Source organism: Arthrobacter sp. BGA-UO-ETr-C19, from assembly GCF_059568005.1.
In genome coordinates this window covers 170,461-225,779 of record NZ_JCAQPC010000021.1, presented here as the reverse complement: position 1 = coordinate 225,779, position 55,319 = coordinate 170,461, and the positions used below count along the sequence as shown (strand labels likewise).

Here is a 55,319-nt window from a genome sequence, read left to right as displayed (position 1 = left end):
ACGGCAGTCGCGTAATGTCCCCGGTGGCGAGGTCGATCCGGACAGGTTCGGCGGGGAACTCATACGAACTCCGAAGAGCGTAGGCGCTGCGGCCGTCGGGTGAAACGACGACGTCGGTGTAGGCCGCGGCGTCCGGCGTCACCCGGGTCACGCTCCCCCGGGCGGCACCTGACGCAACGTTGACCGCGAAAACCGGCGACGCGCCGTCGTCGTCCGCCGTGACCAGGAGGGCGGATCCATCCGAAAGCCACGCCTCCGGGTGAGGCCACCGGTCCCACCCGTGAGCCAGGGGCTGCAGGTCCTCCCGGCCGGCTTCGCCGGAGACGTCGAGAAGGTGCAGCTTGACCTGCGGGGCCCGCTGCGGCGTGGTGTCGCTGACGCTGAGGACGGCCAGGGTGGCGCCGTCGGGGCTGACAGGACCCGGGAAGTAATCCATGCCCTCCTCGTCGAGGAGGACCCGGAGGGTACCGGTGGCAACGTCGACGGCGGCCAGGACCGAGCGGAGGTCCGCCCTGGGCAGCGGCTTCAAAATGCTCGTGTAGAGGGTCTTGCCATCCGGGCTGACCACCGTGACGGCCTCGCGGAGGCGGGACCCTGCCTGCGGGGTGAGGTTGCGCAGCGTGAGGGGCGCGGCGCTGTCCACGGTGGCGGGTTTGCCGGGCTCCTGCTCGGGTCCCGGCTCCAACGCGAAGAGCCGCGGCTGGGCAGGGCCGAGGTCCGCGTCCCAGTAGCGCACCGGATACTCGCTGTGCAGGATCGCCGCCACCTTGTTGTCCTTGCGGCGCTTGCGGCGTTCGGCGTCATCCTCCTCGTCGGTGGAGCCGGCGAGAACGGAAGCGGTGACGAACGCCGCGTTCGCGTCCCTGGCCGCCATGACCTTATCCACGCCGCCGGTCCTCGACAGGACCACGCGGGCCTCGCCGCCGTTTGCGGGGAGCACCCAGAGAGCACTGACGGGGTCGCCGTCGGCCTCCTTGTCCGGATCCGGCCGGGCGGACGTGAAGTAGACGTCACCGTTGGCCGCGAACGCGGCCCCGGCTTCGCCCTTGGCGCTGCGGGTGATCCTGCGGGCCTGCTTCTCACCGCCCGGGTCCAGCTCCCACAGCGCCGTGGCGTACTCGGTGCCCTTGCTGTTGAGCGTGGCGACCGTGGTCACCAGCCGCTGGCCGTCGGGGCTGAGGGCCAGGCCACTGACGCGCGGGATCGCCAGGTAGTGGTCGAGGTCGTGGAAAGGGGTCGCCGGTTGCTCACGCAGGATCGCTGCATCTTCAGTTGACATGTGCTGATTCAACACCTCCTGTGCCCTGGATCACAGAAGGGTTCACTACTAGTGAAACAGTACTTTCAGAATTGTTCCGCCGCCGCCCCAACGCAGGAAGCCCCGCCTGCCCCCTTTCGGGGACTGGCGGGGCCTCTTGGCGCTGGAGTGCGGCTGGGAGCCGGGCGCCCGTTGCTAGGCGCTCGGGGCGATTTCCGGGATGCGCGGCTTGGCGTTGCCTGCGAAGGTGAACTTCGCGTCGTCGCCTTCGCCGTCCACATCCACCACCACGATGTCGCCAGGGTGCAGCTCGCCGAAGAGGATCTTCTCGGAGAGCTGGTCCTCGATCTCGCGCTGGATGGTGCGGCGCAGCGGCCGGGCACCCATGGCGGGATCGTAGCCGCGGGTGGCCAGGAGCACCTTGGCTGCCTTGGTCAGCTCGATGCCCATGTCCTTGTCCTTGAGGCGCTTCTCCAGGCGGGTGACGAACATGTCCACGATCTCGATGATCTCGTCCTGCGTCAGCTGCGGGAACACCACGACGTCGTCAACACGGTTGAGGAACTCGGGGCGGAAGTGCTGCTTGAGCTCCTCCGTGACCCGGGCACGCATCCGGTTGTAGCCGGTCTGGGTGTCCGTGCCGGACTGGAAACCGGTGGCAACGCTCTTGGAGATGTCCCGGGTTCCGAGGTTCGTGGTCATGATGATCACGGTGTTCTTGAAGTCCACCACGCGGCCCTGGGAGTCGGTCAGGCGGCCGTCTTCCAGGATCTGCAGCAGCGAGTTGAAGAGGTCCGCGTGGGCCTTCTCCACTTCGTCGAACAGGACCACGGAGAACGGACGGCGGCGGACCTTCTCGGTCAGCTGCCCGCCCTCTTCGTAGCCGACGTAGCCGGGAGGGGCACCGAAGAGGCGCGACACCGTGTGCTTCTCGGAGTACTCGGACATGTCCAGCGTGATGAGGGCATCCTCTTCACCGAACAGGAACTCGGCGAGGGCCTTGGCGAGTTCGGTCTTGCCGACGCCGGTGGGGCCGGCGAAGATGAACGAACCGCCCGGGCGCTTCGGGTCCTTCAAGCCTGCACGGGTGCGCCGGATGGCCTGGGACAGTGCCCTAATGGCCTCGTCCTGGCCGACGACGCGCTTGTGCAGTTCGTCTTCCATCTTCAGCAGCCGCGAGGACTCTTCCTCGGTCAGCTTGAAGACCGGAATGCCCGTGGAGTTCGCCAGTACTTCGGCGATCAGGTCCTCGTCCACCTCGGAGATGTCGTCCATGCCGCCGGTCTTCCAGTGGCGTTCCTTCTCGGAGCGCTCGGTGATGAGCTTCTGCTCCTTGTCGCGCAGCGCGGCAGCACCCTCGAAGTCCTGCGCGTCAATCGCGGACTCCTTCTCCATCTTCAGCTCGGAGATGCGCTCGTCCATCTCCTTGAGCTCCGGCGGAGCGGTCATGCGGCGGATGCGGAGCCGGGCACCGGCTTCATCGATGAGGTCGATCGCCTTGTCCGGCAGGAACCGGTCCGAGATGTAGCGCTCGGAAAGGTTCGCGGCCGAGGCGAGGGCGCCGTCTGTAATGGTGACGCGGTGGTGCGCCTCGTAGCGGTCCCGCAGGCCCTTGAGGATCTCGATTGCGTGCGCAACCGACGGCTCCTTGACCTGGATCGGCTGGAAGCGGCGCTCGAGGGCGGCATCCTTCTCGATGTGCTTGCGGTACTCGTCCAGCGTGGTGGCACCGATGGTCTGCAGCTCGCCGCGGGCCAGCATGGGCTTCAGGATCGAGGCTGCATCGATGGCACCTTCGGCTGCACCGGCACCCACGAGGGTGTGGATCTCGTCGATGAAGAGGATGATGTCGCCGCGGGTGCGGATTTCCTTGAGGACCTTCTTCAGCCGCTCTTCGAAGTCACCGCGGTAGCGGGAGCCGGCCACGAGGGAGCCAAGGTCCAGCGTGTACAGCTGCTTGTCCTTGATGGTCTCCGGCACGTCGCCGCGCACAATCGCCTGGGCCAGGCCCTCGACGACGGCGGTCTTGCCGACGCCGGGCTCGCCGATCAGCACGGGGTTGTTCTTGGTGCGGCGGGAAAGGACCTGCATGACGCGTTCCATTTCCTGCTCGCGGCCGATCACAGGATCCAGCTTGTTCTCGCGGGCAGCCTGTGTCAGGTTTCGGCCGAACTGGTCCAGCACAACCGAGCCGGCGGGGGTACCCTCTGCCTGGCTCTGGCCGACGCCGGCGCCGGTGGTCTCTTTGCCTTGGTAGCCGGAGAGCAGCTGGATGACCTGCTGGCGGACCCGGTTGAGGTCGGCACCAAGCTTTACCAGCACCTGCGCCGCCACACCCTCACCCTCGCGGATGAGTCCCAGCAGGATGTGCTCCGTGCCGATGTAGTTGTGGCCGAGCTGCAGGGCTTCGCGCAGCGAAAGCTCCAGCACCTTCTTTGCACGCGGCGTGAAGGGGATGTGGCCGGAGGGCGCCTGCTGGCCCTGGCCGATGATCTCCTGCACCTGCTCGCGGACGCCGTCGAGCGAAATGCTCAAGGACTCAAGAGCTTTGGCGGCAACGCCCTCACCCTCGTGGATCAGACCCAAGAGGATGTGTTCGGTACCAATGTAATTGTGGTTCAGCATGCGTGCCTCTTCTTGGGCAAGCACAACTACGCGACGGGCACGGTCCGTAAATCGCTCAAACATTTCGCCACACTCCTAGCTACGACGTACTTTGATGCTACGTGGGGGAACCCTGACTTGGGGAGCTTGTTCGCCACAGGGGAAACCCGGGGTCTTGCACACGTGCGCGCAGCTGCCGTAGCGGTGTTGCCGGCGCAATGGCGGAGAAGGCTTTGAATAGCGTCCCGATGCCAACCGGCGGGGAATTAGCCCTCTACTGGACGGGGTGTCGGAAATCACCCGGTATGGAATGTTCCATGGGCCGCAGATTAGCCCGAGAATCGATTACCCCCTGGCCGGCAGTCCTGAATATCGGCGGTTCAGATTAATGCGGGCGGGAACAGCCGGTTAAAAGCGCAGCGCCCCCGTCAACCGGGGGCGCCGCACATATGCTCAGAACTTTTTGTGCACTGACTGGCTGTCAGGGCACCAGGCTAGGAATTGGCCTTTTGGTAGGCTTCCTGGATTTCTGCCTGAATACGGCCGCGCGCGTTTACGGTGTAACCGTGGTCCCGCGCCCACTGGCGAATCTGGGCAGAGTCCTGGCTGCGTCCACCCGGTGCCTTTGCACGGGTAGGGCGGCCGCCGGACGTTTTGCGGCCGGCTGAAACAAAGCGTTCCAGTGACGACCGCAGTTCTGAAGCGTTGGCCGAGGACAGGTCAATTTCATAACCGACGCCATCGAGGCCGAAGCGAACGGTTTCGTCCGCAGATCCCCCATCCAGATCGTCCACGAGGACGATATTGACTTTCTGTGCCATCAAAAATCTCTCTTTTGGAAAGGTGTGTAATCAGAAAAGCAGGATGTTTCCACCTGAAGTATCTCCCCCATTAAGCCAACGCGTCAAAACACGCAATGGTTCCTTGGGGATAACTGCGGGTATTAAAATTCGCCTGCTATTTGTCTGATTTACTCGGCGGCTCTGGGGAATCGTCTCCGGCTGCCGCCTGGGCGTCGGCTTCGGCCTGCGCGCGTGCTTCGGCCTGGCGTTCTGCCTTGTCCGCGTTAAAGATCGACTTCATTGCAAACCAAAAGAGCAAGCCAACTACCAGCGAGGGCAGCAGTACGGCGACGTAGTCCATCATCAGTGGCCTTCGGGCTTCAGAAGCGGGAAGAGAATGGTTTCGCGGATGCCCGCGCCGGTGAAGAGCATGACCAGGCGGTCGATGCCCAGGCCGATGCCGCCCATGGGAGGGGCACCGTACTCCAGCGCGCGGAGGAAGTCCTCGTCCAGCTGCATGGCCTCGGCGTCGCCGGCTGCTGCGTGCATGGACTGTTCGGTGAGGCGTTCGCGCTGGATGACCGGGTCAATAAGCTCGGAGAAGGCGGTGCCGCGCTCCATGCCGCCGATGATCAGGTCCCAGGCCTCGATCAGGCGGCCGTCCTCACGGTGCGGGCGGGCCAGCGGCTGGGCCGACGGCGGGTAGTCGTAGACAAACGTGGGGTTCAGCAGCGTGGGTTCCACGATTTCGCCGAAGAGTTCCACAGCCAGCTTCTCGGCGTCCCACTTTGGGTCCACCTTGACATCGTGCTTCTCGGCCACTGCGCGCAGTTCCTCGAGCGTGGTGTCCGGGGTGATCTCCTGGCCCACCGCCTCGGAAAGGCCGGGGTAAACAGCAACCCAGGCCCAATCGCCGTCGAGGTTGATCTCCCCGGCTTCGGTCTGCAGCGTGCGTCCGGCCCCCACGGCGTCCGCGGCGTCCAGGATGATCTCCTTGATGCGCTCGGCCATGACGAACTGGTCCGCCCAGGCCTCGTAGCACTCAAGCGTGGTGAACTCCGGGCTGTGGGTGGAGTCCACGCCCTCGTTGCGGAAGACGCGGCCCATGTCGTAGACGCGGTCGATGCCGCCCACCACGGCGCGCTTGAGGTACAGCTCGGTGGCGATGCGGAGGGTCATCTTCTGGTCGAACGCGTTCATGTGCGTTTCGAACGGACGGGCCAGGGCGCCGCCATGGACCAGCTGCAGAATGGGCGTTTCCACCTCGACGTAGGTGTGGCGGAACAGGGTCTCGCGGATGGAGCGGGTGATGGCGGCGCGGGTGTAGACCATCTCGCGGGCCTCGTCGCGGACCATCAGGTCCACGTAGCGCTGGCGGACGCGGGTTTCCTCGTTGAGTTCGGCGTGCAGCACCGGCAGCGGGCGCAGTGCCTTGGACGCCATGGACCACGACTCGGCCATGACGGAGAGCTCACCGCGGCGGGACGAGATGACTTCGCCCCTGATGAAGACGTGGTCGCCCAGGTCGACCAGGGCCTTCCAGTCCGCAAGGGCCTCTTCGCCCACGTTCGCCAGGCTGAGCATGGCCTGCAGCCGGGTGCCCTTGCCGTCGGTGCCGCCTTCCTGCAGCGTGGCGAAGCACAGCTTTCCCGTGTTCCGGACGAACACCACGCGGCCGGTGACGCCCACGACGTCGCCGGTGGTCTCGTCGGCCTGCAGGTGGGCGTACTTTTCGCGGATCTCGCTGAGCGAGTGCGTGCGCTCAACACCCACCGGGTACGCCTCCGACCCGCGTTCGATCAGCTTGGCGCGCTTGTCCATGCGGATGCGCATCTGTTCGCTGGCGTCGAGCGGTTCTGGGGCGTTCTTGGGGGCGGGGGTGTTTTGGGAAGTCACAGTCATCAAGTTTACCGGGACTTGCCGCATCGGCGTTCGGGACCTCCTTCCTTGGAGTTTTTGTCCACATATTCGGACTTCCCGGGCCATTTGGGTCGAATATCTGTACAAAAACTCCGGAGGGGGTGGGGCATAGACTCGGGCTGTGGAGACGTGGACAGTTGAAACGGACGACGACGGCGGCCGGCTTGAGGTGCACTCCTTCAGGCCCGCCGCGCTCACCCGCGCCAATGGCGGCAGCACCGCCGGCAGCGCCTCCGCGAAAGGTGACCCGGCCCCGGTGACGGCGCCCGGCGTCGTCGTTATCCACGGAACACTGGTGACCGACGCGCTGTACCGCCCGTTCGCCCGCAACCTGAGCCTCCTGCTGAGCCGGCCGGTGCACTGCTACAACCGCCGCGGCCGCGGCGGTTCCGCGCCCCAGCCGGATGACTATTCCGTTGCGACCGAAATCCGTGACCTCGCCGCCGTGATGAAGGCGACGGGTTCGGAGGACGTGGTGGCGCACAGCTTCGGCGGCTTCGTGGCTCTCCAGGCGGCGCGCGACATGCCCCTGCGCCGGCTCGTCACCTACGACGCAGCGGTGTCCCTTTCCGGCAACCTGAGCCACCGCTGGCGGCCGGAACTGGAGCAGGCCGTGACGGAGGGGCAGCTCAACCACGCATGGGCGCATCTGGTGCAGGGCCTGGCCACGGCCGGGCCGTTGTCGTACCTGCCCCTCGGCGCGCTGCGGATGCTGAGCATCTTGTCGGCCCGGACCAACGTCGGCGCGGAAATGCGGGAGCTGCTGCCGACGGCCGTCAAGGAGATGCGGGCGGTGCTCGACGCCGACGCGGAGCTCGCGGATTACACGGAACTGGCCACCCCCACGCTGATGCTCAGCGGCGGCTGGAGCCCGGGCTACTTTGCCGACACCGGCCGGCAGCTGGCGCAGGCCGTGCCGGCGATCGACTTCGCGGTGGTTCCGGGCCAGCTGCACGAGGGGCCGATCCGGCCGGGCAAGCGCCTGGCCATCCGGATGGCGCGCTTCCTGAACGGCACCGACGGAACCGTCCGGCCACTGGGCAGCAAGCGCCGGCGCAGGTAGCCACTGGCTGTCAGCACAGGCCGGCCTCCGATAGGCTCGGAGCATGACTCGCGAGATCATCAGCACACCCGACGGCGGCAAGCTCGAGCTGTTCAGCACGGGCGCTGAGTTGGCCACGGCCGGCTCCGGCGTGGTTGTGGTTACGGCTTCCATGGTGACGGCGGCGGACTACACCCGCTTCGCGCAGAAGCTCAGCGCCTCCCTCGGCCGGCCGGTGCACACGTTCAACCGGCGCGGCCGGGGCGCCTCCTCCGAACAGGCCGGGGACTACACCCTGGACGTCGATATCCGCGACCTCGACACCGTCATGAAGCACACGGCCAGCACCGACGTCTTCGGCCACAGCTTCGGCGGCGCCGTGGCCATCCACGCGGCGCGGACCCTCCCGGTGGAACGGCTCGCCGTCTACGATCCCGCGGTCTCCGTCAACCACAGCGTCACGGCCGACTGGACCACCGAATACGAACGGGCGACTGCGGCAGGAGACGACGACCGCGCCCTCGCGGTCCTGCTCCGCGGGCTTGAGGCCGAGAGCGCTTTCTCCTCCCGCATGCCACTGTCCATGATGACCCTTGCCAATAAGCTCACGGCGGGAACGTCGGTGGGCAAGCAGATGCGCGAAATGATGCGCACCGGCGTCCGGGAGATCAAGGCGATCATCGCGGCGGACATGCCGGCCGAACCGTTCCTGGCGTTGCCGCTGGAGACGCTCATCATCGTGGGCGAGAAGAGCCCGGCGTACTTCGGCGTGGCCTGCGGCCAGATCCACGACGTCCTCTCCGGCTCCAGCTACACCATCCTGCCGGGCTTCGGGCACGACGGCGCCAACCGCGCCCCGGACAAGCTCATCGCCGAGCTCAGCGAGTTCTTCGCCGGCTGAACCCAAAAAGCAACGCGGGGTCACTTCACGCCCAATTAACCCTCCGGATTGGGCGCGAAATGACCCCGCGTTGCTCTTTAATGCGGCGCTTAGTGGGCGGCGGGTGCGCCTTCTGCGCCTGCCGTTTTCCGCATCATGGTGGAGAGTACGACGGCGGCAACGGCTATGACGGTCGCCGTCAGGAACGCGGCATTCATGCCCGCGACGAGGCCGGAGCCGGCGGAAACGAAGGCGAAGATGGACACGAGCAGCGCCGTGCCCGCCGCGCCGGCCACCTGCTGCAGGGTGCTCATGATGGCCGAGCCGTGCGAGTACAGGTGCGGCGGCAGCGGGTTCAGGCCGGTGGTGAAGGCCGGGGTGAAGAGCAGCGCGAGCCCGAAACTGAGCCCGACGTGCAAGGTGACGATCCACCAGACCGGAGTGCCGGCGTCGAGCATTGCGAACTGCCATAGCGTCAGGACCATGAGCGAGGATCCGGTGACCGTAAGCGGCAGCGGGCCGACCTTGTCGAACAGGCGGCCGATCACCGGGCCGAGCAGGCCCATGGCCAGGCCCCCGGGCAGCAGGGCAAGGCCGGTCTCGAGCGACTGCAGGCCGCGGATTTCCTGCAGGTACAGCGGCAGCAGGATCACGGCGCCGAACAGGGCCACCATGGACACCACCATCAGCAGCACGGACACCGTGAACATCCGGAAGTTGAAGGCCCGCAGGTCCAGCAGCGGGGCCTCGGATTTCTGCAGCCGGAGCTGGCGGAACGTGAACGCGGCAAGGCCGGCCACGCCTACAACCAGCGCCACCACGGCCAGCGTGCTTGGGCCGCTGCTGCCGCCGTGGCCGCCACCGATCTGGCTGAGGCCGTAGACGAGGCCGCCGAAGGCGGGGACGGTCAGCACCACGGAGAGGAAGTCGAGCCTGGACTTTTCGGTCTCGCCGACGTTGGTGAGGAACCTGGCACCAATGGCCAGAGCGGCCAGGGCAATGGGCAGGACAAAGATGAACATGAAGCGCCAGGAGAAGTGTTGCAGGATGAAACCGGAAACCGTGGGTCCCATGGCCGGTGCAACAGAAATGGCAATGCTGACGTTGCCCATCACGGCGCCGCGGCGGGCCAGCGGCACCAGAGTGAGGATGGTGGTCATAAGCAGCGGAAGCATGATGGCGGTGCCGCCGGCCTGGATGACCCGTGCCAGCAGGAGGATTTCATAGCCGGGCGCCGCGGCGGCGAGCGCCGTACCGCCGGCGAAGAGGCCCATCGCCAGGAGGAAGACAGACCGGGTCGAGAGCCGCTGGAGGATGAAGCCGGTGGTCGGAATCACCACGGCCATGGTCAGCATGAATCCGGTGGAGAGCCACTGGACGGTGGGGGCATCCACGCGCAGGTCCACCATGAGCCGCTGCAGGGCAACGTTCATGATGGTTTCGTTCAGGATCACCACGAAGGTGGCCACCAGCAGCGTGACGATCACCGTCACGGATTCGCGGGACATCCTGTCCGACGGCGGTGCTGGGGCCGGGGACGTCGGCGCACCGGCCGCCGTTACGACGGGAGCGGCCGGCTCCCGGGCAGGTTCGCCAGACGAATCGGACGTGACTTTGGTAGACATGGCGAGGCCCTCAGGGAGTTGGAGTGGTGGCTGGCGGTCGGCGCCGCTGCAGACTCCAACAGTGTAGTGGCCCCGCACATTCCCCGTACACCGCCCTTCCCTGCACTCGCGGTTTAAGTCACTGGGATAAAGCCGTTAGGAACTGAGCGGCACGTTGTCGATCAGCCGCACGGCTCCCACCTTCGCGGCAACCAGTGCGAGCCCTTCACCGCGGAAGGGTGTCTCGCGGCAGTTCTCGGCGAGGGGCTCCAGCGTGACGGGATCCACGACGTCGAGGTAGTCGAGCTGGACCAGGGGCTGGGACTCGATCAGGGCCCTGGCCGAGCCCACGTCAAGCGGTTCGTTCGCGTTCGCCCGCTCCTCAATGAGGTGCAGCGCACGGGACAGAACCAGCGCTGCCTCCCGTTCCTCGTCCGAGAGGAAGCGGTTCCGGCTGGACAGCGCCAGCCCGTCGGCGGCGCGGGCCGTTGGCACGGCAACGATCTCCACGGGGAAGTTCAGGTCTGCCACCATCCGGCGCACGAGGGCCAGCTGCTGGGCATCCTTCTGCCCGAAGTAGGCGCGGTACGCCGGAAGCCCGCCGCCGGAACCGGCGACGAAGGCGCTGCCGCCGGGAAGGCCGGTGCCGGGGATACCCAGGTGCAGCAGCTTGGCCACCACGGTGAGCGCGCCGTCGAAGTGCCCGGGCCGGGAGGCGCCCTCCCACTTCTCTCCCAGCGGACCGGAGGTGACCCGGACCATCGGCTGCCCGCCCGGGTACATCTCCTCGACCGACGGCGCGAAGACCAGGTCCACGCCCTGCTCCTCCAACAGCGCCGTGTCCGCCTCGAGGGTCCGCGGATACCGGTCCAGGTCCTGCGCCTCGCCGAACTGCAGCGGGTTGACAAAGATGGAGGCCACCACAACGTCGTTCTGTTCGACGGCGGCCCGCGCCAGCCGCCCGTGCCCCTCGTGCAGGGCGCCCATGGTGGGCACGAGGCCCAGGGACGAGCCGTTCTTCTGGGTCAGCAGCAGCCGGCTTTGCGCACGGAGGGATTCCGCCGTCGTTACGAGTCGGATTGCCATGTCAGTGTCCTCCCTTGGCCCGGTGGCCGTTTTCATGCAAGTCCGTCACGGCCCTCTGCCGGGCCGTCGTCATCGGTGCCCTCAAGTGCAGTACGAATATTGTCCGCCTGATCCGGCTTCAGCAAACCCCGCCCTTCAGCACGCCTGGCGGTGGCCCGCGCCATGGCCAGGTACGCCGCGAGGATGTCGCCGCCGGTGCCGCCGTCGTGCTCGCGCAGCGCGCGGGCATGCGCCTCGACCGTGCCCGCATCCCCCCGCGCCACCGGACCCGTCAGGGCCGACTCTCCGGAGGCGAGCGCGTTCTCCAGGGTTGCCCGCAGCAGCGGCCCGAGCATTCGCCCGGGACTCTCCACACCCACCTCGGCGAGCAGCTGTGACGCCTGCGCCACGAGCGTGACCAGATGGTTCGAACCGTGGGCCAGGGCCGCGTGGTAGATGGTGCGGTCGCCCTCGGCGATGACCACAGGTTCGGCCCCCATTTCGACGACGAGTGCCTGGGCGATGGGGAGCATGGCTGCGTCCGCCGTGACACCGAACGTGCAGTCCAGCAGGCGGGTCAGGTCCAGGCTCATGCCGGTGAAAGTCATGGCCGGGTGCAGCGCCAGGGGCACGGCACCGGCCGCCCGGACCGGATGCAGCACACCGACGCCGAACCGGCCTGACGTGTGCGCCACGAGCTGGCCGGGCTGCCAGGCGCCGAGCTTGGCCAGCCCTTCCACGAGTCCGCCGAGGGCATCATCCGGAACGGCCAGGAGCACCAGTTCCGCGCGTTCCACGATGTCCTGGATCTCCAGGACGGGAACGCCGGGCAGCAGGGTTTCGGCCCGCTCCCGGCTCGCGTCGGAGACGGCGGAAACCCCGACGACGGCGTGCTCGGCTCCGCGGAGCGCCGCACCGAGGACGGCGCCCACTTTGCCGGCACCGATGATTCCGACGCCGAGGCGTCCTGGCTTAGCCACGTTGCTGGCCTTCCTGTTGGGGTGCTGTGGGAGTGGGGTGTGAGTCCGGGTTTTCGACGGGCCCAACCAGCGGAGCCGCGACGGGCTCAACCAACCCGGCGTCCGTGGGCCCGAGCCCAACCGGCCCGGCCGGGGCGACCTGGGCCAGCCACTGTTCGCTTGTCTGGCGCCGGCGGGCGGCGCGGGCGCGGGCTGCCTGGGCGTCGAAGAGCGCCTGCGCCTCCCGGATGTCCGCCTGGATCACCCGCGGCGCCACCGGACCGGCGGTGGTGTGCAGCACGAGATCTGCCAGGCCGAACCGGCGGGCGAGTGGTCCCTGCTGCAGCGCAATGGACTGCGTCCGCTGGTGCGGCACCACCACAAGCTGCCGCCACCACCGGCCCGACCGCATGAGCAGCGCGGTGTCCGTGGCTGCGAAGGCGTTGCGCCGCCAGCCCAGCGGCGCCAGCAGCCGTGCCCGGCGCGGCGTGGTGACAAATCCGGCGTCGGAATCCAGCCCGTTCACCCCCTGGTGGAATACGCGCAGTGGATCGGCGGTTCCCGGATCGGGCAGCACGAGGGCCAGCATGTTCAGGACGTCGTCCATCTTTCCCACCGGCAGCAGCGTGGTGCGGGAGCCGCCCTCGCCGTTGTTCGCTCCGGCCCCGTATCCGGCGGCGTTGACCTGCATCCGGTACCAGCTGAAGAGGCGCCACAGCGGCGGCTGGGCCACCCTAAGCGCCTGGATCCGGCCCGGCGGGAGGGTCTGCGCCTGCGTGTCGAGCAGTCCGTACCGGAGCCGGATGCCGTCTTGGGAGATGGCTGCTGTGAAGTTGTAGCCCTTGGTGAAAGAGTTCCAGTACGCGGCGATGAGGCCGAGCGCCGCGGGAATCAGGTACAGGAAAAAGGCCCTGTTCTCGGTGAGCGCGGACAGCATCACGGATGCCGCGGCGCCCAGGACCACAAAGACGCTCTGCTCACTGAGCAGGAGCGAACCGATCAGGCGCGACGGCGGGACCTGCAGTACCTGCTGCTCCAGGGCCTCGGCAGCGGCTGCTTCGGGGTGCTCGGGATCCAGCCGGACTCCCGACGCGCGGGCAAGGATGGTGGCGCGCAGCTGCCGGGCGTCGTCGATGCGCAGGTATGCCAGCCGCACGGCGGACTCGCCGGCGTCGGCAACTTCGAACTTGAGTTCCGCGAGGCCGAAGATCCTGGCGAGCAGCGGCTGGACGATGTCGATGGCCTGGACGCGGTCCAGCCGCGCCTGCCGCTGCTGCTTGAACAGGAAGCCCGTGTTGACCCGGACGTAGCCCTCCGCCACCTGGTACCGGGTGAAGTACCAGGACAGGATGAAGCCCAGCACCGCCAGCACCAGCATCAATGCCCCGCCGCCCAGAAGCCACGGGGCGCGGCCGGCGATGCGGTCATCGATCAGCGGCTGGCCCTGGAGCATCCGTTCAAAGCTGTCACGCCCGAAGAAGTAGCCGATGGCCGCCAGCGCAACCCAGCCACGTACGAAAGGTGTCGCCGGGTGCACACGCAGCCACTCTCCGTCGGGCTTTCCGGAAGCGAGGCCGCCGGGGCTCACAGCCCGGCCAGCCTGGCTTCGCCGCGCGCCGAGAGCTGTTCCCTGAGCCGGGCGCCTTCCGCGGCGGGAAGTCCCGGAATGCCGGCGTTGGTGCCGGCGGACGCCGTGTGCAGCTTCAGGGTGCACAGGCCCAGCCCGCGTTCCACCGGACCGGCGCTGATGTCCACGTACTGCATGCGGCCGTACGGCACCACCATGACGCGCTGGAAGAAGATGCCGCCGCGGATGAGAAGGTCGTCGTCGCGCTCGGCGTAGCCGATGGCGCGCACCTGCCGCGGGATCAGGACCAGGCGCCACAGCGCCAGCAGCAGCATGAAGGCCGGAATGCCGATGGCCAGCCAGAGCGGCGGCCAGCGCCACCAGCCGAGCCGGACGAACACCAGCGGCAGGCTCAGCACGGCCACCACCACCATGTTGCCAAGGGCCCACTCCACGAGCCGGACCGTGACGTACTTCGGGGACACGCGCAGCCAGGTGATCCCGGGCGGATCAATCGCCGCGGTAGGCATACTCGCCTTCCCCCTTGGCCTTGCCCCGGCCATGGCCCGGCAGGCCTTTGCTGGCGTCAGTCTCGCCGTCCTCCGGCGGGATCCTGCAGAAGCGTTCGACGACGAGCCCCACCACGATCATGACCAGCCCGCCGCCGGCCATCCCGAGGGCCAGCCAGGTGACGTCCAGCCCGCTGCGGATGCTCCAGAACCGCAGCTGGTCCAGGAAGATCCCGGCGTGCCAGCCCAGCAGCATCGCGCCGGTGTAGGCGCAGGCCTGGGCGAGGACCAGCGTCCACGCCGCCAGGATGGGGTTCAGCATTTTCTTCTTCTTGCCGTTCCGCCAGCGGAGCACGCGGATGCCCAGCACCAGGGTCAGGGCCACGATCACGCCCATGGTGACCAGCGCCGTGGCCGGCAGGACTGGCGTGGCCATGCCGTACCGGACGGTCAGGACGGCAGCGGACCAGCCGGCGATGGCCAGGGCAATGCCCACGACTGCGAGCAGCAGCGGACTCACGGGCTTCACGGCTGTTCCACCGCCCCGCCGTCGGGCACGCCGTCGAAGTCCCCGAAACCGTCGAACGGCTGCAGGTCCGGGAAGTCGGCGGCCCTGGCGGCAAGCTCCCCCACCGGCTGCCCGTTCAGGGTGGCGGAGGGGTCCATCTGGGCCCAGGGGAAGAGCACGAAGGCCCGCACTGCCGCAAACGGGTGGGGCAGTGTGAGTACCGGATCGTCGCTCTTCAGGTCACCGTAGACGATCACGTCGACGTCGAGCGTCCGCGGACCCCAGTGGACCTCACGCACACGGTGGTGCTTGTTCTCCACCGACTGGCAGTGCTTGAGAAGCTCGAGCGGCTCCAGCGACGTTTCGACCGAAATCACCATGTTAAGGAAGTCCGGCTGCCCGGCGGGGCCGCCGACGGCCTTGGTCTGCACTATCGGCGAGACGGCCAGGAGCCGCACCTCCGGGCGGTCCACAAGGTCCGCCACCGCCTCGGACAGGGTCTCGTTCCGTGCCCCGAGGTTGCTGCCCAGCGCCAGCACCGCCCGCGTGTAGGCGGTCTTGGCCCGTGCCGGCGGCTCATGCACCGGCTTCTCATGCAGTGCGGGTGCCGGATTCATGTCCGCTCCCGGTAGACGCTGACGGCGACGTCGCCGAAGGGCACCTCGATGGGCGCCTTGGGTTTGTGCACCGTGATCTCCACGGCCTGGATCCTGAATTCCTTGAGCAGGCCCTCGGCCATCCGCACAGCCAAACCCTCGATCAGGTTCAGGGGCTCGCCGGTGATCCAGTCGGTGATCCGTCCGGCCACCTCACCGTAGTGGGCGGTGTCGCGGACGTCGTCCGACTCCGCTGCCTGGCTGAAATCCAGGTGCAGGACGGCGTCCACAACAAACGGCTGGCCTTCGCGGCGCTCAAAATCGAACACCCCGTGGTAGCCGGTGGCGGTGACACCGGTCAGCGAGATCCTGTCCATGGCTGTTCTGCTAGGCCTTCCTGGTCAGCGGCCGTGGTCCGGGGCCGCCATGCGGGCGGCCACTTTGACGGCGTCAAGGCTGGGTCCGACGTCGTGCACGCGCACGGCCCAGGCGCCGCGGGCGGCGCTGATGGCGGTGATGGCGGCCGTGGCGGCGTCGCGCTCCTCCGGGAGCGCGGCCTTGCCGGCGACCGTCAGGAGCGTGCCCAGGAAGCGCTTGCGGGACGCACCCACCAGCACCTTGTGTCCCATGGCGTCGAGCCGGTCCAGGTTCCGCAGCAGTTCCCAGTTCTGCACGTCCGTCTTCGAGAACCCGATGCCCGGGTCCACGATGATCTGCTCGGGCAGGACGCCGGCCGCGTACAGCTTGTCGCGGACGCCGTTCAGTTCGGAGACGACGTCGTCCGCCACGTCGTCGTACTCCGTCAGGGACGTCATGGTCTTGGCGTCGCCGCGGCGGTGGGTCAGGACGTAGGGCACCTTGGTCTTCGCCACGAGCTCGGCCATGCCGGGTTCGATGGTGAGGCCGGAGATGTCGTTGATGATCGCCGCTCCAGCATTAAGTGCGGCCTCGGCGGTGGAGACGTGGGTGGTGTCGATGCTGACCAGCGCGCCGGCCTTCACGAGAGCCTCGATGACAGGCACCACCCGCCGCTGCTCTTCCTCCGGGCTGACTTCCTCGGCGCCGGGCCGGGTGGATTCGCCGCCGACGTCGATGATGTCGGCCCCCGCGTAGAACATCCGCAGCCCTGCGGCGATGGCGCTGTCCGCCGTCGCGTGCTTGCCGCCGTCGCTGAACGAATCGGGGGTGACGTTGAGGATGCCCATGACGAGCGTGCGGTCGGTGGGCAGGGCTTCGAACTTGGCTGCCGGCCGCGGTTTGCGCAGGATGGGCAGGGGTGATGTTGCGGGGCCGGTTCCAGGTGCTGCAGCTAGGGAATCCATAGTCTGTTTTTTACCTTCCGAGTATGAGGCTCATGGCCTCGGCGCGGGTGGCCGGGTCATGAAGTTGCCCGCGAACCGCGCTTGTGACGGTTTTGGCTCCGGGCTTGCGGATGCCGCGCATGGACATGCACATGTGTTCGCACTCCACCACCACGATGGCTCCGCGCGGCTTGAGGAATGTGACCAGCGCTTCAACGATCTGCGTGGTGAGGCGCTCCTGCACCTGCGGGCGGCGGGCGTAGATGTCCACCAGGCGTGCCAGCTTGCTCAGGCCGGTCACCCTGCCGTCGTGCGAGGGGATGTACCCCACGTGCGCGACGCCGTGGAACGGCACCAGGTGGTGCTCGCAGGTGGAGTAGAACGGGATGTCCTTCACCAGCACGAGTTCCTCGTGGTCGAGGTCGAAGGTGGTGCCGAGCACGCTGCCCGGATCCTGGTGCAGGCCGGCAAACACCTCGGCATAGGCCTTGGCCACACGCTTGGGTGTGTCCTGCAGCCCGCCGCGGTCCGGGTCCTCGCCTATGGCCAACAGGATTTCCCGCACGGCTGCTTCAATCCGGGGCTTGTCCACCTTGTGGTGGTGGCCGGAACCGGCCACCGCCGAATGGTCGGCGGTGGCGGTGAGGTCGTCGTCGTCGAAGTGAGTCACACCAAAGAGCTTAGCCGTGGTGGCCGTCTGGTCCGGCTTCCGTTACTCCGCCTTGGAAGGAGGCGTCCTCCGGAACACCCTGGGGATGCGGCGGAATCGCGTCCAGCGGTTCCTCGAGCCGGGCTTCCTTGGCTTCTTCCTGGGCTTCGCGTTCGGCACGCTCCTGCCGCGACTCCACCGGACCTGCCATCTGGACGGGACGGGTCTCCTTGGACAGCCAGATCTCGCGGAAGTCCCGTTTGCGGATGTCCCGGAAGACGTCGGCAATTTCGGCCTGGTTCAGGGTCTCCCGTTCCAGGAGCTCCAGGGCCAGCCGGTCCAGGACGTCCCGGTTTTCGGTGAGGATGGCGTAGGCCTCGTCGTGGGCCTGGTCGATCAGGCGGCGGACCTCCTCATCAACGATGTAGGCGATCTGGTCGGAGTAGTTCCGCTCATGGCTGGCGTCGCGGCCGAGGAACGGCTCGCCGCCGCCCTGGCCCAGGCGCACCGCGCCCACGCGCTCGCTCATGCCGTACTGGGTGACCATCTGGCGGGCTGTGGCGGTGGCCTTTTCGATGTCGTTTGAGGCGCCGGTGGACGGATCGTGGAAGACGATTTCCTCGGCCACACGGCCGCCCATGGCGTAGGCCATCTGGTCCAGCAGTTCGTTGCGGGTGACGGAGTACTTGTCGTTCTCCGGGACCACCATGGTGTACCCCAGGGCGCGGCCGCGGGGCAGGATGGTGATCTTGGTGACCGGCGCGGAGTTCCGCAGTGCGGCGGCGACGAGCGCGTGCCCGCCCTCGTGGTACGCGGTGATCTTGCGCTCGTGTTCCTTCATGACGCGGCTGCGCTTCTGCGGGCCGGCCATGACGCGGTCGATGGCCTCGTCCAGTGCGCGGTCATCGATGAGGTTGGCGTTGGAGCGGGCGGTCAGCAGCGCGGCCTCGTTGAGCACGTTGGCCAGGTCTGCACCCGTGTAGCCGGGGGTCTTCTTGGCCACGGCCTTGAGGTCCACGCCCTGCGCGATCGGCTTGCCCTTGGCGTGGACCTGGAGGATCTGGTCGCGCCCGACGAGGTCCGGGGCCTCCACGGAGACCTGCCGGTCGAAGCGCCCGGGGCGGAGCAGTGCCGGGTCCAGCACGTCGGGCCGGTTGGTGGCGGCGATCAGGATGACGTTGGTCTTGACATCGAAGCCGTCCATCTCCACCAGGAGCTGGTTGAGGGTCTGCTCGCGTTCGTCGTTGCCGCCGCCGATGCCGGCACCGCGGTGGCGTCCGACGGCGTCGATCTCGTCAACGAAGATGATGGCGGGTGCATTGGACTTGGCCTGCTCGAAGAGGTCACGGACGCGGGAGGCGCCGACGCCGACGAACATTTCCACGAAGTCCGAGCCCGAGATGGAGAAGAACGGCACGCCGGCCTCGCCTGCGACAGCGCGGGCCAGCAGGGTCTTGCCGGTGCCCGGAGGGCCGTACAGCAGCACGCCCTTGGGGATTTTGGCCCCGACGGCCTGGAACTTGGCAGGCTCTGCAAGGAATTCCTTGATCTCCTGGAGCTCCTCGACGGCCTCGTCTGCACCGGCAACGTCCGCGAAGGTCACCTGGGGCATGTCCTTGCTGACCATCTTGGCCTTGGACTTGCCGAACTGCATCACCTTGGAGCCGCCGCCCTGCATCCGGGACAGGAGGAACCAGAACAGGACGCCGAGCAGCAGCACTGGCACCAGCAGCGAGAAGAGTCCCGAGAGCCAGTTGCTCTCCACCGGCTGGTCCGTGTAGCCCTTGGAGGGGTTGGCAGCTGTCACGGCCTTGACGACGTCCGGGCCGCGGTCATTGACGAAGAAGAACTGGACGTTTTTGCCCTTGTCCTGGCCGTCGATGACGAGGTTGTCCTTCAGCACCAGGTCGACGCGGTTTTCGCCGTCGAAGATCTTGGCCTGTTCCACCTTGCCGCCCTGGGAGAGGAGCTCGAGGCCCGGCTGCGTGTCGATGCGCGTCGAGCCGCCCGGAGCCAATGTTGCAAACGCCAGCAGGAGCATGCCGACCACAACAATGATCCAAATGCCCGGGCCCTTGAAGAAACTCTTAGCTTTCATCTGTTCGGGGGCTGGCCCCGTCCCTCCTGGTAGTGCTGCACGGCGCGAGGACTGCGCGCGTGTGGTGCTGCGTCGTTTCTAGCTATACACCGTCAGGACTAATTCACGCACGGTGTAATACAAAAGTTCCCTCAGGGCGTAGTGGCTGGTGGGAGCACGAACGCGCCGCCGTCGAGCCGTGTTTCCAGGGCTCGACGGCGGCGCGGTCAGCTAAAGCGGCGCAGTTTACTCGTAGACGTGCGGGGCCAGGGTGCCCACGAAGTCCAGGTTGCGGTACTTCTCGGCGTAGTCCAGGCCGTAGCCCACCACGAACTCGTTCGGGATGTCATAGCCGACGTACTTGACGTCGATCTCGACCTTGGCGGCGGTCGGCTTGCGGAAGGCGGTGCAGATTTCCACCGACGCTGTGCCGCGGGATTCGAGGTTGGTCTTCAGCCAGGACAGGGTGAGGCCGGAGTCGATGATGTCCTCGACGATGAGCACGTCCTTGCCCATCAGGTCCGTATCGAGGTCCTTCAGGATTCGCACCACGCCCGAGGACTGCGTGCCGGAGCCATAGGAGGAGACGGCCATCCAGTCCATGGAAATGTGGCTGTGCAGCGCACGTGCCAGGTCAGCCATGACCATGACCGCACCCTTGAGCACGCCCACGATGAGGATTTCACGGCCTTCGTAGTCCTTGTCGATCTGCGCCGCGAGCTCGGTGATGCGTTGCTGGATCTGTTCCTTGGTGTAGAGAACGTGCTTGAGGTCTGCCTGGACGTCGGATGAATCCACCAATTGCTCCTGTGTAGATGCGGGTGCGACTATTTGCGGGACGGTTTATGAAGCCGGAATACAAGCTTCCCACAGCGGGCGGCCTCGCGGGGAACGCCTTCCGTCCCGCCCAGCCCCTGGGCACGTTCCCGGTCCTGCAGCTCGGCAAGCGAGAGGCGGTACACGCTGACCCCGCCGGGCAGTTCCACCGGACCGGCCGAGCCCTTCCGCCGCAGCAGTGCTTCCGCCGCCAAAAGGCGCTGGTAGCTGGGCTGTTGACCGCCGACGCCGGCAGCCGCCTTCGCGATCACCCGGAACCTGATGGCCGGGGCAAGTTCAGTGAGGGCAGCCTCCGGGAGGCTGGTGTCCGGTCCGTCGCGCTCAGCGAGCGACTCGTACGTGCTGTTGGCCACGTCCTCCAGATAATCGGCATCCAACTGCAGGATGGCGGCGGTGCGCGCGAGGGACTCGGCAACCCCCGGACCGAGTTTTTCCTCCAGCACCGGCATGACCTCCGACCTGGTCCGCGAACGTGCGAAGGCAGGATCGGCGTTGCTGGGGTCGTGCCAGGGATCGAGCTCCTCTGCGCGGCAGATCTCCAGGGTGTCCGCCCGGCGCAGGCCAAGGAACGGCCGGAGCAGCTTCCCCCGGGCAGGGCGCATCCCGGCCAGCGACCGTGTGCCCGAGCCGCGGGCCAGGCCCAGCAGCACCTGCTCCGCCTGGTCATCGAGTGTGTGCCCCAGGAGGATGGCGCCGGCTTCCCACTCCCCTGCCGCCGCCTCGAGTGCGGCATGGCGTGCGTCCCGGGCTGCGGCTTCCGGCCCGAAACCGGTGGAGGCGACATCGACAGTGCGGACCTGCACCGGGTCCAGGCCCAGGCCCAGGAGGGTCTCAGCCGTTCTCGCCGCAACATCAGCGGAACCGGGCTGCAGTTGATGGTCCACAACCACCGCACCCACGGCAACGGGCCGGCCGTCCACGTGGCCGCGGCGCGCAAAGTAGGCGGCCACAGCAGCCAGGGCCAGGGAATCGGGGCCGCCGCTGCAGGCCACCAGGACGCGTTCGGGATAGCCGGCTTCAGCCAGCGTGTCCTGCAGCATTTTCCGTGCCGTGCCGAGGACCGGCGCCAGCCGGCCAGGCCGCCGCCTTCCGCTGGGGACAGGACTGCCGGGGACAGGACCGCCTGCAGTGTTGGGGAGGTGCTGCACGGGAACCTAGAAGCCCATCCTGTCGAGCCAGATCCTGGCGTTGTGGATTTCCTCCTCGGTGGGCAGGTTCGCCGGAGCCTCCCAGACGCGGTTGAAGCCGTCCATCCCGGCCACGTCCACCACGGCGCGGACGAACTTGGCGCCGTCGCTGTACTGCTTCATTTTGGCGTCCAGGCCAAGAAGGCTGCGGATGAACTTCTCGATGACACCCCTGTCCTTGCCGCGGGCATTGAACCGCTGCCGGATGGTCTTCACGGAAGGAACGATGCTGGCGTCGACGGCATCCATCACCACGTTGGCGTGGCCTTCGAGCAGGCTCATGACGGCAGTGAGGTGGGACAGCGAAGCCTTCTCCTCGGGATCCTGCAGCAGATCGAGGATGGCGCCGCGGCCCGGAGTGGAACCGGCGGCGGCGCGGTCCTTGAGCGAGCGTGCGGCCGCCGAGGCGCGTTCCATCAGGGAGTCCACGTTGCCCAGCAGGTGCCCGCTGAGGTTGTCGATCTCGTTCAGCATGTGGTGCCGGAGCCACGGTGCCGCAGCGAACTGCACCCGGTGCGTCTGCTCGTGCAGGCACACCCAGAGCCGGAAATCCGTGGGGGTGACATTCAGCTCGCGCTCGACAGAGATGATGTTGGGCGCGACGAGCAGCAGCCGGCCGCCCGACGGCGCCTGCGATCCTTCGGCAAGCGCGGCGAAGGGATCATACTGGCCCAGGACCTTGCTGGAGAGGAATGCGAGCACGGCGCCGAGCTGGCTGCCGGTGATGGCCCCGCTGACGGCGGCGGCTCCGGGGCTGATGGTGCCGCGGCGGCTCTCCAGCATCTTTTCGATGGCGGGTTTGAGCATCACCGCGAAGCTCTGCGTGTTGGCCTTCGCCCAGGAGGCGCGGTCCACAACGAGGACGGATGAGTCACGGAGATCCCGTGCAGCTTCCAGCCCGGTGATCTGGTGGACGTGCGGAACGGAGGCATCTGCCAGTTCCCGCAGCTGGGAGACGGCGTCCCCGATCTCGGCGGCAGTCAGCGACGGGCCGGGCGGAGCCAGCCGTGCTGCGGCGGACGCGGCAAGGTCCCAGTTGATGAGGGCCTGGGCAGGGGCGGATGACTGGCTTGCAGTGGACTCCATACGCTCCATCAGAACATACGTGCCTTGCACCGCGCCTTAAGTTCGCTGACCGGCGAACCGGCAGTGGGCCGCACGGAAAGCTTGAAACACGCCTACCTGCAGCCGCAGCCGGCCAGCGCCGCGGCCGCCGTATCCAGTGCCGGCTTGTTGCCCTCGGCTCCCGGCGTGAGGCCGTTGCCGATGAAGGAGAACACCAGGAGCCTGCCGTCGGCGTCCACCACATACCCGCTCAGCGCAATGACCGTATTCAGGGTTCCCGTTTTGGCCCGCACCAGGCCAGCCCCCTCCGCTGTGGACTCGTCGATGTACCTGTCGCCGAGCGTGCCCGTCAGCCCCGCCACGGGGAACCCCGCCAGCGCCGCCCTGAGCCGGGTGTCCTTGCCGTTGGTGATGGCGCGAACCACCTCCGAGAACTGGCGGGCGGAAACCTGGTTGGCCAGGGCCAGTCCCGAAACATCCGCGGCGATCATCCCGTCCGTGGGGATTCCCAGTCCGGAGAGCTGCTCAAGAACGGCGGCCTTGGCCGACACGTTCGTCCCCGGCTGGCCGCCCGCCACAGCTGTCATGCGGCCAAGGGTTTCGGCGAGGTAGTTGTCAGAGGTCTGGAGCATGAGGTCCACCTGCTGGCTGACCGTCGCGGACTGCACCTCGGCGAGGACTTTGGCGTCCGCCGCCGGTTTTCCGTCAAGACGTACGACGGCGGGTGCCACCGTGAGGCCGGCGGCGGCACCTGCCGCTTTGAGGCCGGCAGCGAATGCCTCACCCGAGGCGATGGCGGAGTCCTGGGGCCGGGGAGCCGTGGTGTCTGCGGGATCAAACCGCGCCGAGTTCAGCGCCAGCGGAAACAGCGGGGCCGTCTCGCCGGCCGCCACGTCATCCGGGCTCCAGGCCGGGTTCAGCGCCGGACCGGTGAAGAGGGAATCATCCACAAGCACCTGGACCTGCCCCTTGAAGCCGCCTTTCCGCAGTGACTCCACAGTCTGTTTGGCCAGCGTGGCGAGCCCTGCATGGCCAAGGACCTTGGATTCGGCGGAATCGCCGGCGCCGAGCAGGACGTCACCGCCGCCCACCAGAACGACGGACCGGGTTGCAGCCGCCGGCGCTGCTCCCGGCGTTTCGGCCGCCGGCCCGGCGAGGACCCTGGTGCTGAACCGTTCCTCTGGGCCGATGCCCCGCAGCGCGGCAACGGCGGTGAGGAGCTTCATGTTGGAGGCCGGAATCCTGCTGGTGGCACCTTCGCGGTCATAGAGGACCTTGCCGGTGGCGGCGTCCTGGACCACGGCGGTGAAGGAGCCGCCGCCGTCGGTTTTGAGGACGGGGTCCAGCCGGGCGGCAACATCGGCGGGAACCGGCACCGGTGCGGCGTTGCTGAGCGGATCGATGCCCTGCGGCACGGACAGGCGTTCCGGGACCAACTGCCAGGCCGGGGTCTGGGCTGGTTCGGCCGTGGACCGGGCCGGGCCGGTCAGCGCGGGGGCAATGAGCATCCCGGCGGGAAGGGCCAGCGCCAGGAGGAGCACTGTGAGCAGGAATGTGGGCCAGCTCCGGACCACTGTGGAAAGCATGCCGCGGCCGCTCGCCGTGCTCCTGGTGCCGCTCATGCTGCTGGTCCTCAAGTCCTGAAATTACCCCATTAGTTCCTGAAACCTGGGCGTCTCGCTATATCCTCAATAGTAGTCGGCGGCACCGACAGTCCATTTTTGGCTGATCGCGTGTGCCGCGAACACACCAAGCAATCGTCGAGGAGCATTCCATGAAGCATGACGTGACCATCGAGATCCCCAAGGGATCGCGCGTCAAGTACGAAGTCGACCATGAGACCGGCCGAGTCCGCCTGGACCGTGTCCTCTTCACTTCCATGCAGTACCCCACCCACTACGGCTTCTTCGAGAACACCCTCGGCGAAGACGGTGACCCGCTGGACGCACTGGTGCTCCTGCAGGACTTCGATCTGCACCCGGGCGTCATCGTCGAAGCCCGCCCGATCGGCGTCTTCAACATGACCGACGACGGCGGCGGGGACGCCAAGGTCCTGTGTGTTCCGGCCGACCCGCGGTTCGACCACATCCAGGAAGTCAGCGACGTCAACGAATTCCTGATCAAGGAAATCGAGCACTTCTTCACCCGTTATAAGGACCTGGAGCCCGGCAAGTGGGTCAAGGCCGAAGGCTGGGCCGACCGCGCCGCCGCCGAAGCCGAACTTGAGGCTTCGATCAAGCGTTACGTGCCGGCAGCGCACTAGTTCCCACCGCCTCCGACTGCGGCCGGTGCGGTTCCTCGTGGACCGCACCGGCCGCCGTCGTTCTTTAAAGCGCGAACTGGCAGCTGATGACCTCAAATCCGGGTTTTGAGGTCATCAGCTGCCAGTTCGGGGTTGACCGTATTACCCCGGGGTGAGATCCGTAACGTGCCGTCGGCTCCCAGCTTGCCTCGGCGTATGCACCGGGTAGTCTGATTTCCACCATGTTCACGCTGACTATCAATCAAACAGACAGCCGGCGCGACGGCGACCGGGTCCCGCATCTCCTCAAGGACCTACGGCATATCCCGGCGCGACTGGACTTTGACCGCTCCGTTGAGGACGAGGTGCAGGGAATCGTGGATTGCCCGCACCAGGCGGTGGATGCCGCCCTGATCGCGCTCCGCTGCGGAAGCTGGTATGTGGGGATCGGCGTGGGCCCTGTGAATGAGCCGCTGCCGAACCAGATCAAGGACGCCAGCGGGCACGGCCTCATCTACGCCCGCCGGGCCGTGGACCGCCTCCGGAACAGCAAAGAGCGCATCCCGGTGGCCGTGGAGGGTCCGCTCCCGGACGTGGCGGCGGAGTCAGAGTCGGTGCTCCGTCTGCTGGGCCACATAGTCCGGGACAGGAGCGAGGCCGAGTGGCGCGTTCTTGACCTGATGACCCCCGGGGTGCGCGGCCAGCAGAAGGCCGTGGCCGCCGAACTCGGCATTACCTCCCAGGCAGTCAGCAAGGCGGTGGCGAGGTCGCAGTGGAACGAGGAGCACGCGGCCCGGCCGGCGGCGGCCAGGCTGCTCGCGCTGATCCTCGACGTCCGCTAGCCCCCGTTACCGGAAGAGCCCTTACCGGGCCCGCCCGCTAGAGGAATCCCCTTTAGAGGAGGCCGCGCAGCACGTGGGCGGCGCCGTCGTCGTAAACCGACTTGGTAACTTCGTCCGCGGCGGCGACCACTTCCTCCGGAGCCTGCCCCATGGCCACCCCGCGGCCCGCCCAGCCGAGCATCTCGATGTCGTTGCGGCCGTCGCCGATGGCAACTGTGGCGGCGGGATCAACGCCGAGGCGGCTGCGGAGGTTCTCCAGTGCACTGGCCTTGGTGACGCCGGCCGCGGCGATGTCCAGCCACGCGGTCCAGCCGACCGAATAGGTCACACCGGCAAGGCCAATGTGCTCGATGGCTTCGTTGAACTCCTCCGGCGTGTTCTCCGCGCTGAAGACCACTACGCGGACCGCCGTGGCATCGAGCATGGTCTGGAAGTCCACGCCGATGGCCTCGACGCCGAAGCTCGCGTCCTGGAAGCGCTCGGTGGAGAGGAAGTTACCGTCCTCGTCCTCCAGTGCGTATTTTGCTGCCGGCAGACGCTTGCGGAGGGCGCGCAGCGCCGGACCCGGATCGAAGGTGGCCTTGTGAATGATGTCGTAGCCGTTGGGCAGTCCGGGGTCCAGGCGCAGGGTCACGCCGCCGTTGCAGCATACGGCGTAACCGCGGTCCAGGCCGATCTGTTCGATGATGGGGAGCGTGGCGTTGAGCGAACGCCCGGTGGCGATCATTACCTCGTGCCCGGCCGCCACCACAGCCTGTGCGGCCTCGCGGACCGGAGCGGACATGTGGCCGTCGTGATCCACTAGGGTGCCGTCAACGTCCAGGGCGATCATGAGTTTCTGGTGTGCTTCTTGCCGGTCTTCGATGCCGGCGGCTGAGGATTCAGTCAGTGTAGTCATGCTTCCTAGTAGAGCAGACGCCCCTGACACCGCCTAGGACGCAGAGCACAGCAGCGCGTGAACAGAGGGTAAATATTCACAGGTTGTCCCCGGTGTGAGTGTTTACCCCCTGTGCGGAATCGGGCTTAGAGAACCGGGAGAACCTGGAGGCCGCCGAGGTACTTCTGCAGGGCGGCGGGCACGTTGACCGAGCCGTCAGCGTTCTGATGGTGCTCCAGCAGGGCCACGATCCAGCGCGTGGTTGCCAGTGTGCCGTTGAGCGTGGCCACAGCGCGGGTGCCCTTGGGGCTGCCGTCCTCGGTGAACACGCGCTCACGGATGTTGAGCCGGCGCGCCTGGAAGGTGGTGCAGTTGGACGTGGAGGTCAGCTCGCGGTAAGCGCCCTGCGTCGGGACCCACGCCTCGCAGTCGAACTTGCGGGCCGCGGACATGCCGAGGTCGCCGGCGGCGGTGTCGATCACGCGGTACGGGAGCTCGCACTTGGCCAGCATCTGCTCTTCCCAAGCCAGCAGGCGCTCATGCTCGGCGGCAGCCTCTTCCACCGTGGTGTAGATGAACATCTCCACCTTGTTGAACTGGTGGACGCGGATGATCCCGCGGGTGTCCTTGCCATGCGAGCCGGCCTCGCGGCGGTAGCAGGAGCTTTGGCCGGCGAAACGGATCGGGCCTGCGGAGAGGTCCAGGATCTCGTCTGCGTGGTACCCGGCGAGGGGCACCTCCGAGGTGCCCACAAGGTAAAGGTCGTCCTCCGCGAGACGGTAGATCTCGGCGTCGTGCTTTACATCGAATCCGGTGCCCTGCATGGTCTCCGGCCGCACCAGGGTGGGGGTGATCATGGGGACGAAGCCGGCCTCGATGGCCTGCTCCATGGCCATCTGCAGCAAGGCCATTTCCAGCCGGGCGCCCACGCCGCGGAGGAAGTAGAAGCGCGCCCCGGAGACTTTGGCGCCGCGCTCCATGTCGATCGCGCCGATCAGCTCGCCGATCTCGAGGTGGTCGCGGGGCTCGAAATCAGGGAATTCGCGCGGTGTGCCCACGGTCTTGACCACAACGTAGTCGTCCTCGCCGCCTGCCGGCACGCCGTCCTCGATGAGGTTGGGAATGGTGCGCAGAAGTTCTTCCTGCTTGGCCTGGGCGGCGTCGGCCTCGGCGGAGGCCGCCTTCACCGCACCCGCCAGTTCGCGGACCTCGGCGAGCAGCGCCTGCTTTTCCTCGCCCTTGGCCTGCGCCACCTTCTTGCCGAACATGTTCTGTTCGGCGCGGAGGTTCTCGAAGCTGATCAGTGCCGCGCGGCGTGCGGCGTCGGCGTCGATGATCGCGTCCACCAGGGTTTCGTCCGCACCGCGGGCGCGCTGGCTTGCGCGGAACTTGTCCGGATTTTCGCTGAGGTCTTTTACGTCGATCACCAGACAAGGGTATCGAATCTGCGGGAGACCCCGGGCGGGATAGTGTTGGAGCACCATGAGCGACCTGCTTCTTTACGTCCTGATCGCTGTAGCCCTGGTCTTCGCCGTCTCCAGCTGGTGGGGCGTGCGCAGGCTGAAGGCCCTGCATATCCGCAGCGCCGTGCGCGAAGAAGCCCACGAACACGGCCTGGAACGCCAACGCGTGGCCGTTATCCTCAACCCCGTCAAGGCCAAAGCCGAAGAGGCCCGTGCCACCATCCAGCGCGCCTGCCTGGCCGCCGGCTGGGAGGAGCCCCGGTTCTTCGAAACGACACCGGAGGACCCGGGCCACTCGCAGGTCCGGGCGGCACTGGAGTACGGAGCCGACGTCGTCCTTGTGGGCGGCGGCGACGGTACGGTGCGCGTTGCGGCTGAGGCTCTGGCGCACACCGGGGTGGCGATGGGCCTGGTCCCCCTGGGCACAGGAAACCTGCTGGCCCGCAACGTGGACCTGGACGTCTACGACCTGCACGGCAGCATCCAGACCGCTCTCTTCGGCCACCAACGGTTCATCGACACGGCCCGGATGGAAATCGAGAACTCGCTCACCGGCCACTCCTCGAGCCACTCGTTCCTCGTCATCGCCGGCATCGGCATGGACGCCGAGGTGGTGGGCGACACGAACGACGGCCTCAAGCGCGCCGTCGGCTGGCTCGCCTACACGGAGGCGGGGGTCCGGCACCTGCCCGGGCGCAGGAAAAAAGTCGCCATCTCGCTGGATGACCAGCCGGACCAGGCCAGGAAGATCCGCAGCATCCTGTTTGCCAATTGCGGCCTGGTTCCGGGCGGCATCGACTTCATCCCGCAGGCCATGATCGACGACGGGATGCTGGATGTGGTGGTCATGAGCCCCCGCAGCGCCGTCGGCTGGCTGGCGATGTACGCCAAGATCCTGTTCAAGCACAAGCGGCATCTGCCCGTCATGAGCGTCTACCGCTCCGGCAAGGTGGTCATCAAGTGCCCCGAACCCATGCCCACCCAGCTCGACGGCGATACTTCCGGGGACGCCACTAAGGTGACTGTGCAGGTGGAGCCGAGATCGCTGCTGGTGCGGGTCAGGGAAGAAACCGTGCGCCTGGGAACGCGTGCCTAGGCCAACGGTGTCCTAGGCAGGGCTCCGCCCTAGGCTGACTGTGCGGAGCCGGCGTGCTTGGCCGACTCGGCAGCCTCGGCAGCGGCCTTGGCGGCCGCCCGGGCTTCGGACTGTTCGCGGATCATGGCCTGTTCCTCTTCGAAGCGCAGGCGGTCCGCACGGTCGGCCTCGTCCCCGTCCCAGTCCTGGTTCTCGGCTGTGGGCTTGGGATTGACGATCATTCCCTGACCGTCATTGTCATTCTTGTCCGACATGACCCGCTCCTTTCGTTGGGGCCATCCCTTTGTTGATCATGCAAGCATACGCACAGCAACAAGGGCAGGGAAGTGCCCCGAGGGGCATTTGTCTACGCTGACGGCGAAGGTTCCACCGGTGCCTCCGAGCCCAGGGAGTCGCCGGCGAGTATCCCGTTGACCCACGCATGCGCCGCCTGGAATGCGTCGTCGGACGTGTGCTCCAGTACCACTGGAGCCTGCGCATCGGCACGGCCGTAAGAACCAAGGAACCGCGTGGCCGGGCTGATCCGGTGCAGGCCGGCGAGGGCGTCGGCCACCCGCGCATCGCCTATGTGGCCGTCGGCGTCGATGCTGAAGAAGTAGTGCCCCAGGTACTGACCGGTGGGCCGGGACTCGATGCGGCTCAGATTCACGCCGCGGGTGGCGAACTGGTCCAGGATTTCCATCAGGGCGCCAGGCCGGTCCTCGGGAAGGGGCACCACGACTGTAGTCTTATCCGCCCCGGTCCGGGCCGGCAGGACACCCGGACGGCTGACCAGGATGAACCGGGTCACCGCGCCGGGATTGTCACCGATGTTCTCGGCCAGTACGTGCAGTTCCGGCTGCTCCGCGGCGACTATCGGCGCGCAGATGGCGGCGTCGTAGTGCGCGTCATCCTCCAGCAGGCCCATCGCGGCAGCAGCCGTGGACGAACCGGGAACGTATTCTGCGCCGGGAATATGCTCGTCCACCCACATGCGGCACTGCGCCCAGGCGTGCCCGTGCGTGGAGATCCGGCGGATCCGGGAAAGCTCGACGCCGGCCCGCGCCACCAGCACGAAGCTGATGGGCACGAGGGCCTCACGGATGATCCTCAGTTCCTGTCCCGTCGCAATGGAATCCAGGGTGGCCGTGACGCCGCCCTCCACCGAGTTTTCGATGGGCACCATCGCTGCGTCGGCCGACCCGTCCCGCACCCGCTCCAGCGCCGCATTGACGTTGGAGGAGGGGATGCGAACCGATTCGGCAGCATCCGGAACCTGCAGGAGCGCCGCCTCCGTGAACGTCCCCTCGGGGCCGAGGAAGGTGTAGGTGCGGCGGGCAGAAGGCATGGATATTCCTTTGCGGGTATGGGAAGGGCAGAACTTACAGGACCACGGGCTTGAGGCCGTTGTCGGACACCAGCGGTTTGCCTGACTCCAGCCACTGGTCCATGCCTCCGGCCACATTCACCGCGGTATAGCCCTGGCCCACCAGCCACTGCGCTGCCCGGAAGGAACGCCCGCCGGTCCGGCAGATGACGTACAGGTCCTCGTCCGGGTCGAGGTCGTCCAGGCGCCCAGGCAACTGGTCCATGGGGATGTGCAGGGCACCTTCAGCGTGACCTGCCGCCCACTCGTAGTCCTCCCGCACGTCCAGGATGGTGGCGTCCGCGGGGACGTCCTTCACGGTGACGGTATCGAAGTCGCTCATGGGAGTCCTCTCCTTGGCCTCAAGCTCTCAGCTCCAGCGTATCGCCAGCGCAGCACCCCGCACCCTTCGGCCGGCACAGGTTACGCTGGTCCGAAGCCCGCGAGCCGCCGCAAAGGAGCACAGTGTCCGCCCCACACCGCCTGGCCGACATCCATCATCTGCCGGCCGTGCAGCTGAGGGCGGCGCTGCGTTCCGGAGAGGTCTCCGCCCGCGAAGTCACCGCCCATTTCCTGGCGCGGATCGAGGAATCGAACCCGAGGCTGGGCGCCTTCATCACCGTCACCGGGCCGAGGGCGATGGCCGAGGCCGCCGCCGCAGACGTCCTGTTCGCCCGGCGTCGTCCGGACCAGCCGCTGCCGCCGCTGCACGGGATGCCGGTAGCGTTCAAGGACCTCACCGATGTTGGCGGCGTGGTCACCACCCACGGCAGCGCAGCACTGGACCGGCGTCCCGCGCCGGCCGACGGCGCCCTCGCAGCAGCTGTCAGGGGCGCCGGTGCCATCTCCCTCGGCAAGACACAGGTACCTGAATTCGGGCTGACGGCCTATAGCGAAAACCGGATCGCACCGCCGTCGCGCAATCCGTACGCCCTGAGCAGGAGCTCGGGCGGTTCCTCCGGCGGCAGCGCCGCTGCCGTGGCGGCGGGGCTGGTGCCGTTCGCGCCCGGGACCGACGGCGGCGGATCGATCCGGATTCCGGCGGCGGCATGCGGCCTGCTGGGGCTGAAGCCAGGCCGTGGCGTGGTCCCGGCAGGTGAAAGCAGCGGGGATCCCGCCGGCCTGGTGGTGGCCGGCCCGCTGGCACGCTCCGCGGCCGATGCTGCGCTGCTGCTGGACATCATGGCTTCCAACGGCCCGGGACAACCGGACGGAGCGGGCTACCTGGACGCCGTTGGCCGCGCGCCCGATCCGCTGCGGATCGGGGTCAGTCTGGACAGCCCGTGGGGCGGGATCTTCCCGTTCACCCCGGATCAGGAGGCACTGGACGCGCTGGACACCGGCATCCGGCTGCTCACCGGGGCCGGGCACCACGTCGCCGAGGCGGAAATCCGGTACGACAACCGTTACCCCGACGCGTTCACCACCGCCTGGACGGCAGGCGTGGGCGCGGCCCGGATCGCGCCGCACCGCGAGGCCCTGCTGACGCCGCTGACGCGCACGTTCCGGCGGCGAGCGCAGCAGCGGAGCGCCGCAAAACTCAATGAATGCCTGGCGTTCCTGCGGCAATTTGAGCGCGACACGCTGGCACAGTATTCGGCCTGGGACCTGGTCCTGACGCCGGCACTGGCCCAGACTCCGCGTCCGGTGGGCTGGTTCACCGGCTCGGGCCACGGGGATAGCAGGTGGCCGTCCCCGGAATGGGCAGGCGACGCCGACGGCGACTACCGAAGGCAGTGCGAGTTCGCACCCTGGTCGTCCATGGTCAATGTGTGCGGCCTGCCAGCCGTCAGCATTCCCGTGCACTGGACCGGCGGCAGCCCCGGAGCGGGGCTGCCGATGGGCATCCAGCTGATTGGACGGCCCGGCTCAGAGGCGCTGCTCCTGCAGGTGGCAGCCCAGCTGGGCTTCTAGGTTGGGGGGCTGGCCGGTCAGATGGTGCTCGACGAGCTGGCGACGCTCGCCAGGATGGTGAGTCCCACGATCGCGAGAACGGTCAGGACCAGGCCGAGGTAACCCATGACCAGGCCGGCGATGGCGAAGCCGCGGCCAGACGGTTCACGACGCAGCGCCAGATGGCCCAGGATCACGGCGGCCAGTTGCGGGAGGATGAAGAATCCGAAGCCCAGGTAGACGGCAATGCCGCAGCAGAGGCTGGCAATGCTCAGGCCCTTCGGCTGGGGCACTGCGCCGTAATACGACGGCTGGCCGTACGGGCTGGCATACGCCTGGCTGTATTGCTGGCCGTACTGGTAGCCGTACTGCTGGCCATAGGGGCTGGCCGGCTGGCTGTACTGCTGGCCGGCGTCGCCGTACTGCCCGCCATACTGTTGGCCATACTGTTGGCCGGGCGGCGTGTTGTATTGCGGCGGATCGTACAGTGGCGGAGCCGGGATGTCCGGGCCCTGTGTACCGTACGACGAATGGTGGTGGGTGTCCGGTGTCGGCTCGTCGCCGGATCCGGGACGCTGCTCTGTCATGGAAAATCCCCTCGTATGGTCCTGAACAGAACATTACCGCCGCCACGACGGCAATGGCTCGGGTAGCCGGCTCACTTGGGGAGCAGCTCCCACAACAGCCACAGGGGCGGCGCCAGCAACGCCGCGGACACGAGGCCCGCAACGAACGAGCTCCCCACGACGCGCAGCACAGTGCCCGGACGCCGGTCCCGGCCGTATAAGTAATGCGACGGAACGGGACGACTGTGGACGGTGCGCCGGGCGGCTGCCCGAGCCGCGCCCGGGCGGCCCGTGGCTCGGCCCTCGGAGTAGGGGCGGTATGCAGGGTTGCGGACGGTGCCTGCCTCCGGCACCTGCGGACGGGTGAGGAGTTGTCCAAGCTGTGCGTAGAGCTGCAGGACCGAGGGGGCATCCAGCACGTCCGGCAGGTCGGTCACGGCGGCCGCGATGCGGTCTATCCCCCGCACATCGATGCCCGATCCGGTGGTGCTCTGCAATTCGGGTTGGGCGGTCAGGCAGATCAGCGAGCGGACCAGCCTCCGCCACGGAGCCGGCAGGACCGCAGCCACCGCGGCGGCCTGCGCCAGCGCCGTCTCCACCGCCGGGAACCGGTCATGACCGTTCTGCCGAAGGGCGCCGTCAACGACGTCGACGTGGCCTGACCAGTTCTTGGCATTGACCACCACCACACCGCCGGGTCCCACCAGGACATGCTCCAGCCGGGCCAGCGGGCGGCCGGGCCAATGGACGTCGTGCAGGAGGAACCAGCCGCAAGGCCCCAGCTGGGCAAGCCTTTCGGCCACGAGGTGGCTGCTTTGCTCCACGCTGACGGTGCCGGCAGCAATCCGTTCAGAGGCGAGCCTCGTCCGTTCGTGTGCTGCATCTCCAGCCCCCATTGTTCACCTCTGCATTGCTCGCTCGTCTTCCAAATGACCGGCCCAATTCAACCGAACCAAATCGCCCGGCGGTAAATGACCCGGCCCGAAAAGCTGGCCAAATTGCCGGCCGAAGCAGGCCGAATTTCCCGCCCGCGGATGGGCCGGCTGAAATTCAGCCACCGGCTTCCGGGACGTTTCCGCTGGTCCGGACGCCCGGCGTCGTACATCACACCGGTTTGTCCTGCCGTTTGAACGTAACAGCCGCTTCAGGAGCGGGTATATAAGTACTTTTCCGGCACTACTCAGTTTTTTATCCCGGATAAATGCAAGTAGTCCGGAAAATTGATGACATTCCGCGTCACAGGGGCCGGATTCCGGACACTCCGTGTTGCCCTTCGCCGTCGTCTGGCATGCTGGTTCCATGGCTAGCCGAGCGGGCACAGTTGCCCAACCCCAAGACCTTGTCGACCTGACCGCACTGCTCGACGCGTACTACGACGTCAAGCCTGATTTGGGGGATCCCGGCCAGCGCGTGGCCTTCGGAACCTCCGGGCACCGCGGATCAAGCCTGAAAGCGTCCTTCAATGAAGGGCACATCGTGGCGATCACGCAGGCGATCGTGGAATACCGCGCCGGACAGGGCATCACCGGCCCGCTGTTCCTGGCCAAGGACACCCACGGACTCAGCGAGCCCGCTCAGAACTCCGCCCTTGAGGTGCTGGCCGCAAACGGCGTGAACGTCCTCATCGACGCGCGCCACGGCTACACCCCCACCCCGGCACTGAGCCACGCCATCCTCACGTACAACCGCAACGCCCCCGCCGGAGCCCCGCAGGCTGACGGCATTGTCGTTACCCCCAGCCACAACCCCCCGGCCGACGGCGGCTTCAAATACAACCCGCCGCACGGCGGCCCGGCCGACACCGACGCGACGGGCTGGATCGCCAACCGCGCCAACGAACTGCTGGAAAACGGGCTCCGCGGCGTGAAGCGGATTCCGCTGGCCCAGGCCCTCGAGGCCGAAACCACCGGAAAGTTCGATTTCCTGAGCAGCTACGTGGACGATCTGCCCTCTGTCCTGAACCTGGACGCCATCCGGGACGCCGGTGTCCGGATCGGCGCCGACCCCATGGGCGGCGCGTCCGTGGACTACTGGGGCGAAATTGGCGAACGCCACCAGCTGAACCTCACGGTGGTCAACCCCACGGTGGACCCGCAGTGGGCCTTCATGACCCTGGACTGGGATGAGAAGATCCGGATGGACTGCTCCTCCCCGTCAGCCATGGCCTCGCTCATCAACCGGATGGCTGTTGGTGCGGACGGGTCCGCCGCCTACGACGTCGCCACCGGGAACGACGCCGACGCCGACCGGCACGGCATCGTTACCCCTGACGGCGGCCTAATGAACCCCAACCACTACCTCGCGGTGGCCATCGACTACCTGTACCGCAACCGCAGCGGCTGGAACCCGAACTCCGTGGTGGGCAAAACCCTGGTGTCCTCCTCAATCATCGACCGCGTGGCGGGCGGCCTGGGCCGCAAGCTCGTGGAAGTGCCCGTGGGCTTCAAGTGGTTTGTCCCCGGCCTGCTCTCCGGCGAAGGTGCGTTCGGCGGCGAGGAATCGGCGGGCGCCTCGTTCAACAAGCGCGACGGCAGCGTCTGGACCACGGACAAGGACGGTATCCTGCTGGCGCTGCTGGCCTCGGAGATCACCGCTGTCACCGGCAAGTCGCCGTCCCAGCTCTACAAGGGCCTCACGGACCAGTTCGGCGCGCCTGTCTACGCACGGATTGACGCCGCCGCCACCCGGGACCAGAAGGCAGCGCTCGGCAAACTGTCCCCCGAAGACGTCACTGCCACTGAGCTGGCCGGCGAGACGATCACCGCGAAGCTGACCAAGGCACCGGGCAACGGCGCCTCCATCGGCGGCCTGAAGGTGGTCACCGAGAACGCATGGTTCGCGGCCCGCCCCTCCGGGACCGAGGACGTCTACAAGATCTATGCGGAGTCCTTCAAGGGCGCCGACCACCTCAAGCAGGTCCAGGCCGAAGCCAAGGCGCTGGTGGACGGGGTCATTTCGTAGCGATCTAGTACAGGAAAGCGCCGGATGGCTGTGGCCATCCGGCGCTTTCCTGCTGCTCTCGCAGGAGCATGTTGCGGCAGGCCGGACCGGCCCAAGAAGCCCAAACAGGACTAACATGGGAAGTGGCCCGGATGCATGCCTTGCAGTTCTGAACTGCAAAAATACTGTCCCGAATGCCTCCGGAATGTCCCCCATATTGCCGGAGGCATTCCGTGTCCGGGTCCATTCAGTGGCGCAGGACGCTTAGACCGTGCGAACGACGTCTTCGTACGCGAACTTGGGCTTCGCTTCACCCCAGGCCTCGGGGCCGGGCTGGCCGATGTTCACCACCAGGAAGCTCTTCTGGTCGCCTGCCGGGAAGAACTCCGCGTCGATGGCAGCGAAGTCCGCACCGGTCATCGGGCCGGCGGCGAAGCCGAGCGAGCGGACAGCCAGGATGAAGTAGCCGGCCTGCAGGTGGGCGCTGTTGTTGCCCGTGGAGGTGGCCAGGTCCGGGGAGGCGTCGTACATGGCCTTGGGGGCGTTGTAGCCGGGGAGGAAGTTGTCCCACTGCTCCTGCCAGGCGGTGTCGTAGCTGAGGATCGCCACAAGCGGTGCGGAGGCCGTCTTGGCCCGGTTGCCCGAGGACAGGGTGGCCAAGAGCTTGCCGCGGGCCTCCTCCGAGCGCACATAGGTGACGCGCAGCGGCTGGGAGTTGAACGCCGTGGGGCCGAACTTGGTCAGTTCGTAGATGGCGCGGGCCTGCTGCTCGCTGACGTCACCGGTGAACGCATTGGCGGTGCGGGCTTCGGCAAAGATGGCATCCACGGCAGCGGAATCGATTACTGCTTCTTCATGGGCGATTGTCATTCGCGCCCCTTTCTCTAGGCCGACATCCCGCGGGCGGCGTCGGGCAGTCCTGGTGCCTGCATTGGGTGCAGTTGCTTTCGTTGGGTTCAACCGGATTCAGCGGCGGGCTCTTCCCGGAACCGCCAAATAGGCAGCGTGACGTTTCACACACCCAGGTGCCCCTCGCTTGCTGGACACACTGCCGGCCGGAAGCCCTCTCGTGCCCGCGTCCGGCGGGGTATTCTTGCTCCTGAAGATCCAGCCCGGCGAGCGGGCAAACTCCCTCTCCGAAAGGCCCCGCCAATGAGCATGCTCGGAATCAAATGGAAGCTGCACGGCAACGGCAAGGCAGTGCGTCCGGGCGAGGTGGTGGCTCCCGGCGAGCGGCTCGCGTGGCCCCTGACCATCGGCGTGGGAATGCAGCACGTCGTGGCCATGTTCGGCGCCACCTTCCTGGTGCCGATCATTACCGGCATGCCGCCGGCCACCACCCTCCTTTTCTCCGGCATCGGCACGCTTCTGTTCCTCGTGATCACCCAGGGCCGCGTTCCCAGCTACCTCGGGTCAAGCTTTGCGTTCATCGCACCCATCACGGCGTCCCAGCAGCAGTTCGGCGTGCCCGGGGCGCTGGGCGGCGTGGTGCTGGCCGGAGCCGGCCTCGCCGTGATCGGTGCGATCGTGCAGAAGTTCGGCGCCGGCTGGATCAACCGGCTGATGCCGCCGATTGTCACCGGCGCCATCGTGGCCCTGATCGGGCTCAACCTGGCTCCGGCCGCGAAGAACAACTTCGACGCCGCCCCCGTGACGGCACTGGTCACGCTGGTGACCATCATCGTGGTGAGCGTCCTGTTCCGCGGGATCTTCGGCCGCCTCAGCATCCTGGTGGGCGTGGTGGTGGGTTACCTCGTGGCCATGCTCCGGGGTGAGGTGGATTACTCCAAGATGGACGCCGCCGCGTGGGTGGGCCTTCCCCACTTCCAGACCCCCGAGTTCCACCTCGGCGTGGTGGGCCTGTTCGTTCCTGTGGTCCTGGTCCTCGTGGCGGAGAACATCGGCCACGTTAAGTCCGTGTCCGCCATGACCGGCCAGAACCTGGACGGGGTCTCCGGCCGTGCCCTGCTGGCCGACGGCGCCGCCACTGTGCTCGCCGGCTTCGGCGGCGGCTCAGGCACCACCACATACGCGGAAAACATCGGCGTCATGGCGGCCACCAAGGTCTACTCCACGGCTGCCTACTGGGTGGCCGGCATCTTCGCCATCCTGCTGAGCTTCTCGCCGAAGTTCGGGGAACTGATCGCCACCGTTCCGCCCGGCGTGCTGGGGGGCGCGGCAACCATGCTGTACGGCATGATCGGCATCCTCGGTGTGAAGATCTGGGTCCAGAACAAGGTCAACTTTTCGAACCCGGTGAACCTGACCACGGCCGCGGTCTCCCTCATCATCGGCATCGCGGACTACACCTGGACCGTCGGGGAACTGAAGTTCACAGGCATCGCGCTCGGATCCGCCGCAGCCCTGGTGATCTACCACGGCATGAGGGCCATTGCGAGGGCGCGCGGCACCGCTGCCGAGCCCGAGACGGAGCAGCAGGGCCTGCCGCCCGCCGCCAAGGCTGCCATCAACGCCGCGGCGAAGAGGCAGCCCAAGAGGCGCTAGCATTTCTGCACCACTTTCGTGGCTACGGCCCAAACCGGCAAGGCCGCGGCTCCCCTGTTTCAGGGGCGCCGCGGCCTTGCCGGTCTAAGGGTGGTGCAAAAACGCCTATCCGGCGTCGAACGTTTCGTCGTCGTCGTTGGGTGACTTTTCCTTCGGCAGGTCGTCCCCGCTGCCGTCCGGAATGCCCGCGGCGTCCTGCCCGGGTTCCGAGGAGAACTGCCCGGCGCCGGATTCGTCAGCGTTGCCTTCGTCGATTTCGGCGTCCGCCGAGGGCACGGCCGTGTCCCCGTCCTCGGCGCCCGCCCCTGGTGAGGCGTCCGGATCGCGGGGCAGCGGTGATTCACCGGGGACCGGGTCAAAGCCCGCCACGCTGCTTTCACTCTCGGCGTGGAGCTGCTCGTCGGTTCCGCCGAAGCGTCCTGCCCCGGGTTCGCCCGAGCTGTCCTGGTCCTCCTCGGCGAAGTGGCTGAGGTTCGGCGTGCCGGTCTGGAAGGTCTCACCTTCCGGGCTGTTCTGGTTCAGGCCCGCGGCGTCGAAGTCTTCCTCTTCCCGGGGCTGGGCGAACTGCTGGCCGCCGGCTTCCTGTTCCGCGGTGGGCGTGCCGTAACCTCCCACTTCCTCTTCAGGGGCTGCGTGCTGGTTGTCCTGGCTCATCTGTTCCTCCTGCTTGGTGGGGAATTACTTCGTGCGGAATTGCTTGGCTGGGAATTGCTTGGCGTTACCGGAAAACTCAGAGGCCTTTGCCGCCGGTGACGGGAACCACCGCCCCGGACATGTACGACCCGGCGTCGGACGCCAGCAGAACGTAGGCGGGGGCGAGCTCGGCAGGCTGGCCGGCGCGCTGCAGCGGGGTGTCCTGGCCGAACTTGGGCAGCTTGTCCGGCCATTCGGTGGCGGGGATGAGCGGCGTCCAGATGGGCCCGGGCGCCACGGCGTTGACACGGATCCCCTTGGGCCCCAGTTCCTGGGCGAGGGCCTTGGTGAAGGCCACTTGGGCCGCTTTGGTCATGGCGTAGTCAATGAGCCCCGGAGACGGATTGAATGCCTGGATGGAGGCGGTGGTGATGATTGAGGCACCCGCCCCCAGGTGCGGCACCGCTGCCCGGGCAGTCCACAGCAGCGAGTACAGGTTGGTCTTGAAAACGCGGTCGAATTCTTCCGTGGGCAGCGATTCAAGGCTGTCGCGGTTCTTCTGGTACGCGGCGTTGAGCACCACTACGTCGAGCCGCCCGAACTCGGTAACAGCGTCCTCGACTATTGCCGTGCTGAAGTCCTCATTCCTGCCGTCACCGGCAAGGAGCAGTGCCCGCCGGCCGGTCTTGCGGATCCACTCGGCCGTGTCCTGCGCGTCGTCCTCCTCTTCGGGAAGATAGGAAATGGCGACGTCGGCCCCCTCGCGCGCGAAGGCGATGGCCACCGCCTTGCCGATGCCGGAGTCGCCACCTGTGATGAGCGCCGCCTTGCCCTCCAGCGCCCCGCTTCCCTCGTAGCTCAGCTCGCCGTGGTCCGGCTGCGGATCCATGGGGGCGGTCAGGCCCGGCTGCTTCTGCTCCTGCCTTGGAAAAGGCCCTGAATGGTACGTTCCCCGGGGATCGCCGGGCTGGTCAGACTGCTTGGCTGGGTCGCTCATTATCCACCTGCTCACATTGTCGGGCTGCCGGTTTGTTCGAACCTAACGCAGGTTTGAGCAGCAAGTCCACCTCCTGGCGCAAAGCTAGTCAGTAAACTTAGCATTTGTTGAATTAGGGCAGACTTGAGCCTAGGTTTGAGGCAAGCGCACGCGCCGCTGGCCCGGACACAGGCCAGACAGAGGAGGGTTCATGACCGATCCGGACGCCCCGGCTGGAAGCGGCCGGAACGAGACCCGCGAGGAGCAGCTGGACCGGAACTGGATGGAACTGATCCAGGAGCTGCGGGTCCTGCAGACGGGCGTCCAGATCCTCGCCGGCTTCCTGCTCACACTGCCCTTCCAGCAGCGGTTTGAAACGCTCGATGATTTCCAAGTCACGCTCTACCTGGTGAACGTTGGCCTCGCCGCACTGACAACTGCGTTCATCCTCCTGCCGGTCAGCGTCCACCGCCGACTGTTCCGGAAGCGGCTTAAGGCAACCCTCGTAGCCAGCGCGGACAACATCACCAAGATCGCCCTCGGCGGCGTGGCTGCCCTGAGCGTGGGGACCGCCGCGCTGGTGTTCGACGTAACGGCCGGGCGCACCGTCGGCCTCATAGCCGGCGGCGTGCTGTTCGCCGTACTGGCCATCCTCCTGGCCTATGTTCCCGTGCACCTGCACCGGAAGGCCAAAAAGCAGGAGCAGTAGCGTCAGGCCCCTTCCAGCGCCTGGCGGGTGGCCCATGCGAGGTACTTGCCGGCGTCGGCCATGGCGTCCTGCGGGCTGGGCGCCACGTCCAGCAACTGTGCGGCGGCCACCACGCCGTGTTCGGCCAGCTCCTCGGGCGTGACCAGGATCCGTCCCGCCACCGCCACCACTGGAATGCCGCGCTCCCGGGCGGCCTCCGCGAGCGCGATCGGGGCCTTGCCGGTGAGCGACTGCGAGTCCATGGAACCCTCGCCGGTGATCACCAGGTCGGCGTCGGCAAGCCGCTCAGCCAGCCCCGTCAGATCGGCAACCAGAGCGAAGCCGCCTTCCAGCGTGGACTGGGTGAATGCCAGGAACGACGCCGGGAAGCCGCCGGCGGCGCCGGCGCCCGGGACATTGACGTCCCGGCCCGTTGCCTCCCGGAGGAGGGACGCCCAGTTGCGCAGGCCGGCGTCGAGCTTCTCAATGGCGTCATCGTCGGCGCCCTTCTGGCGGCCGAATACGTGGGCGGCGCCGGTGGTGCCGTAGAGCGGGCTCTGGACATCGACGGCGATCCGGAACCTGGCGGCGGACAGCCGCGGATCCAGTTCGGTGACATCGAGGGCAACGACGTCAGCCAGTGAACCGCCGCCCAGCGGCACCACGTTCCCCGCGGCGTCGAGCGGCTTGAGACCCAGCGCGCGCAGGGCACCGCTGCCGCCGTCGGTCATGGCCGAGCCGCCGACGCCCAGCACGATTTCCGTGGCCCCCGCGTCCAGGGCAGCGGCAATGAGCTGCCCGCAGCCGTAGCTGTGTGCCCGCAGGGAGTTCTCGGGCGTGGGCTCCATGTGGGCCAGGCCGGAAGCCTGTGCGGTCTCGATGACTGCAGTGGTGCCGCCGGACTTGTCCTTCCGGAGGGCCCAGGCGGCGCCAATAGGGGCCAGGATGGGACCAACGACAGCGTTGATCCGTTCCTCGTAGCCGGCGGCGACGGCGGCTTCCAGGGTTCCCTCGCCGCCGTCGGCCACCGGAAACTGGGTGGTCACGGCGTCCGGGTAGACGCGGAGTGCACCCTCGGCGATGGCGGCGGCGGCTTCGACGGCGGTGAGTGATCCCTTGAACTTGTCAGGGGCGATGAGGATACGCATGCCCCTATCCTGCCACCCCACCCCGGGAATGCGCTTGCCTGGTCCGTAATACGGTCAGCGCTGGGATCCTTCCTGGCCCGCATAGGTGTCCAGCAACGCCGCAGCACCCTCCCCGGATTCGCCTTCCTCGGAGAGCGCGGAGCGCATGCCGTCCAGCTTCTCTGCTCCCGCCGGGAACGGCGGCAGGAGTGGCACGTCCGGATCGGTCAGGACCTCGATCACCACCGGGCGTTCGGCCGCAAGCGCCCGGTCCCACGCACTGGCGAGCTGCTCCGGGGAGTCAACACGGATGCCGGTCAGCCCCAGCAGTTCCGCGTATCCGGCGTAGGGAAAGTCCGGGATCTCCTGGCTCGCCGGGAACCGTGGCTCTGATTCGGTTTCCCGCTGCTCCCACGTGACCTCGGCCAGATCGCGGTTGTTGAAGACGCACACCACGAAGCGCGGGTCAGACCACTGCCGCCAGCGGTGCGCGACGGTGACCAGCTCGGCGATGCCGGCCATCTGCATGGCACCGTCGCCGGCCAGGGCCACCAGGGGCCTGTCCGGCCGGGCAAGCTTGGCCGCGATCCCGTACGGAATCGAGCAGCCCATGCTGGCGAGTGTCCCCGAAAGGTGCGCCGGCACTCCCTCCGGAAGGGTCAGCTGCCGGGCATACCAGTAAACGCAGCTCCCGACGTCGACACTCACCTGGGCGTTGCGCGGCAGCCGGCCGCTGAGCTCGCGGACCACGAGCTCCGGGTTGACGGGCTTGGCCGGAACGCGGGAGCGCTCCTCGGCGAGGGACCGCCAGCTGCGGACCTGCTCCTCCACGTCCGCCCGCCACTGCTTGCGGGCCCCCGCCTCTGGTTGCCTGCCTGATTGCCCGTCGGCGCCGTTCAGCACCTCCGCGAGCCTGGCGAGGGTTTCGGCGGCATCGCCCACAAGGCCCACTTCAACGGGGTAGCGGTTTCCGACCTTCCGGCCGTCGATGTCCACCTGGACGGCCCGGGCAGCGCCGGGTTTCGGATAGAACTCGGTCCACGGGTCGTTGGAGCCGATGATCAGGAGCGTGTCGCAGTTCCCCATCAGATGGGCGCTGGCCGTGGAACCGAGATGCCCCATGGTGCCCACCGCGAACGGCAGTGTTTCATCGATGTATGGTTTGCCCAGGAGGCTGGTGGTGATGCCGGCGTCAAGCTGCTGGGCCAGGGCGATGACCTCGGGCTGGGCGTTCCTGGCGCCTTGGCCCACCAGGAACGCCACCTTGCTGCCGGCTCCCAGCACCTCGGCGGCCCTGGCCAGGTCGTCATCGTGGGGCAGTACCCGCGCGGGCTGCCATTCGGGCGCCGTGACGATGATGCCGTGTTCCTGGTCGAGCTCGGGGGCCGGGGCCTTCTGGATGTCGTGCGGCACAATCACAACGCATGGCGTGCGGGTTTCGAGGGCTGTGCGGAAGGCGCGGTCCAGCACCATGGGAAGCTGCTCCGGAGCGCTGACCATCTGTGCGAACTGCGCCGCCACGTCCTTGAAGAGCGTGAGCAGGTCGATTTCCTGCATGTAGGCGGACCCCAGCACGCTGCGGCTCTGCTGGCCGATGATGGCCACCACGGGGACGCCGTCCAGCTTGGCATCGTAGAGCCCGTTGAGGAGATGCACGGCACCCGGCCCCTGGGTGGACGTCACCACGCCCACCTGGCCGGTGTACTTGGCGTGCCCGACGGCCATGAACGCCGCCGTTTCCTCGTGCCGGGCCTGGACGAATTCGACGCCGGCGCCGCTGCGGCCCTCAGTGCTGCGGCCTTCCGTGCTGCGGCGCAGCGCGCCCATAAAGCCGTTGATTCCGTCCCCGCTGTAGCCGAAGACCCTGTTGACGCCCCACGCTTCGAGGCGCTCCACCATGACGTCGGCAACCAGCCGGTCAGCCATCGCACACTCCTTCCGATAGTCCTGCTTATTCGTCGTGCCCCTGGTCGCCGCTCATCTGGTCTTCGGCGGGCGGAGTCTCGCCGGGCGGCACTCCCCCGCCGGGCTCAAGGCCCGTGACGTTGCCGTTCAGGGGGTCGGGGTTGGGCGTGGCGGCCGAGTCCCCGGCGGCGCCCGTTCCCTTGGCTTCCTCTGTGCTGGCGGCGTCCCGGTCCGGGTTGGCCGGGTCGTTTTCGGGATGGTAGGTGCTCATGTCCTGCGGTCCTCCTTGGAACAGGTACGCCGGCCTTGGAACTGGTACGCCGGCGTGGCGACGGACTTCGGTGAACTGACTCATGCTGCCGGGGCCCGGCAGCACTGGACTAATTGTAAGCATGCTGATAATTCTGGAACAGTCAGATGCCACGCAGTCCGGCCCGGCCGGAACGTATCGAAGGAGCAAACTGATGGGAATCGGCGACAGCATTGGCAAAGCAGCGGAAAACGCAATGGAGGACCTGGCGCAGACGTCCGACCCGACCGATGACGCCCATGTTCCTGAGCCCGGAGCGTCCGACGAGGACATCCAGGTCCACTCCTCCATCAGCGAGGGCTCCAACGCCGGGGATAACGACACCGGCCCGCAGCAAAGCGGCCGCACGACCTACACGCCGCAGGGCCCGGGAACCGAGGCGAGCGGAGGCCATGGCGCGTCCGGCACGGATGAGTCAGCCGAAGCCGACGAGTCAACCGGAGCGGCGACGTCCGGCGGCATCGGCGCGGCAGGCGCTGCGGACGCCCCCGAAGCAGCGCGCGGCGTACCCGGCCCGGCAGGGCTTCCGGATCCGGATCCGGAGGAACTGCGGGCAGATCCTTCCGAAGGGGACCAGGACCCGGGCACGGGCTTGGGACGCGGTTAGGTTCTCGGCGCTGGCCGGATACCTAGCCCCACTGCCCGCGCGCCTGCAGGACTTCCTTCAGCAGGTCGGCGCGGTCGGAGACGATCCCGTCCACGCCGAGGTCGAGCAGCCGGTGCATCCCGGCGGGGTCGTTGATGGTCCAGACGTGCACATACAGCCCGAGCTCATGCGCCCGGCGCACAAATCCCGGGGTGACGACGGGAATGGCCCGGTAGCGGACCGGTACCTGCAGGGCATCGACGCCGCGCAGCGCCCGGCGCAGCACGGCCCGCACCGGCGACCCAAGCGTGCGGACGGACAGCAGCGGCCCCAGCACCAGGAAGAGGGCGTTCGCCAGTGTCCCCGCCGATGATGCGGTCCTGCGGCTGAGCTGCTTCAGCACCGCGCGCCGCCGGCGGTCGGAGAAACTCGCGATCAGCACGCGGTCGTGGACCTGGTGGCGCTCTATCGCGGCCACGACGCTGGGCACAGAGTGCCAGTCCTTGACGTCGAGATTGAAGCGGGCCTGCGGAAACGCCGCCACAAGTTCGTCGAATGTGGGCACGGGCTCCTTCCCGCCGATCCGTACCCGCCGCACTTGGTCAGCGGTGAGGTCATGGATCCTGCCACGGCCGTCAGTGACCCGGTCCAAGGTGCGGTCGTGGAACAGGAGCAGCTCGCCGTCGGACGTGGTGTGGACATCCGTCTCAAGGTGGGAATAGCCAAGCTCGACGGCGGCGCGGAACGCTGCCAGTGAGTTTTCCAGGCCAGCCAGGGAGAATCCGCGGTGGGCCATGGCCACTGGCCGGCCCGACCCGGGCCCACCCGCGGCAGACCCGGGCCCAGGCCCGCGTCCGGGCCCGGCAGCATCGAAATAAGGCAGGGTTTCCGTCATCCCCGAAGCTTAATGGAGCACCCTCAGGCGGGCAGGATCTCCACGCCGTCGCTGCAGTGCAGCAGGGTGCGGCCGCGGCCGCCGTCGAGATCCACCCACACCACGGTGCGGTCCGGAGTGAAGGCCGAAACGCGGCCGCCGGTTTCAAAGCCCGGCGCCAGCCGGACGCTGACCCTGTCCCCCTCGCGCAGGTCCGACCAGTGAGGGGCCGGGTCCACGGGACGCAGCGGAGCCTCGGCCGCATTCTTGATCTTTTTCCTGGCCACGATGTCCCCTATCGGTCACTCACCCAACAGGCCACACCCTATGGTGCGGACATGAACGCAAGTTGACCGCCAGCCGCGAGTTCGGTGGCAAGCGGACGACGGCAGGCCTACGGCAGCTGAAGCCCCAGCGCGGCGAGCTTTTCCTCGAGAATCTGGGCCACGCCGTCGTCGTCAAAGTGCGGCGCCTGCTGGCCGGCCGCCCGGATCGCCTCCGGATGCCCGCTGGCCATGGCGTAGCCGTGGCCGGCCCAGCGGAGCATCTCAATGTCGTTGGGCATGTCGCCGAACGCCACGACGTCCGCGGCATCAATCCCCAGTGAGGCGGCGTAGTCGGCCAGCGTGACGGCCTTGTTGATCCCGGGCACGGCGAGCTCCAGCATGGCGACGGTGGGCGCCGAGTGCGTCACCGACGCAAGGCTCCCGACGGCGGGGCCCACCTCCGCGAGGAACTCGTCCGCCGTGCCTTCGCGGACGATGGCCAGGAACTTGACGACGGCGTCCTCCGCGGTGAGCGTTGAGGCCAGCGGAGCAGGGGTGAATTCGGAAAGCAGTTCGCTTGAGCCGTTTTCGATGAAGCCGGGCTCAAGGTGGAAGCCGGTGAGGGTTTCGGCGGCGAAGAGGGCGGTGGGGCGCACCTGCTTGATGATCCGCCGGATTTCGAAGATGTCGTCGATGGCCATGGTCTGCGCCGAGACAACCTTGTCCGCTTCGAGGTCCCACACCACGGCGCCGTTCGAACAAATCACGGTGCCGGTGTGGCCCAGCTGCTCCTCGAGCGGGTGCAGCCAGCGCGGCGGGCGGCCGGTGACAAAGACAAGTTCGACGCCGGCCCTCCGGCAGGCGTGGAAGGCACGGACGGTGCGGTCACTGATTTTTCCGTCGTGCCCAAGGATCGTTCCGTCTATGTCACTCGCTACCAACCGCATGCTGCCAGTTTACGTGGGCGGACTGCATGGTCTCCGCGGCAGCCGACGCCGGCTCAGGAGACGGGCAGGTTCACCGTCACGGTGGTCCCCTTGCCGGGCTCGCTGTGCAGGCTGATGGAACCGCCGTGGCCCTCGACGATGGTCTTGCTGATCGGCAGCCCCAGGCCGGCACCAGGGATGGCCGTCTCACGCGAGCGGGCGGACCGGAAGAACTTGGTGAACGCTTGCTCCTGTTCCTGCCCGTCCATGCCGATGCCGGTGTCCGCAATGGAACAGACCACGTGGCTGTTCGCCCGGTGGGCACGGGCAACAACCCGTCCCCCGTCCGGCGAGAACTTGATGGCGTTGGAGACCAGGTTGCCGAACACTTGGCGGATCCGCCCGGGGTCGACGCGGGCAGTCAGGGGCTCCTCGACGTCGAGGACCAGTTCCACACCACTGCCGCTGGCGTGGGTACGGGCGGACGAAACCACACCCGCCAGCAGGCTTGCCACATCGGCCTCCCGCAGGCTCAGTTCCACCCGCTCGGAGGCGACGGCGATCAGATCGTTCACGAGGCCCAGCAGGTGGGTGGCATTGCGCTGCACGATCCGCAGTTCCGGCTCGATGTCCTCGTGGCCGGACTCGTCGAGGACCAGTTCGAGGTAGCCGAGAATGGAGGTCAGCGGGGTGCGGAGCTCGTGGGACACGGTGGCGACGAAGTTATCCTTGGCCGACAGGGCGCGGATCAATGCTGTGACTTCGGCGAAGGTGATCACGGCCCCCGCATGGCTTCCGTTCGTGGAACTCATGGTGCGGGCCGTGACGGAATACGCGCGCATGTCCTCGCCGTCACCGGCCTTGCTTTCACCAGCGTTGCTTTCACCGGCCCAGTACAGCGCGTCGGTGAACGTCTCGCCCGCGGCGGCGCGCGCCGTCGGAAAGCGTTCAGGCGGCACCGGAGTGGCGCGGTCAGCCTCGAACAGCCGCGGCTGGCTGGCTGACGGGGCCAGTCCAGACAGCGCCGCGTCCGTCTGAAGCGCCTTGTTGGTCAGCACGTCCCGTCCGTCCTGGTCAACGACCCAGACCCCCACATTGACGGTGCTAAGCACGGCGTCCAGGAGTTGCTGCCTGCGGACACTCTCGGCTGCCGTGTCCGCGAGCGCCTTGTCTTTCCTGACCAGGGTCTCGCGCTGGCGGTAGAGCGTGCCAGCCACCACATGGGCCGTGAGGGCGATGGCCGTCATGACAAGCGGCAGGAAGATGGTCCGGATCATCGACGCCTGCGTGGGCGGCGTACCCAAGGCCGCCGCCGGCAGCACGGTGCTGAGGACGGTTGCGGCCACGGCGAGAACGACGCCGGCCCGGTGGCGGCCGACAGACAGCCACACCACCGGAAAGACCAGCAGGAGGCTCAAGACGCTGAAGCTGGGACCGCCGGTCTCCCGCGTGAAACCGATGGCCAGGCAGTCCAGCGCCGGAATCAGTACCCATGCCTTGGCCGGAAGCCGGCCCCAGGGGACGGCCACGCTAAGGACAAAAAGCGCGGTATGCGCCAGCAACGCTAGCCGGAAGCGCGGATCGGCCAGCGTCTCCGGGTGAAAGACCGCGGCGGCGGCAACCACAAGAAGCACGGTGACGGAGAGGGGCAGCTGCCGGACTATGACGCGGCCGCGATCTCCAAGGCCGCCAAAGAGTGCGTCGGCCTTGTCCGCCACGTCCGAGCGGGAGCCGCCGGGCCGTTGTTCCGACGGGGCACCCGTTTCACTTACATGACTCATCAGCCTCTTCCCCCGGAGCAGAATGAAGTACGTTCCTCCAACTGCTTGAAGCGCATGGTCATAGCCTAACCGGCACGAAGCGGCTGAGCCGAAGCTAGCCCGGGATAATCCCATCCTTGCGGGGCTGGTTTTTCCGCGGCCCATCTTCCCGTGGCGGCGCGGTGGACTCCCTGACCACCAGTTGAGTGGCAAGCTCCACCCTTCGTGAGTCCAGGAGCTCGCCGCGCATCTGGCGCAGGACGAACCGCAGTGCAGTGGCGCCCATTTCCTGCAGCGGCTGGGAAACCGACGTCAGCGGCGGCACCGACTCCTCGGCCTGGTATGTGCCGTCGAAGCCCACCAGGCTCATGTCCTCAGGCACCCGGATCCCCTGCCGGCGCGCTTCGGCAAGCACGCCCAGGGCAATGCTGTCGCTGCCGGCGAAGATGGCCGTGGGAGGCTGGTCCAGTCCGAGCAGGTACTTCATGCCCTTGGCGCCGTGTTCCGACCGGAAATGACCCGACAGGACATACTCGTCCTCGACGCCCACTCCCGCGGACCTCATGGCCGCCATGTAGCCGTGCAGCCGGGCCTGGTTGCATTCGGCTGCATCCGGGCCGCCAAGGAAGGCAATCCGGCGGTGTCCAAGCTCCAGCAAGTGGGAGGTCGCGGCCTTTCCTCCCGCCCAGTTGCTTGCACCGACGCTGACTACGTCCCCCGGAGGCGGATTCAGGGGGTCAATGACCACCACCGGGATTTTCCGCCGGTGAAAGGCATCCAGCTGGGCATCCCCGAAGGCTGATGTCACGACGATCATGCCGCACCGGCCCTCGTCCACGATCCGCTGGGCGCGCTGCTCGGGGGTCAGGGTTGATGCGCCCTGCTTGCCGGTGACGTTCAGCAGGACCTCGATGTCCGAGACGGCAGCGGACTCCAGCACGCCGTTGAGCACCTCTACGGCATAGCCGGATTCCAGGTTGTCGATGACAACCTCGACCATCTGCCGCCCCGAGGCGTTCCGGCGGTTCTGCAGCGGAGACTTGTACCCGGTCCGCGCCAGCGCGGTCAGCACTTTGGCACGCGTGTCCGCAGAGACGTCGTCCCTGCCGTTGATCACCTTGGAGACGGTGGGAGTGGAGACACCCGCTTCCCGCGCCACGGCCGCCAACGTCAGCTTGCCTTGAGATTCGATCCTGGACATCCGTTCCCTTTTCGAAAGATTTCGAGACCTCAGTCTGCAGGGTTCCCATGGTTTCGTCAACGCCCCCCACGCTTTAGCCGCAAAGAAAACCCTTGACGCATACCCCGTCCCGTCGTTATGTTTTATCTCACACCGCAAGTTTTATCGAAATATTTCGGAGCAGCGGTAAACGTCTCAGCAAACAGTTCATGGGCAGTGCCGCCTGATTCCAGACGGGCTCCCGTATACGCAAAACCGGGCTATCAGCGTCGAGCCCGATGGATGAATGGAAATGTTTAGATGACAACTCGAAAGTTGCGCTCAGTCGCGATGGCAATCTCAGCAGCCGCCCTCTCGGTGAGCCTGGCCGCCTGCGGCTCCAGCGGCCCAGCGGGGTCCACAGCGGCAAGTGACGGTTCGGCCTCCATGTGGGGCCTCACGGGCGGAAACCAACCTGTGCTGCAGAAATCCGTCGAGGCCTGGAACAGCGCACACTCCGACCAGTCCATCAAACTGGACTTCTTCGCCAACGATGCCTACAAGACCAAGGTTCGTACCGCCGTCGGCGCCGGCGAAGGCCCCACTTTTATCTATGGCTGGGGCGGTGGCGTCCTGAAGTCCTACGTTGATGCGGGGCAGGTGGAGGAACTCTCGGCCTTCGTCAAGGAGAACCCCGAGGTGAAGGAGCGTTACCTTCCTTCCGTCCTGAAGAACGGCGAGATCGACGGCAAGACCTACGCCCTGCCCAACAACAACGTCCAGCCCGTGGTTCTGTACTACAACAAGGAAGTCTTCGACAAGGTCGGCGCACAGCCACCCAAGACGTGGGACGAGCTGATGGCGCTCGTGCCGAAATTCAAGGCGGCCGGAGTCGCCCCGTTCTCCCTGGGCGGCCAGTCCAAGTGGCCGGACCTGATGTGGCTGGAGTACCTCGTTGAGCGCATCGGCGGTCCCGAGGTCTTCGCGAACATCGCTGCCGACAAGCCCAACGCCTGGTCGGATCCCGCAGTGACGGAGGCTCTGACCAAGATCCAGCAGCTGGTGGACGCCGGCGGCTTCGTGAACGGTTTCTCCTCCATCGCCGCGGACAGCAACGCCGACCAGGCCCTGCTCTACACGGGCAAGGCGGCCATGGTCCTGCAGGGCGGCTGGATCTACCAGGGCATGAAGAAGGACGCAGGCAGCTTCGTCACCGGCGGCAAGCTCGGCTTCACCACCTTCCCCGCCGTCGAAGGCGGCAAGGGTGACCCCGCCAACGTGGTGGGCAATCCCTCCAACTTCTGGTCCATCTCCGCCAAGGCCACCGACGAGCAGAAGAAGGCCGCCCTCAACTACGTCAAGGACGGAATGTTCACTGACGCCGACACCGACGCCCTCATTGCCTCCGGCGCCGTTCCGGTAGTCAACGGCATCGAAAGCAAGCTTGAGGCTTCGCCCGACAAGGACTTCCTGACCTTCATCTACGGCCTGGCCAAGAAGGCGCCGAGCTTCACGCTCTCCTGGGACCAGGCGCTGAGCCCCGCGCAGGGCGACGCGATGCTGTCCAACCTTGACCAGATCTTCCTCAAGAAGATCACCCCGGAGCAGTTCGTCTCCACGATGAACGCCACGATCGGGAAGTAACGGCGTGACCATCACCAGTTCCAACCACCGGCGGGTCCGCGACGCGGGCCCGTCGGGGTGGCTGGCAGCGCCAGCCCTTGTCTTCTTCCTGGTGTTCGCCGTCGTCCCGCTGGCCGGCGTCGTTTTCCTCAGTTTCACCAGCTGGGACGGCCTGCGCGAGATCCGGCTTGAGGGCCTGGCCAGCTGGACCACGGTGCTCACCGACCCGGTCACGGGCAACGCCCTGCTGGTGACCGCCAAGATCATGTTCTTCTCGTTCATCGTCCAGGCACCGATCAGCCTGCTCCTCGGCGTCTTCACTGCAGGAAGCCAGAAGTACCGGGCAGCGCTCGCGGTCCTGTACTTCCTGCCGCTCCTGCTCTCCTCAGCAGCCGTCGCCATTGCCTTCAAGGCGCTGCTTGACCCGAACTTCGGTCTCGGTCCGGGCCTTCAGGTGCCCCTCCTGATCCAGGACTGGCTGGGTAACTCCGACCTCGTCCTGTTCGTGGTGGTCTTCGTCATCGCGTGGCAGTTCGTTCCGTTCCACACCCTCATCTACCAGGGCGGCGTGCGGCAGATCCCCACTTCGCTCTATGAAGCCGCGGAGATCGACGGCGCGGGGCGGGTCCGGCAGTTCCTGAACATCACCCTGCCCCAGCTGAAGTACACCATCATCACCTCCTCCACCCTCATGGTGGTGGGCAGTCTGGCCTACTTCGACCTGATTTTCGTTCTCACCGGCGGAGGCCCCGGCTATAGCACCCGGCTGCTGCCGCTGCACATGTACCTGACCGGCTTCAAGGCCAACGACATGGGTGCGGCGAGCGCCCTGGGCGTCATCCTGATCGTCATCGGGCTGGGCCTGGCTCTGCTCCTGCAGCGCCTCGGCGGCAAGAACCGGAACGACAGCCAATTGGAAGGAGCCTGATGGCTTCCACAACCCAGCTCCCCGCGGCTCCGGAGGCACCGGTCCTTACCCACGCCGCACCGCGCCAGAACTCCAGGCGCGCCGGCCGCCGCCGGCCAAACCTGCCCGGTGGCCTCGGCGGCTGGGTCTGGCTCGCGGTGATCGTCCTGCCCATTTACTACGTGGTGATCACCAGCCTGAAGAACCAGGCTGGATTCTTTGCCACCAACCCCATGCTTCCGCCGGCCGAACCGACACTGGACAACTACAAGCTGGTGCTGGAAAACGACTTTGCCCGGTACTTCCTGAACAGCGTCGTGGTCACGCTGGGCACGGTCATTCCGGCGCTGTTCGTCTCGTTCATGGCTGCCTACGCGATCGTCCGGGGCAAAGGCCGGTTCGTGAACTGGACCAACAATCTGTTCCTCCTGGGCCTGGCCATTCCGCTCCACGCCACCATCATCCCGATCTACTGGATGATCACCCGGGCCCACCTGTACGACACACTGCTGGCCCTGATCCTGCCGTCCATCGCCTTCGCCATCCCGGTCTCCGTCCTCATCCTGTCGAACTTCATGCGGGACGTGCCCAACGAGCTGTTCGAGTCGATGCGGCTGGACGGCTGCTCGGACTGGGCCATGCTGTGGCGGCTGGCCCTGCCGATGACCAAGCCGGCGGTGATCACTGTGGGCATCTACAACGCCCTGCACGTCTGGAACGGCTTCCTGTTCCCGCTGATCCTCACCCAGAGCCCCGCCACGCGGGTGCTGCCGCTCTCGCTGTGGACGTTCCAGGGCGAATTCAGCGTCAATATCCCCGCGGTGCTCGCCTCGGTGGTGCTGGCCACGCTGCCACTGCTGGTGCTGTACATCGTGGCCCGGCGCCAGCTGATCAGCGGCCTGACTGCCGGTTTCAGCAAGTAACCACACGGATTTCCACGAAAGGACAATGGATGACAACCGCGAAGCCGCTGCGGGTCGGCATGGTGGGCTATGCCTTCATGGGGGCCGCCCATTCACAGGCCTGGCGAACAGCGCCCCGGTTCTTCGACCTGCCCCTGCAGCCGCAGCTCACCGCCGTCGCCGGACGAAATGCCAGCGGCGTCAAGGCAGCCGCGGACAAGCTCGGCTGGGAGTCGGCCGAAACGGACTGGCGCCGGCTGATCGAACGCGACGACATCGATCTGATCGATATCTGCACGCCCGGCAACACTCACGCCGAGATCGCGGCCGCCGCCCTCGAGGCCGGCAAGCACGTGCTCTGCGAAAAGCCGCTGGCCAACTCCGTCGAGGAGGCGGAGCGGATGACCGTTGTGGCAGAGGCGGCAGCGAAGCGGGGTGTCTTTGCGATGTGCGGGTTCAGCTACCGGCGCACGCCGGCGCTGGCCCTTGCCAAGCGCATGGTGGACGAAGGCCGGCTGGGGACCATCCGCCATGTCCGCGCGCAGTACCTTCAGGACTGGCTGTCCGATGAGAACGCCCCCATGACATGGCGGCTGGACCGGAGCAAGTCCGGATCCGGATCCCTGGGGGACATCGGAGCCCACAGCATCGACGCGGCCCAGTGGATCACCGGGCAGAAGATCACCGGCGTCTCCGCGCTTCTGGAGACGTTTGTTGCCGAGCGCCCCCTGGCCGGGAACTTGGTGGGCCTGGGCGGTCACGGCGACGCCGGCAAGGACGCACCCCGCGGGGCCGTCACCGTTGATGACGCCGCAATCTTCAGCGCGCGCTTTGCAGACACAAGGTTCGACGGCGGCGCTGCCGCAGGGGGCGCCGTCGGCGTCTTCGAGGCGACCCGCTACGCACTGGGACGGAAGAACGCGATGCGGCTGGAACTGAACGGTACCAGGGCTTCCCTCGCCTTCGACTTCGAGGACATGAATGCCCTCTCCTTCTACGATGCAGCCGAATCGCCCGATGCCGGCTTCCGCCGGATCTTGGTCACCGAACCAGAGCATCCGTATGTCGGCAACTGGTGGCCCACCGGACACGGCCTCGGGTACGAACACGGCTTCACCCACCAGGTGGTGGACCTCATTCACGCGCTGGCACAGGGCGCGCAGCCGGAACCGTCCTTCGCGGACGCCCTGCAGGTCCAGCGCGTGCTGGCGGCCGTGGAGGCCAGCGCAGCCAACTCCAGCCAATGGCAGAAAGTCTGAGACCCATGACTGCAGAACAGGGAAACCCGATGACACGACCCATAACACTCTTCACCGGCCAGTGGGCCGACCTGCCCTTCGAGGAGGTGGCCCGGCTCGCCGGCGAGTGGGGCTTTGACGGCCTGGAGATCGCTTGCTGGGGCGATCACCTTGATCCGCGCCGCGCCGCAGGGGACGACAACTATCTCCAGGGACGGCTGGACATTCTGGAGAAGAACAACCTCAAGGTCTTCGCCATCGCCAACCACCTCACCGGGCAAGCTGTTTGCGATGACCCGATCGACGAGCGCCACCAGGGCATCCTGACGCCTGCGGTCTGGGGCGACGGCGATCCGGAAGGCGTCCGCAACAGGGCGGCGCAGTCCATGATGGACACCGCCCGGGCCGCGGCCAGGCTTGGCGTGAACACCGTGACCGGGTTTACCGGCTCCTCCATCTGGAAGGCCGTGGCGATGTTTCCGCCCGCTTCGGAGGCCATGATCGACGCCGGGTACCGGGACTTCGCTGACCGGTGGAACCCTATCCTCGACGTTTTTGACGAGGTGGGGGTCCGCTTCGCCCTCGAGGTGCATCCCTCCGAGATCGCCTACGACTACTGGACCACCAAGCGCACCCTGGAAGCCATCGGGCACCGGGCCGCCTTCGGCCTGAACTTCGACCCGTCCCACTTCATCTGGCAGGACCTGGACCCGGTGATGTTCCTGCAGGACTTCGCCGAGCACATCCTGCACGTGCATGTGAAGGAGTCCGTGCGCCAGCTTGACGGGCGCAACGGCCGGCTCGGCTCGCACCTGGCCTGGGCCGATCCGCGCCGCGGTTGGGACTTCGTGACAGCTGGGCACGGGGATGTGCAGTGGAACCGGATCTTCCGCACCCTGAACGCCATCGGGTACGCCGGCCCCACCAGCATCGAATGGGAGGACGCCGGCATGGACCGGCTGACCGGTGCGCCGCAGGCACTCGCTCTGGTCAAGAACCTCGCGGGCATTGCCCCGCCCGCCGCGGCATTCGACGCAGCCTTCGCCACGCGCTGAACCACGAATACCTGTTAAACAAAGGAGCTTTGTCATGACCGAAAACAAGTCGGCCCTGGTGGTGCGCGGCGGCTGGGACGGCCACCAGCCCTTCGAAGCCACCGAGCTTTTCATCCCGTACCTGAAAAACAAGGGGTACGACGTGCGGGTCGAGGAATCGCCCAAGGTCTACGCCGACGCCGCCTACATGGCGGGAGTGGACCTG

Annotated in this window: 53 protein-coding genes and 2 pseudogenes (2 of these 55 only partly in view); 17 read left to right on the top strand and 38 right to left on the bottom strand. The window is 67.1% G+C overall.

Annotated elements, in window-relative coordinates:
* The 5 genes from AC57BR_RS14050 to lysS form a co-directional block, all read right to left on the bottom strand.
* Positions 1 to 1,279 carry the 5' portion of a prolyl oligopeptidase family serine peptidase gene (locus AC57BR_RS14050; RefSeq protein WP_496361554.1) on the bottom strand. Its footprint begins 842 nt before the window's first position, so only the first 1,279 of its 2,121 coding nucleotides appear in the window; its start codon is at positions 1,277 to 1,279; the stop codon falls past the left edge of the window.
* A gap of 174 nt (positions 1,280 to 1,453) precedes the next feature.
* Positions 1,454 to 3,946, bottom strand: coding sequence for an ATP-dependent Clp protease ATP-binding subunit (locus AC57BR_RS14045; RefSeq protein ID WP_307099117.1), 2,493 nt, complete (start codon positions 3,944 to 3,946; stop codon positions 1,454 to 1,456).
* A 410-nt stretch (positions 3,947 to 4,356) separates the two neighbouring features.
* Positions 4,357 to 4,683: a histone-like nucleoid-structuring protein Lsr2 gene (locus AC57BR_RS14040; RefSeq protein WP_307099115.1), complete on the bottom strand. Its 327-nt coding sequence runs from the start codon at positions 4,681 to 4,683 to the stop codon at positions 4,357 to 4,359.
* A gap of 136 nt (positions 4,684 to 4,819) precedes the next feature.
* Positions 4,820 to 5,005, bottom strand: coding sequence for a hypothetical protein (locus AC57BR_RS14035; RefSeq protein ID WP_496361852.1), 186 nt, complete (start codon positions 5,003 to 5,005; stop codon positions 4,820 to 4,822).
* 2 nt (positions 5,006 to 5,007) lie between these two features.
* Positions 5,008 to 6,546, bottom strand: a complete 1,539-nt coding sequence (gene lysS / locus AC57BR_RS14030) for a lysine--tRNA ligase (RefSeq protein ID WP_496361551.1) — start codon at positions 6,544 to 6,546, stop codon at positions 5,008 to 5,010.
* Between the two features lie 139 nt (positions 6,547 to 6,685).
* On the opposite strand from lysS, the gene AC57BR_RS14025 reads away from it, so the two are divergent.
* Entirely contained in the window at positions 6,686 to 7,627 is a 942-nt protein-coding gene (locus tag AC57BR_RS14025; RefSeq protein WP_496361549.1) for an alpha/beta fold hydrolase, read from the top strand.
* 43 nt (positions 7,628 to 7,670) lie between these two features.
* Positions 7,671 to 8,507, top strand: coding sequence for an alpha/beta fold hydrolase (locus AC57BR_RS14020; RefSeq protein WP_496361547.1), 837 nt, complete (start codon positions 7,671 to 7,673; stop codon positions 8,505 to 8,507).
* A gap of 89 nt (positions 8,508 to 8,596) precedes the next feature.
* On the opposite strand, the gene AC57BR_RS14015 is transcribed toward AC57BR_RS14020, so the two are convergent.
* The 15 genes from AC57BR_RS14015 to dacB all read right to left on the bottom strand — a co-directional run bounded on the left by AC57BR_RS14015 (position 8,597) and on the right by dacB (position 24,032).
* Positions 8,597 to 10,111, bottom strand: coding sequence for an MDR family MFS transporter (locus AC57BR_RS14015; RefSeq protein ID WP_496361545.1), 1,515 nt, complete (start codon positions 10,109 to 10,111; stop codon positions 8,597 to 8,599).
* A gap of 135 nt (positions 10,112 to 10,246) precedes the next feature.
* Complete coding sequence (locus AC57BR_RS14010; protein WP_496361543.1) at positions 10,247 to 11,176, bottom strand: 4-phosphopantoate--beta-alanine ligase; 930 nt, start codon at positions 11,174 to 11,176, stop codon at positions 10,247 to 10,249.
* 32 nt (positions 11,177 to 11,208) lie between these two features.
* Entirely contained in the window at positions 11,209 to 12,135 is a 927-nt protein-coding gene (locus AC57BR_RS14005; RefSeq protein ID WP_496361541.1) for a Rossmann-like and DUF2520 domain-containing protein, read from the bottom strand.
* Entirely contained in the window at positions 12,128 to 13,702 is a 1,575-nt protein-coding gene (locus AC57BR_RS14000; protein ID WP_496361539.1) for a PH domain-containing protein, read from the bottom strand. The genes AC57BR_RS14005 and AC57BR_RS14000 overlap by 8 nt, the downstream gene beginning before the upstream one ends.
* Positions 13,699 to 14,211 carry a PH domain-containing protein gene (locus tag AC57BR_RS13995; RefSeq protein ID WP_496361536.1) on the bottom strand — a complete coding sequence of 171 codons (513 nt, stop codon included), beginning with the start codon at positions 14,209 to 14,211 and terminating at the stop codon, positions 13,699 to 13,701. Before AC57BR_RS13995 ends, AC57BR_RS14000 begins: the two co-directional genes overlap by 4 nt.
* Complete coding sequence (locus AC57BR_RS13990) at positions 14,192 to 14,719, bottom strand: DUF3180 domain-containing protein (RefSeq protein ID WP_496361535.1); 528 nt, start codon at positions 14,717 to 14,719, stop codon at positions 14,192 to 14,194. The genes AC57BR_RS13995 and AC57BR_RS13990 overlap by 20 nt, the downstream gene beginning before the upstream one ends.
* Entirely contained in the window at positions 14,716 to 15,315 is a 600-nt protein-coding gene (gene folK, locus AC57BR_RS13985; RefSeq protein ID WP_496361534.1) for a 2-amino-4-hydroxy-6-hydroxymethyldihydropteridine diphosphokinase, read from the bottom strand. The genes AC57BR_RS13990 and folK overlap by 4 nt, the downstream gene beginning before the upstream one ends.
* Complete coding sequence (folB, locus tag AC57BR_RS13980) at positions 15,312 to 15,671, bottom strand: dihydroneopterin aldolase (protein ID WP_003799734.1); 360 nt, start codon at positions 15,669 to 15,671, stop codon at positions 15,312 to 15,314. The genes folK and folB overlap by 4 nt, the downstream gene beginning before the upstream one ends.
* Before the next feature lie 24 nt (positions 15,672 to 15,695).
* Entirely contained in the window at positions 15,696 to 16,616 is a 921-nt protein-coding gene (folP, locus tag AC57BR_RS13975; RefSeq protein ID WP_496361533.1) for a dihydropteroate synthase, read from the bottom strand.
* A 10-nt stretch (positions 16,617 to 16,626) separates the two neighbouring features.
* On the bottom strand, positions 16,627 to 17,265 hold the full coding sequence (gene folE, locus AC57BR_RS13970; protein WP_496361532.1) for a GTP cyclohydrolase I FolE: 639 nt from the start codon (positions 17,263 to 17,265) through the stop codon (positions 16,627 to 16,629).
* A 10-nt stretch (positions 17,266 to 17,275) separates the two neighbouring features.
* Positions 17,276 to 19,342 (bottom strand): ATP-dependent zinc metalloprotease FtsH, encoded by a 2,067-nt coding sequence (gene ftsH / locus AC57BR_RS13965; RefSeq protein ID WP_496361531.1) that lies wholly within the window; start codon positions 19,340 to 19,342, stop codon positions 17,276 to 17,278.
* Between the two features lie 225 nt (positions 19,343 to 19,567).
* Positions 19,568 to 20,119, bottom strand: a complete 552-nt coding sequence (gene hpt, locus AC57BR_RS13960; RefSeq protein ID WP_003799723.1) for a hypoxanthine phosphoribosyltransferase — start codon at positions 20,117 to 20,119, stop codon at positions 19,568 to 19,570.
* A 29-nt stretch (positions 20,120 to 20,148) separates the two neighbouring features.
* A complete protein-coding gene (gene tilS, locus AC57BR_RS13955; RefSeq protein WP_496361530.1) occupies positions 20,149 to 21,198 on the bottom strand; it encodes a tRNA lysidine(34) synthetase TilS in 1,050 nt (349 codons plus the stop codon).
* Between the two features lie 114 nt (positions 21,199 to 21,312).
* A complete protein-coding gene (locus tag AC57BR_RS13950; RefSeq protein WP_496361528.1) occupies positions 21,313 to 22,431 on the bottom strand; it encodes a zinc-dependent metalloprotease in 1,119 nt (372 codons plus the stop codon).
* A gap of 92 nt (positions 22,432 to 22,523) precedes the next feature.
* Complete coding sequence (gene dacB, locus AC57BR_RS13945; protein ID WP_496361526.1) at positions 22,524 to 24,032, bottom strand: D-alanyl-D-alanine carboxypeptidase/D-alanyl-D-alanine endopeptidase; 1,509 nt, start codon at positions 24,030 to 24,032, stop codon at positions 22,524 to 22,526.
* 152 nt (positions 24,033 to 24,184) lie between these two features.
* Between dacB and AC57BR_RS13940 the strand changes: the two genes are divergently transcribed.
* The gene (locus tag AC57BR_RS13940; protein WP_003799714.1) at positions 24,185 to 24,673 is read left to right on the top strand and encodes an inorganic diphosphatase; all 489 of its coding nucleotides are present in this window, start codon (positions 24,185 to 24,187) and stop codon (positions 24,671 to 24,673) included.
* 221 nt (positions 24,674 to 24,894) lie between these two features.
* The gene (locus AC57BR_RS13935; RefSeq protein WP_496361523.1) at positions 24,895 to 25,494 is read left to right on the top strand and encodes a hypothetical protein; all 600 of its coding nucleotides are present in this window, start codon (positions 24,895 to 24,897) and stop codon (positions 25,492 to 25,494) included.
* A 52-nt stretch (positions 25,495 to 25,546) separates the two neighbouring features.
* On the opposite strand, the gene AC57BR_RS13930 is transcribed toward AC57BR_RS13935, so the two are convergent.
* Positions 25,547 to 26,392, bottom strand: a complete 846-nt coding sequence (locus AC57BR_RS13930; RefSeq protein ID WP_496361521.1) for an HAD family hydrolase — start codon at positions 26,390 to 26,392, stop codon at positions 25,547 to 25,549.
* A 125-nt stretch (positions 26,393 to 26,517) separates the two neighbouring features.
* On the bottom strand, positions 26,518 to 27,798 hold the full coding sequence (gene serS, locus AC57BR_RS13925; protein ID WP_496361519.1) for a serine--tRNA ligase: 1,281 nt from the start codon (positions 27,796 to 27,798) through the stop codon (positions 26,518 to 26,520).
* A 55-nt stretch (positions 27,799 to 27,853) separates the two neighbouring features.
* Here serS and AC57BR_RS13920 point away from each other — a divergent pair.
* A pseudogene (locus tag AC57BR_RS13920) lies at positions 27,854 to 28,900 on the top strand (diacylglycerol/lipid kinase family protein); the annotation flags it as partial.
* Positions 28,887 to 28,946, top strand: a pseudogene (locus tag AC57BR_RS13915) (hypothetical protein); the annotation flags it as partial. The pseudogenes AC57BR_RS13920 and AC57BR_RS13915, both read left to right, overlap by 14 nt.
* Before the next feature lie 13 nt (positions 28,947 to 28,959).
* Here the strand turns inward: AC57BR_RS13915 and AC57BR_RS13910 are convergent.
* The 3 genes from AC57BR_RS13910 to AC57BR_RS13900 all read right to left on the bottom strand — a co-directional run bounded on the left by AC57BR_RS13910 (position 28,960) and on the right by AC57BR_RS13900 (position 30,618).
* Entirely contained in the window at positions 28,960 to 29,184 is a 225-nt protein-coding gene (locus AC57BR_RS13910) for a hypothetical protein (protein WP_307099066.1), read from the bottom strand.
* A gap of 92 nt (positions 29,185 to 29,276) precedes the next feature.
* Entirely contained in the window at positions 29,277 to 30,257 is a 981-nt protein-coding gene (pheA, locus tag AC57BR_RS13905; protein WP_496361517.1) for a prephenate dehydratase, read from the bottom strand.
* Between the two features lie 34 nt (positions 30,258 to 30,291).
* Complete coding sequence (locus AC57BR_RS13900) at positions 30,292 to 30,618, bottom strand: rhodanese-like domain-containing protein (protein ID WP_496361515.1); 327 nt, start codon at positions 30,616 to 30,618, stop codon at positions 30,292 to 30,294.
* Between the two features lie 140 nt (positions 30,619 to 30,758).
* Here AC57BR_RS13900 and AC57BR_RS13895 point away from each other — a divergent pair, with 140 nt between their 5' ends.
* Positions 30,759 to 32,189: an amidase gene (locus tag AC57BR_RS13895; protein WP_496361850.1), complete on the top strand. Its 1,431-nt coding sequence runs from the start codon at positions 30,759 to 30,761 to the stop codon at positions 32,187 to 32,189.
* 17 nt (positions 32,190 to 32,206) lie between these two features.
* On the opposite strand, the gene AC57BR_RS13890 is transcribed toward AC57BR_RS13895, so the two are convergent.
* Together AC57BR_RS13890 and AC57BR_RS13885 are read right to left on the bottom strand one after the other, a co-directional pair.
* Positions 32,207 to 32,755, bottom strand: coding sequence for a DUF4190 domain-containing protein (locus tag AC57BR_RS13890; protein WP_496361513.1), 549 nt, complete (start codon positions 32,753 to 32,755; stop codon positions 32,207 to 32,209).
* Between the two features lie 71 nt (positions 32,756 to 32,826).
* Entirely contained in the window at positions 32,827 to 33,630 is an 804-nt protein-coding gene (locus AC57BR_RS13885) for an NERD domain-containing protein (RefSeq protein ID WP_496361511.1), read from the bottom strand.
* 403 nt (positions 33,631 to 34,033) lie between these two features.
* Between AC57BR_RS13885 and pgm the strand changes: the two genes are divergently transcribed.
* Complete coding sequence (gene pgm, locus AC57BR_RS13880; RefSeq protein ID WP_496361509.1) at positions 34,034 to 35,695, top strand: phosphoglucomutase (alpha-D-glucose-1,6-bisphosphate-dependent); 1,662 nt, start codon at positions 34,034 to 34,036, stop codon at positions 35,693 to 35,695.
* A gap of 243 nt (positions 35,696 to 35,938) precedes the next feature.
* Here pgm and AC57BR_RS13875 read toward each other — a convergent pair whose 3' ends face one another.
* Complete coding sequence (locus AC57BR_RS13875) at positions 35,939 to 36,544, bottom strand: malonic semialdehyde reductase (protein ID WP_496361507.1); 606 nt, start codon at positions 36,542 to 36,544, stop codon at positions 35,939 to 35,941.
* Between the two features lie 282 nt (positions 36,545 to 36,826).
* On the opposite strand from AC57BR_RS13875, the gene AC57BR_RS13870 reads away from it, so the two are divergent.
* A complete protein-coding gene (locus AC57BR_RS13870; RefSeq protein ID WP_496361505.1) occupies positions 36,827 to 38,179 on the top strand; it encodes a uracil-xanthine permease family protein in 1,353 nt (450 codons plus the stop codon).
* A 105-nt stretch (positions 38,180 to 38,284) separates the two neighbouring features.
* On the opposite strand, the gene AC57BR_RS13865 is transcribed toward AC57BR_RS13870, so the two are convergent.
* Positions 38,285 to 38,833 (bottom strand): hypothetical protein, encoded by a 549-nt coding sequence (locus AC57BR_RS13865; protein ID WP_496361503.1) that lies wholly within the window; start codon positions 38,831 to 38,833, stop codon positions 38,285 to 38,287.
* A 76-nt stretch (positions 38,834 to 38,909) separates the two neighbouring features.
* Positions 38,910 to 39,809, bottom strand: coding sequence for an SDR family oxidoreductase (locus AC57BR_RS13860; protein ID WP_496361501.1), 900 nt, complete (start codon positions 39,807 to 39,809; stop codon positions 38,910 to 38,912).
* A gap of 190 nt (positions 39,810 to 39,999) precedes the next feature.
* Between AC57BR_RS13860 and AC57BR_RS13855 the strand changes: the two genes are divergently transcribed.
* The gene (locus AC57BR_RS13855) at positions 40,000 to 40,497 is read left to right on the top strand and encodes a DUF6328 family protein (RefSeq protein WP_496361499.1); all 498 of its coding nucleotides are present in this window, start codon (positions 40,000 to 40,002) and stop codon (positions 40,495 to 40,497) included.
* A 2-nt stretch (positions 40,498 to 40,499) separates the two neighbouring features.
* Here the strand turns inward: AC57BR_RS13855 and AC57BR_RS13850 are convergent, their stop codons facing one another.
* The 3 genes from AC57BR_RS13850 to AC57BR_RS13840 are packed head-to-tail and all read right to left on the bottom strand — an operon-like array spanning position 40,500 to position 43,779.
* Positions 40,500 to 41,624, bottom strand: a complete 1,125-nt coding sequence (locus AC57BR_RS13850; RefSeq protein WP_496361497.1) for a glycerate kinase — start codon at positions 41,622 to 41,624, stop codon at positions 40,500 to 40,502.
* Between the two features lie 54 nt (positions 41,625 to 41,678).
* Positions 41,679 to 43,529: a thiamine pyrophosphate-requiring protein gene (locus AC57BR_RS13845; RefSeq protein WP_496361495.1), complete on the bottom strand. Its 1,851-nt coding sequence runs from the start codon at positions 43,527 to 43,529 to the stop codon at positions 41,679 to 41,681.
* A 25-nt stretch (positions 43,530 to 43,554) separates the two neighbouring features.
* Positions 43,555 to 43,779 (bottom strand): DUF6480 family protein, encoded by a 225-nt coding sequence (locus AC57BR_RS13840; RefSeq protein ID WP_496361493.1) that lies wholly within the window; start codon positions 43,777 to 43,779, stop codon positions 43,555 to 43,557.
* A 193-nt stretch (positions 43,780 to 43,972) separates the two neighbouring features.
* Between AC57BR_RS13840 and AC57BR_RS13835 the strand changes: the two genes are divergently transcribed.
* A complete protein-coding gene (locus AC57BR_RS13835; protein ID WP_496361491.1) occupies positions 43,973 to 44,425 on the top strand; it encodes a hypothetical protein in 453 nt (150 codons plus the stop codon).
* 22 nt (positions 44,426 to 44,447) lie between these two features.
* On the opposite strand, the gene AC57BR_RS13830 is transcribed toward AC57BR_RS13835, so the two are convergent.
* From AC57BR_RS13830 to AC57BR_RS13810, 5 genes are all read right to left on the bottom strand, one after another.
* Positions 44,448 to 45,299 (bottom strand): glycerophosphodiester phosphodiesterase family protein, encoded by an 852-nt coding sequence (locus tag AC57BR_RS13830; RefSeq protein WP_496361489.1) that lies wholly within the window; start codon positions 45,297 to 45,299, stop codon positions 44,448 to 44,450.
* A 23-nt stretch (positions 45,300 to 45,322) separates the two neighbouring features.
* Positions 45,323 to 45,565, bottom strand: coding sequence for a hypothetical protein (locus AC57BR_RS13825; RefSeq protein ID WP_496361487.1), 243 nt, complete (start codon positions 45,563 to 45,565; stop codon positions 45,323 to 45,325).
* Between the two features lie 107 nt (positions 45,566 to 45,672).
* Positions 45,673 to 46,491 carry an HAD family hydrolase gene (locus AC57BR_RS13820; RefSeq protein ID WP_496361485.1) on the bottom strand — a complete coding sequence of 273 codons (819 nt, stop codon included), beginning with the start codon at positions 46,489 to 46,491 and terminating at the stop codon, positions 45,673 to 45,675.
* Positions 46,492 to 46,544: 53 nt separating this feature from the next.
* The gene (locus tag AC57BR_RS13815) at positions 46,545 to 48,251 is read right to left on the bottom strand and encodes a sensor histidine kinase (protein WP_496361483.1); all 1,707 of its coding nucleotides are present in this window, start codon (positions 48,249 to 48,251) and stop codon (positions 46,545 to 46,547) included.
* Positions 48,252 to 48,345: 94 nt separating this feature from the next.
* Positions 48,346 to 49,431, bottom strand: coding sequence for a LacI family DNA-binding transcriptional regulator (locus AC57BR_RS13810; RefSeq protein ID WP_496361481.1), 1,086 nt, complete (start codon positions 49,429 to 49,431; stop codon positions 48,346 to 48,348).
* A 309-nt stretch (positions 49,432 to 49,740) separates the two neighbouring features.
* On the opposite strand from AC57BR_RS13810, the gene AC57BR_RS13805 reads away from it, so the two are divergent.
* The 6 genes in view from AC57BR_RS13805 to AC57BR_RS13780 are tightly spaced (at most 34 nt apart) and all read left to right on the top strand, a layout consistent with a single transcriptional unit that may run on beyond the window.
* Positions 49,741 to 51,033: an extracellular solute-binding protein gene (locus AC57BR_RS13805; protein WP_496361479.1), complete on the top strand. Its 1,293-nt coding sequence runs from the start codon at positions 49,741 to 49,743 to the stop codon at positions 51,031 to 51,033.
* A 4-nt stretch (positions 51,034 to 51,037) separates the two neighbouring features.
* Complete coding sequence (locus AC57BR_RS13800; RefSeq protein ID WP_496361477.1) at positions 51,038 to 51,940, top strand: carbohydrate ABC transporter permease; 903 nt, start codon at positions 51,038 to 51,040, stop codon at positions 51,938 to 51,940.
* Positions 51,940 to 52,842, top strand: a complete 903-nt coding sequence (locus AC57BR_RS13795) for a carbohydrate ABC transporter permease (protein WP_496361475.1) — start codon at positions 51,940 to 51,942, stop codon at positions 52,840 to 52,842. The genes AC57BR_RS13800 and AC57BR_RS13795 overlap by 1 nt, the downstream gene beginning before the upstream one ends.
* A 29-nt stretch (positions 52,843 to 52,871) precedes the next feature.
* Positions 52,872 to 54,080: a Gfo/Idh/MocA family protein gene (locus AC57BR_RS13790; protein ID WP_496361473.1), complete on the top strand. Its 1,209-nt coding sequence runs from the start codon at positions 52,872 to 52,874 to the stop codon at positions 54,078 to 54,080.
* A 29-nt stretch (positions 54,081 to 54,109) separates the two neighbouring features.
* Positions 54,110 to 55,114, top strand: coding sequence for a sugar phosphate isomerase/epimerase family protein (locus AC57BR_RS13785; protein WP_496361471.1), 1,005 nt, complete (start codon positions 54,110 to 54,112; stop codon positions 55,112 to 55,114).
* 34 nt (positions 55,115 to 55,148) lie between these two features.
* Positions 55,149 to 55,319, top strand: the 5' portion of a protein-coding gene (locus AC57BR_RS13780) for a ThuA domain-containing protein (protein ID WP_496361469.1). The gene runs 528 nt beyond the window's last position; only the first 171 of its 699 coding nucleotides appear in the window; its start codon is at positions 55,149 to 55,151; its stop codon lies off the right edge, out of view.

What these genes read in the sequence shown, in the direction of transcription:
- AC57BR_RS14045 (WP_307099117.1), bottom strand. Translation starts at nt 3,946, where the DNA reads ATGTTTGAGCGATTTACGGACCGTGCCCGTCGCGTAGTTGTGCTTGCC.
- AC57BR_RS14040 (WP_307099115.1), bottom strand. Translation starts at nt 4,683, where the DNA reads ATGGCACAGAAAGTCAATATCGTCCTCGTGGACGATCTGGATGGGGGA.
- AC57BR_RS14035 (WP_496361852.1), bottom strand. Translation starts at nt 5,005, where the DNA reads ATGGACTACGTCGCCGTACTGCTGCCCTCGCTGGTAGTTGGCTTGCTC.
- lysS (WP_496361551.1), bottom strand. Translation starts at nt 6,546, where the DNA reads ATGACTGTGACTTCCCAAAACACCCCCGCCCCCAAGAACGCCCCAGAA.
- AC57BR_RS14020 (WP_496361547.1), top strand. Translation starts at nt 7,671, where the DNA reads ATGACTCGCGAGATCATCAGCACACCCGACGGCGGCAAGCTCGAGCTG.
- AC57BR_RS14015 (WP_496361545.1), bottom strand. Translation starts at nt 10,111, where the DNA reads ATGTCTACCAAAGTCACGTCCGATTCGTCTGGCGAACCTGCCCGGGAG.
- AC57BR_RS14010 (WP_496361543.1), bottom strand. Translation starts at nt 11,176, where the DNA reads ATGGCAATCCGACTCGTAACGACGGCGGAATCCCTCCGTGCGCAAAGC.
- AC57BR_RS13995 (WP_496361536.1), bottom strand. Translation starts at nt 14,211, where the DNA reads ATGCCTACCGCGGCGATTGATCCGCCCGGGATCACCTGGCTGCGCGTG.
- folK (WP_496361534.1), bottom strand. Translation starts at nt 15,315, where the DNA reads ATGAATCCGGCACCCGCACTGCATGAGAAGCCGGTGCATGAGCCGCCG.
- folB (WP_003799734.1), bottom strand. Translation starts at nt 15,671, where the DNA reads ATGGACAGGATCTCGCTGACCGGTGTCACCGCCACCGGCTACCACGGG.
- folP (WP_496361533.1), bottom strand. Translation starts at nt 16,616, where the DNA reads ATGGATTCCCTAGCTGCAGCACCTGGAACCGGCCCCGCAACATCACCC.
- ftsH (WP_496361531.1), bottom strand. Translation starts at nt 19,342, where the DNA reads ATGAAAGCTAAGAGTTTCTTCAAGGGCCCGGGCATTTGGATCATTGTT.
- tilS (WP_496361530.1), bottom strand. Translation starts at nt 21,198, where the DNA reads ATGCTGCAGGACACGCTGGCTGAAGCCGGCTATCCCGAACGCGTCCTG.
- AC57BR_RS13950 (WP_496361528.1), bottom strand. Translation starts at nt 22,431, where the DNA reads ATGGAGTCCACTGCAAGCCAGTCATCCGCCCCTGCCCAGGCCCTCATC.
- dacB (WP_496361526.1), bottom strand. Translation starts at nt 24,032, where the DNA reads ATGAGCGGCACCAGGAGCACGGCGAGCGGCCGCGGCATGCTTTCCACA.
- AC57BR_RS13940 (WP_003799714.1), top strand. Translation starts at nt 24,185, where the DNA reads ATGAAGCATGACGTGACCATCGAGATCCCCAAGGGATCGCGCGTCAAG.
- AC57BR_RS13935 (WP_496361523.1), top strand. Translation starts at nt 24,895, where the DNA reads ATGTTCACGCTGACTATCAATCAAACAGACAGCCGGCGCGACGGCGAC.
- AC57BR_RS13930 (WP_496361521.1), bottom strand. Translation starts at nt 26,392, where the DNA reads ATGACTACACTGACTGAATCCTCAGCCGCCGGCATCGAAGACCGGCAA.
- AC57BR_RS13910 (WP_307099066.1), bottom strand. Translation starts at nt 29,184, where the DNA reads ATGTCGGACAAGAATGACAATGACGGTCAGGGAATGATCGTCAATCCC.
- pheA (WP_496361517.1), bottom strand. Translation starts at nt 30,257, where the DNA reads ATGCCTTCTGCCCGCCGCACCTACACCTTCCTCGGCCCCGAGGGGACG.
- AC57BR_RS13900 (WP_496361515.1), bottom strand. Translation starts at nt 30,618, where the DNA reads ATGAGCGACTTCGATACCGTCACCGTGAAGGACGTCCCCGCGGACGCC.
- AC57BR_RS13890 (WP_496361513.1), bottom strand. Translation starts at nt 32,755, where the DNA reads ATGACAGAGCAGCGTCCCGGATCCGGCGACGAGCCGACACCGGACACC.
- AC57BR_RS13885 (WP_496361511.1), bottom strand. Translation starts at nt 33,630, where the DNA reads ATGGGGGCTGGAGATGCAGCACACGAACGGACGAGGCTCGCCTCTGAA.
- pgm (WP_496361509.1), top strand. Translation starts at nt 34,034, where the DNA reads ATGGCTAGCCGAGCGGGCACAGTTGCCCAACCCCAAGACCTTGTCGAC.
- AC57BR_RS13875 (WP_496361507.1), bottom strand. Translation starts at nt 36,544, where the DNA reads ATGACAATCGCCCATGAAGAAGCAGTAATCGATTCCGCTGCCGTGGAT.
- AC57BR_RS13870 (WP_496361505.1), top strand. Translation starts at nt 36,827, where the DNA reads ATGAGCATGCTCGGAATCAAATGGAAGCTGCACGGCAACGGCAAGGCA.
- AC57BR_RS13865 (WP_496361503.1), bottom strand. Translation starts at nt 38,833, where the DNA reads ATGAGCCAGGACAACCAGCACGCAGCCCCTGAAGAGGAAGTGGGAGGT.
- AC57BR_RS13860 (WP_496361501.1), bottom strand. Translation starts at nt 39,809, where the DNA reads ATGAGCGACCCAGCCAAGCAGTCTGACCAGCCCGGCGATCCCCGGGGA.
- AC57BR_RS13855 (WP_496361499.1), top strand. Translation starts at nt 40,000, where the DNA reads ATGACCGATCCGGACGCCCCGGCTGGAAGCGGCCGGAACGAGACCCGC.
- AC57BR_RS13850 (WP_496361497.1), bottom strand. Translation starts at nt 41,624, where the DNA reads ATGCGTATCCTCATCGCCCCTGACAAGTTCAAGGGATCACTCACCGCC.
- AC57BR_RS13845 (WP_496361495.1), bottom strand. Translation starts at nt 43,529, where the DNA reads ATGGCTGACCGGCTGGTTGCCGACGTCATGGTGGAGCGCCTCGAAGCG.
- AC57BR_RS13840 (WP_496361493.1), bottom strand. Translation starts at nt 43,779, where the DNA reads ATGAGCACCTACCATCCCGAAAACGACCCGGCCAACCCGGACCGGGAC.
- AC57BR_RS13835 (WP_496361491.1), top strand. Translation starts at nt 43,973, where the DNA reads ATGGGAATCGGCGACAGCATTGGCAAAGCAGCGGAAAACGCAATGGAG.
- AC57BR_RS13830 (WP_496361489.1), bottom strand. Translation starts at nt 45,299, where the DNA reads ATGACGGAAACCCTGCCTTATTTCGATGCTGCCGGGCCCGGACGCGGG.
- AC57BR_RS13820 (WP_496361485.1), bottom strand. Translation starts at nt 46,491, where the DNA reads ATGCGGTTGGTAGCGAGTGACATAGACGGAACGATCCTTGGGCACGAC.
- AC57BR_RS13815 (WP_496361483.1), bottom strand. Translation starts at nt 48,251, where the DNA reads ATGAGTCATGTAAGTGAAACGGGTGCCCCGTCGGAACAACGGCCCGGC.
- AC57BR_RS13810 (WP_496361481.1), bottom strand. Translation starts at nt 49,431, where the DNA reads ATGTCCAGGATCGAATCTCAAGGCAAGCTGACGTTGGCGGCCGTGGCG.
- AC57BR_RS13805 (WP_496361479.1), top strand. Translation starts at nt 49,741, where the DNA reads ATGGCAATCTCAGCAGCCGCCCTCTCGGTGAGCCTGGCCGCCTGCGGC.
- AC57BR_RS13795 (WP_496361475.1), top strand. Translation starts at nt 51,940, where the DNA reads ATGGCTTCCACAACCCAGCTCCCCGCGGCTCCGGAGGCACCGGTCCTT.
- AC57BR_RS13790 (WP_496361473.1), top strand. Translation starts at nt 52,872, where the DNA reads ATGACAACCGCGAAGCCGCTGCGGGTCGGCATGGTGGGCTATGCCTTC.
- AC57BR_RS13785 (WP_496361471.1), top strand. Translation starts at nt 54,110, where the DNA reads ATGACACGACCCATAACACTCTTCACCGGCCAGTGGGCCGACCTGCCC.